At 61.1% G+C, this 43,485-nt stretch carries 45 protein-coding genes, 1 tRNA gene and 1 pseudogene (1 of these 47 running past the window's edge); 26 read left to right on the forward strand and 21 right to left on the reverse strand.

What is annotated here, in order from left to right:
• From ACFSOZ_RS07715 to tkt, 7 genes are all read right to left on the reverse strand, one after another.
• Positions 1-101, reverse strand: the 5' portion of a protein-coding gene (locus tag ACFSOZ_RS07715; RefSeq protein WP_379095530.1) for an SGNH/GDSL hydrolase family protein. 616 nt of this gene lie to the left of the window's left edge; only the first 101 of its 717 coding nucleotides appear in the window; the start codon lies at positions 99-101; its stop codon lies beyond the left edge, outside the window.
• A 62-nt stretch (positions 102-163) separates the two neighbouring features.
• The gene (locus tag ACFSOZ_RS07720; protein WP_379095532.1) at positions 164-904 is read right to left on the reverse strand and encodes a DUF899 domain-containing protein; all 741 of its coding nucleotides are present in this window, start codon (positions 902-904) and stop codon (positions 164-166) included.
• Positions 905-1,130: 226 nt separating this feature from the next.
• Positions 1,131-2,156: a class I fructose-bisphosphate aldolase gene (locus ACFSOZ_RS07725; protein WP_379095534.1), complete on the reverse strand. Its 1,026-nt coding sequence runs from the start codon at positions 2,154-2,156 to the stop codon at positions 1,131-1,133.
• Positions 2,157-2,340: 184 nt separating this feature from the next.
• Entirely contained in the window at positions 2,341-3,537 is a 1,197-nt protein-coding gene (locus tag ACFSOZ_RS07730; protein WP_379095536.1) for a phosphoglycerate kinase, read from the reverse strand.
• A gap of 146 nt (positions 3,538-3,683) precedes the next feature.
• A complete protein-coding gene (locus ACFSOZ_RS07735; protein WP_379095539.1) occupies positions 3,684-5,573 on the reverse strand; it encodes a potassium/proton antiporter in 1,890 nt (629 codons plus the stop codon).
• Between the two features lie 218 nt (positions 5,574-5,791).
• Positions 5,792-6,802 carry a type I glyceraldehyde-3-phosphate dehydrogenase gene (gene gap / locus ACFSOZ_RS07740; protein WP_379095542.1) on the reverse strand — a complete coding sequence of 337 codons (1,011 nt, stop codon included), beginning with the start codon at positions 6,800-6,802 and terminating at the stop codon, positions 5,792-5,794.
• Positions 6,803-7,015: 213 nt separating this feature from the next.
• A complete protein-coding gene (gene tkt / locus ACFSOZ_RS07745; protein ID WP_379095545.1) occupies positions 7,016-9,007 on the reverse strand; it encodes a transketolase in 1,992 nt (663 codons plus the stop codon).
• Between the two features lie 261 nt (positions 9,008-9,268).
• Between tkt and ACFSOZ_RS07750 the strand changes: the two genes are divergently transcribed.
• From ACFSOZ_RS07750 to ACFSOZ_RS07765, 4 genes are all read left to right on the forward strand, one after another.
• Positions 9,269-9,541, forward strand: a complete 273-nt coding sequence (locus ACFSOZ_RS07750; RefSeq protein ID WP_013529251.1) for a DUF4164 domain-containing protein — start codon at positions 9,269-9,271, stop codon at positions 9,539-9,541.
• Between the two features lie 20 nt (positions 9,542-9,561).
• Complete coding sequence (locus ACFSOZ_RS07755; RefSeq protein WP_379095547.1) at positions 9,562-9,927, forward strand: cell division protein ZapA; 366 nt, start codon at positions 9,562-9,564, stop codon at positions 9,925-9,927.
• A gap of 229 nt (positions 9,928-10,156) precedes the next feature.
• The gene (locus tag ACFSOZ_RS07760; protein ID WP_379095550.1) at positions 10,157-10,816 is read left to right on the forward strand and encodes a peroxiredoxin; all 660 of its coding nucleotides are present in this window, start codon (positions 10,157-10,159) and stop codon (positions 10,814-10,816) included.
• Positions 10,817-11,062: 246 nt separating this feature from the next.
• The gene (locus tag ACFSOZ_RS07765) at positions 11,063-11,953 is read left to right on the forward strand and encodes an MBL fold metallo-hydrolase (protein WP_379095553.1); all 891 of its coding nucleotides are present in this window, start codon (positions 11,063-11,065) and stop codon (positions 11,951-11,953) included.
• Between the two features lie 58 nt (positions 11,954-12,011).
• Here the strand turns inward: ACFSOZ_RS07765 and ACFSOZ_RS07770 are convergent, their stop codons facing one another.
• From ACFSOZ_RS07770 to ACFSOZ_RS07780, 3 genes are all read right to left on the reverse strand, one after another.
• Positions 12,012-12,941, reverse strand: a complete 930-nt coding sequence (locus ACFSOZ_RS07770) for a class I SAM-dependent methyltransferase (RefSeq protein ID WP_379095556.1) — start codon at positions 12,939-12,941, stop codon at positions 12,012-12,014.
• 177 nt (positions 12,942-13,118) lie between these two features.
• Positions 13,119-14,030, reverse strand: coding sequence for an RNA polymerase sigma factor RpoH (gene rpoH, locus ACFSOZ_RS07775; protein WP_379095558.1), 912 nt, complete (start codon positions 14,028-14,030; stop codon positions 13,119-13,121).
• A 212-nt stretch (positions 14,031-14,242) separates the two neighbouring features.
• Positions 14,243-15,298, reverse strand: coding sequence for an RluA family pseudouridine synthase (locus ACFSOZ_RS07780; RefSeq protein WP_379095561.1), 1,056 nt, complete (start codon positions 15,296-15,298; stop codon positions 14,243-14,245).
• 26 nt (positions 15,299-15,324) lie between these two features.
• On the opposite strand from ACFSOZ_RS07780, the gene ACFSOZ_RS07785 reads away from it, so the two are divergent.
• The 7 genes from ACFSOZ_RS07785 to ACFSOZ_RS07815 all read left to right on the forward strand — a co-directional run bounded on the left by ACFSOZ_RS07785 (position 15,325) and on the right by ACFSOZ_RS07815 (position 21,541).
• Positions 15,325-15,708 (forward strand): fimbrial protein, encoded by a 384-nt coding sequence (locus tag ACFSOZ_RS07785; RefSeq protein ID WP_379095564.1) that lies wholly within the window; start codon positions 15,325-15,327, stop codon positions 15,706-15,708.
• 30 nt (positions 15,709-15,738) lie between these two features.
• Positions 15,739-16,146 (forward strand): VOC family protein, encoded by a 408-nt coding sequence (locus tag ACFSOZ_RS07790; protein ID WP_379095567.1) that lies wholly within the window; start codon positions 15,739-15,741, stop codon positions 16,144-16,146.
• 90 nt (positions 16,147-16,236) lie between these two features.
• Positions 16,237-16,311: transfer RNA gene (locus ACFSOZ_RS07795), tRNA-Glu, on the forward strand.
• A gap of 350 nt (positions 16,312-16,661) precedes the next feature.
• On the forward strand, positions 16,662-16,868 hold the full coding sequence (locus ACFSOZ_RS07800; protein ID WP_379095570.1) for a helix-turn-helix domain-containing protein: 207 nt from the start codon (positions 16,662-16,664) through the stop codon (positions 16,866-16,868).
• 459 nt (positions 16,869-17,327) lie between these two features.
• The gene (locus ACFSOZ_RS07805) at positions 17,328-20,399 is read left to right on the forward strand and encodes a DUF3987 domain-containing protein (RefSeq protein ID WP_379095572.1); all 3,072 of its coding nucleotides are present in this window, start codon (positions 17,328-17,330) and stop codon (positions 20,397-20,399) included.
• Between the two features lie 219 nt (positions 20,400-20,618).
• The gene (locus ACFSOZ_RS07810) at positions 20,619-21,206 is read left to right on the forward strand and encodes an HGGxSTG domain-containing protein (protein ID WP_379095575.1); all 588 of its coding nucleotides are present in this window, start codon (positions 20,619-20,621) and stop codon (positions 21,204-21,206) included.
• Entirely contained in the window at positions 21,203-21,541 is a 339-nt protein-coding gene (locus ACFSOZ_RS07815) for a hypothetical protein (RefSeq protein WP_379095578.1), read from the forward strand. Before ACFSOZ_RS07810 ends, ACFSOZ_RS07815 begins: the two co-directional genes overlap by 4 nt.
• A gap of 351 nt (positions 21,542-21,892) precedes the next feature.
• Here the strand turns inward: ACFSOZ_RS07815 and ACFSOZ_RS07820 are convergent, their stop codons facing one another.
• Positions 21,893-22,249 (reverse strand): hypothetical protein, encoded by a 357-nt coding sequence (locus ACFSOZ_RS07820; RefSeq protein WP_379095581.1) that lies wholly within the window; start codon positions 22,247-22,249, stop codon positions 21,893-21,895.
• Positions 22,250-22,251: 2 nt separating this feature from the next.
• The gene (locus ACFSOZ_RS07825; protein ID WP_379095584.1) at positions 22,252-22,569 is read right to left on the reverse strand and encodes a helix-turn-helix domain-containing protein; all 318 of its coding nucleotides are present in this window, start codon (positions 22,567-22,569) and stop codon (positions 22,252-22,254) included.
• 396 nt (positions 22,570-22,965) lie between these two features.
• On the opposite strand from ACFSOZ_RS07825, the gene ACFSOZ_RS07830 reads away from it, so the two are divergent.
• Positions 22,966-23,175, forward strand: a complete 210-nt coding sequence (locus ACFSOZ_RS07830) for a hypothetical protein (protein WP_379095587.1) — start codon at positions 22,966-22,968, stop codon at positions 23,173-23,175.
• A gap of 74 nt (positions 23,176-23,249) precedes the next feature.
• Here ACFSOZ_RS07830 and ACFSOZ_RS07835 read toward each other — a convergent pair whose 3' ends face one another.
• Together ACFSOZ_RS07835 and ACFSOZ_RS07840 are read right to left on the reverse strand one after the other, a co-directional pair.
• Positions 23,250-23,822: a recombinase family protein gene (locus ACFSOZ_RS07835; protein ID WP_379095590.1), complete on the reverse strand. Its 573-nt coding sequence runs from the start codon at positions 23,820-23,822 to the stop codon at positions 23,250-23,252.
• A gap of 499 nt (positions 23,823-24,321) precedes the next feature.
• Positions 24,322-24,723 (reverse strand): hypothetical protein, encoded by a 402-nt coding sequence (locus tag ACFSOZ_RS07840; RefSeq protein WP_379095594.1) that lies wholly within the window; start codon positions 24,721-24,723, stop codon positions 24,322-24,324.
• A 289-nt stretch (positions 24,724-25,012) separates the two neighbouring features.
• On the opposite strand from ACFSOZ_RS07840, the gene ACFSOZ_RS07845 reads away from it, so the two are divergent.
• The 7 genes from ACFSOZ_RS07845 to ACFSOZ_RS07875 all read left to right on the forward strand — a co-directional run bounded on the left by ACFSOZ_RS07845 (position 25,013) and on the right by ACFSOZ_RS07875 (position 32,916).
• Positions 25,013-27,496: a hypothetical protein gene (locus ACFSOZ_RS07845; protein WP_379095597.1), complete on the forward strand. Its 2,484-nt coding sequence runs from the start codon at positions 25,013-25,015 to the stop codon at positions 27,494-27,496.
• Positions 27,497-27,941: 445 nt separating this feature from the next.
• Positions 27,942-29,639, forward strand: a complete 1,698-nt coding sequence (locus ACFSOZ_RS07850; protein WP_379095600.1) for a hypothetical protein — start codon at positions 27,942-27,944, stop codon at positions 29,637-29,639.
• A gap of 154 nt (positions 29,640-29,793) precedes the next feature.
• Positions 29,794-30,234, forward strand: coding sequence for a Ros/MucR family transcriptional regulator (locus tag ACFSOZ_RS07855; RefSeq protein ID WP_379095603.1), 441 nt, complete (start codon positions 29,794-29,796; stop codon positions 30,232-30,234).
• A gap of 373 nt (positions 30,235-30,607) precedes the next feature.
• Positions 30,608-30,802, forward strand: coding sequence for a hypothetical protein (locus tag ACFSOZ_RS07860; RefSeq protein ID WP_379095606.1), 195 nt, complete (start codon positions 30,608-30,610; stop codon positions 30,800-30,802).
• Positions 30,803-30,820: 18 nt separating this feature from the next.
• Entirely contained in the window at positions 30,821-30,997 is a 177-nt protein-coding gene (locus ACFSOZ_RS07865; protein WP_379095609.1) for a hypothetical protein, read from the forward strand.
• A gap of 615 nt (positions 30,998-31,612) precedes the next feature.
• The gene (locus ACFSOZ_RS07870; protein ID WP_379095612.1) at positions 31,613-31,912 is read left to right on the forward strand and encodes a DUF1236 domain-containing protein; all 300 of its coding nucleotides are present in this window, start codon (positions 31,613-31,615) and stop codon (positions 31,910-31,912) included.
• A 647-nt stretch (positions 31,913-32,559) separates the two neighbouring features.
• Complete coding sequence (locus ACFSOZ_RS07875; RefSeq protein WP_379095615.1) at positions 32,560-32,916, forward strand: hypothetical protein; 357 nt, start codon at positions 32,560-32,562, stop codon at positions 32,914-32,916.
• 248 nt (positions 32,917-33,164) lie between these two features.
• On the opposite strand, the gene ACFSOZ_RS07880 is transcribed toward ACFSOZ_RS07875, so the two are convergent.
• Positions 33,165-33,290: a YHYH domain-containing protein gene (locus ACFSOZ_RS07880; RefSeq protein WP_379095618.1), complete on the reverse strand. Its 126-nt coding sequence runs from the start codon at positions 33,288-33,290 to the stop codon at positions 33,165-33,167.
• Here ACFSOZ_RS07880 and ACFSOZ_RS07885 point away from each other — a divergent pair.
• The 3 genes from ACFSOZ_RS07885 to ACFSOZ_RS07895 all read left to right on the forward strand — a co-directional run bounded on the left by ACFSOZ_RS07885 (position 33,262) and on the right by ACFSOZ_RS07895 (position 35,529).
• On the forward strand, positions 33,262-33,666 hold the full coding sequence (locus ACFSOZ_RS07885) for a hypothetical protein (RefSeq protein WP_379095621.1): 405 nt from the start codon (positions 33,262-33,264) through the stop codon (positions 33,664-33,666). The genes ACFSOZ_RS07880 and ACFSOZ_RS07885 overlap by 29 nt on opposite strands.
• Positions 33,667-33,898: 232 nt before the next feature.
• Positions 33,899-34,498 (forward strand): c-type cytochrome, encoded by a 600-nt coding sequence (locus ACFSOZ_RS07890; protein WP_379095624.1) that lies wholly within the window; start codon positions 33,899-33,901, stop codon positions 34,496-34,498.
• Between the two features lie 188 nt (positions 34,499-34,686).
• Positions 34,687-35,529, forward strand: coding sequence for a thermonuclease family protein (locus ACFSOZ_RS07895; RefSeq protein ID WP_379095627.1), 843 nt, complete (start codon positions 34,687-34,689; stop codon positions 35,527-35,529).
• A gap of 52 nt (positions 35,530-35,581) precedes the next feature.
• Here the strand turns inward: ACFSOZ_RS07895 and ACFSOZ_RS07900 are convergent, their stop codons facing one another.
• From ACFSOZ_RS07900 to ACFSOZ_RS07915, 4 genes and pseudogenes are all read right to left on the reverse strand, one after another.
• Positions 35,582-35,884, reverse strand: coding sequence for a hypothetical protein (locus tag ACFSOZ_RS07900; protein ID WP_379095661.1), 303 nt, complete (start codon positions 35,882-35,884; stop codon positions 35,582-35,584).
• Positions 35,885-35,926: 42 nt separating this feature from the next.
• A pseudogene (locus ACFSOZ_RS07905) lies at positions 35,927-36,046 on the reverse strand (DNA methyltransferase); the annotation flags it as partial.
• Entirely contained in the window at positions 36,034-37,413 is a 1,380-nt protein-coding gene (locus tag ACFSOZ_RS07910) for a site-specific DNA-methyltransferase (RefSeq protein ID WP_379095630.1), read from the reverse strand. The pseudogene ACFSOZ_RS07905 and the gene ACFSOZ_RS07910, both read right to left, overlap by 13 nt.
• A 29-nt stretch (positions 37,414-37,442) precedes the next feature.
• A complete protein-coding gene (locus tag ACFSOZ_RS07915; protein ID WP_379095632.1) occupies positions 37,443-38,534 on the reverse strand; it encodes a tyrosine-type recombinase/integrase in 1,092 nt (363 codons plus the stop codon).
• A 521-nt stretch (positions 38,535-39,055) separates the two neighbouring features.
• On the opposite strand from ACFSOZ_RS07915, the gene ACFSOZ_RS07920 reads away from it, so the two are divergent.
• On the forward strand, positions 39,056-39,637 hold the full coding sequence (locus ACFSOZ_RS07920; protein WP_379095635.1) for a VOC family protein: 582 nt from the start codon (positions 39,056-39,058) through the stop codon (positions 39,635-39,637).
• Between the two features lie 20 nt (positions 39,638-39,657).
• Positions 39,658-40,491 carry a glutathione S-transferase family protein gene (locus ACFSOZ_RS07925; protein ID WP_379095638.1) on the forward strand — a complete coding sequence of 278 codons (834 nt, stop codon included), beginning with the start codon at positions 39,658-39,660 and terminating at the stop codon, positions 40,489-40,491.
• Positions 40,492-41,003: 512 nt separating this feature from the next.
• On the opposite strand, the gene ACFSOZ_RS07930 is transcribed toward ACFSOZ_RS07925, so the two are convergent.
• Positions 41,004-41,219 carry a hypothetical protein gene (locus ACFSOZ_RS07930; protein ID WP_258590263.1) on the reverse strand — a complete coding sequence of 72 codons (216 nt, stop codon included), beginning with the start codon at positions 41,217-41,219 and terminating at the stop codon, positions 41,004-41,006.
• 314 nt (positions 41,220-41,533) lie between these two features.
• On the opposite strand from ACFSOZ_RS07930, the gene ACFSOZ_RS07935 reads away from it, so the two are divergent.
• Both ACFSOZ_RS07935 and ACFSOZ_RS07940 read left to right on the forward strand, forming a co-directional pair.
• A complete protein-coding gene (locus ACFSOZ_RS07935) occupies positions 41,534-42,445 on the forward strand; it encodes a DUF2865 domain-containing protein (RefSeq protein WP_379095641.1) in 912 nt (303 codons plus the stop codon).
• A gap of 128 nt (positions 42,446-42,573) precedes the next feature.
• Positions 42,574-42,810: a hypothetical protein gene (locus tag ACFSOZ_RS07940; protein WP_379095644.1), complete on the forward strand. Its 237-nt coding sequence runs from the start codon at positions 42,574-42,576 to the stop codon at positions 42,808-42,810.
• Positions 42,811-42,846: 36 nt separating this feature from the next.
• On the opposite strand, the gene ACFSOZ_RS07945 is transcribed toward ACFSOZ_RS07940, so the two are convergent.
• Positions 42,847-43,194, reverse strand: coding sequence for a hypothetical protein (locus tag ACFSOZ_RS07945; RefSeq protein ID WP_379095646.1), 348 nt, complete (start codon positions 43,192-43,194; stop codon positions 42,847-42,849).
• Positions 43,195-43,485 lie beyond the last annotated feature (291 nt).

Consider the following 43,485-nt stretch of genomic DNA (forward strand, 5'->3'; position numbering starts at 1 on the left):
TGCGCCGGAAGCATGCGCGTGGTGCGGCGGCGCACGCCGAGGCCTTGCCAGACATAGACCGGGTAGGCGAGCCAGGTGAGGAGGGCGAGAAGGCGCTGCATGCGCAATCCTTTAGCGCATGTTGCGGCTGACGTGAACGACCGGTGGCTGCCTGTCGCGTGCTCTAATCGCAACAGGTCTCCTGTGCCCCAGATCGGTCGCCGTATTCATCATGCAGCCGTACCCAATCCATCAGGCCGTGATAGGGGCCGGCCTCGTTGCGGCCCTTCGGCGTCATGTCGAGATAATCATACGTGCCGATCAGCGCCTCGCCGCCACGGGCGCGCGACATGAAGGTGAGGAAGATGTCGCCGGTCTCGTCCCGGTAGAAAACACTGGTGCCGGGAAGCTCCTTCGACGTCCGGGGACGGGTCTCGAAATTGTAGGTGGTATCGCCAGCAGCGATCTGCTTGTCGGTGAACGAGACCTGCATGTCGAAGTTGAAATCCGACGCATAGGATGACACCCAGTCGAATTTCCAGCCCATGCGCTGCTTGTAGGGCAGCAGTTCGACCAGCGGCGCGCGCGAGAGCACGACCAGCGACACGTCGTGATGCCTGAGATGCTGGTTGGCGCCGTCAATATGGTCGGCAAGGAACGAGCACCCCTCGCAATGATGATTGCACCCCGGCCCGAACATGAAGTGGTAGACGATCAACTGGCTGTTTCCGGCAAACAGGTCGGCCAGTCTTTGTGGCCCTTGCCCAGTCTCGAAGACATAGTCCTTCCGGATTTTCAGCCAGGGCAGTTCACGCCGTTCAGCCGAAATGCGCTCGCGAAGCCGCGTCAGCTCCTTCTCGCGGGCCAGATGTGCCTTGTGCGCCTGGAACCAGTCTTCGCGCGAAACAACCTTGTTGCGATGCATGAACCTCTCCCTGTCTGTCATCCCAAGGACGTTCGGGATGGGCGAAAGCCGACATCGCCGGTTGTTTGTTCGAGCATGATCTTCTCCGAAAAATTCCACTTTTCGGGATCATGCTTCAGCGCCGGAGAGGAAACAGGGACGGAGAAGTCCCATCCCAAGCCCAGGCACGCCACAAACAAAAACCCGGGCGCAGCGGCCCGGGTTTGAAGGAAGAGGGAAAGCCCTGTCAGGCAGCCTGCTCCAGGCTCGCCTTCCATTTTCCCAGTGCCGCCAGATGGTTCATATGGGCGCGGTGGGTGAAGGCGGCCTGACCGGCGGCGACGTTCGAGGCCTTGCCGCTCCATGCTTTCTGCGGGGCGGCCTGCAACGCGCGGCCATAGGAAAAGGTGAGCTTCCACGGGTGCGGCCCGATGGCGTTGATGGCGTTGAGGTTGGCGGTGGCTTCCTCGTCCTCCTGGCCGCCGGAGAGGAAGGCGATGCCCGGCACCGCCGCTGGCACGGTCTCGCGGAACAGTTTTATGGTCTTTTCCGCGACTTCTTCCGGTCTGCTCACCTTGCCCGACTTCTTGCCTGCCAGCACCATGTTGGGCTTCAGGATCGTGCCCTCGAGCACGACACGCGCCGCATGAAGCTCGTCATAGAGCTTGATCAGCGTCGCCTTCGAGATCTCGAAGCAGGTATCGATGTCGTGGGCGCCGTCCATCAGCACTTCTGGCTCGACGATCGGCACGATGCCGGCCTCCTGGCAAAGCGCCGCATAGCGGGCGAGCGCATGGGCGTTCGAGCCGATCGAATTGGCCGAAGGCACGCCTTTGCCAGTGTCGATGTCGATCACCGCGCGCCATTTGGCGAAGCGGGCGCCGAGCTTGTAGTAGTCGGCAAGGCGTTCGCGCAGGCCGTCAAGGCCCTCGGTGACGGTGTCACCGGGAAAACCGGCCAGCGGCTTGGCGCCGGCGTCGACCTTGATGCCGGGGATAGCGCCCGACGCCTTGATGATGTCGACCAGCGGCGTGCCGTCGGCGGCCTTCTGGCGGATCGTTTCGTCGTAGAGGATGACGCCGGAAATGTACCGGGTCATCGCCTCCCTGGCGCGGAACATCATCTCGCGGTAGTCGCGGCGGCTGTCGGCTGTCGATTCGACACCGATGACGTCGAAACGCTTCTTGATGGTGCCAGAACTTTCGTCGGCGGCCAGCAGGCCCTTGCCATCGGCCACGATCGCGGCGGCAATGTCTTCGAGACGTTCGCTCATTCTGCTTCTCCTGAAACGGTTGTTTCCGCGCTTAACGGAAGTCTACCGCCAAAGGAATGGCATCGGAAAGCTCGAATCGATTGAAAGTCTTGAGAGCCCCTGTCCGCTCTCCGTGTGTTGATAGGGTTGTTCGTTTTAGTCGCATTCCCTGCCAGCCAGGCGTTTCCGCCTGGCTGCAATTGCTTCAGTGCTTCAGCACGTCGACGCCGGGCAGCGGCTTGCCCTCCATCCACTCCAGAAAAGCGCCGCCAGCGGTCGAGACATAGGTGAAGTCGTCAGCGACGCCGGCATGGTTGAGCGCCGCCACCGTATCGCCGCCGCCGGCAACCGAGACCAGCTTGCCGGCCTTGGTGCGCGCCGCCGCGTGCTTCGCCGCCGCCACCGTCGCATGGTCGAAGGGCGCGATCTCGAAGGCGCCGAGCGGACCGTTCCAGACCAGCGTCGCGGCGCGGTCGATCCATTCGCCAATGGTCTTCACCGTTTTGGCACCGACATCGAGGATCATGCCGTCGGCCGGCACATCCGAGATGGCGACGGTTTCGCAGGCGGCACCCGCCTTGAATTCCTTCGCGACGACGCCATCGACCGGCAGGATGATGGCGCAGCCCGCCTCGGCCGCCTCGATCATGATCTGCTTGGCGGTGTTGGCCAGGTCATGCTCGCACAGCGATTTGCCGACATCGGTGCCGCGCGCGGCGAGAAAGGTGTTGGCCATGCCGCCGCCGATGACCAGCGCGTCGACCTTCTTCACCAGGTTCATCAACAGGTCGATCTTGGTCGAGACCTTGGCGCCGCCGACAATGGCAACGACCGGGCGGACCGGATTTCCCAGACCTTTCTCCAGCGCTTCGAGCTCGGCCTGCATGGTGCGGCCGGCGAAGGCCGGCAACAGATGCGCCAGCCCCTCCGTCGAGGCATGGGCGCGGTGCGCCGCGGAAAAGGCGTCGTTGACGAAAATGTCGCCACCGGCGGCAAGCCTTTCCGCGAAGGCCGGATCGTTCTTTTCCTCGGCCTTGTAGAAACGGGTGTTCTCGAGCAGCAGCACGTCGCCCTTGTCCATGGCGGCGATTGCGCTTCCCGCTGTGTCACCGACGCAATCGCTGGCGAAGCCGACGGGGCGGCCGAGCACCTCAGCCGTCGCCCTGGCGATCGGCTCCAGCGAGAATTCTGGCGATGGGCCATCCTTGGGACGGCCGAAATGGGCGAGCAGGATGACCTTGGCGCCCTTGCCGGACAGCTCGGCGATGGTCGGCGCGATGCGTTCGATGCGGGTGGCGTCGGTGACCTTGCCGTCGGCGACGGGCACGTTGAGGTCGACGCGCACCAGCACGCGCTTGCCGCTGATGTTGCCGATGTCGTCGAGGGTCTTGAAGGCGGCCATGCGGATTCCTTTCGCGAAAAATCGCCGGGACCATACCCCGCGCCAACGATGATGCAAGGCTTAGGCCGCGGCGGAAGCGAAATTTTGAAGTCCGTGCCAGCCTGGGCCGGCAGGCGGACGTGAGGCAGCTCGAACGAACGCCCGTGTCAGCTCTCGGGCGTCGCCTTTTCCGCCGTCGGCTCCGGCGCCGGTTTGTCGTCCGCCCGCGTCTCTGCCAGTTGCGTATCAGTCGGCTTGCGCCAGTTGCGGATAAAGGCAGAGAGACGGTCGCCGATTTCGCCGGCGCTCAGGAAAACCGGCACTCGCGCCACCGGCGCGGTCGGCTCGAAGGAAAGGCCGAGGCCTGTGATCTTGCCCTTGTCGTCGACGTCGCGGACGATCAGCTCGATCGAGCCGAGCAGCACGCGGTCGGCATATTCGGCATGGCCGCCGAGCCGCGTCGTGACCAATGCACCGACGGTGAGCTTTTGTTCCGCTTCGGTCAGGCCCGGCGCATAGGCCGCCTCCAGTTCGGCGGCGGAACGTGCCGGGTCGACGGCGAAAGCACCGAAGAAATCGGCATCCTCGGGGTCGACCACGGCGCGGCTGGCGAACAGCTTGTCGAGCAGGCGCGGATAGCGATCCGGCACGAAGATGTAGACCTGGTCGCCGGCGGCAAGCCGGCCCATATCCTGGAAGCGCATCGAGCGGCCGTCGCGCAACACCAGCGATGGTCGTGCCCAGCGCGGGATGCGCTCGCCGCGCGCCACCGGACTGCCGTGTGCGACGCGATAGGCAAGAAGCTCGTGATGGGCCGAGCCAGGCAATTCCAGCTCGACCTTGTCCAGCGGGCCAAGGCGGGCCGGCACGATCAGGCCCAGGCGGCGCGCCAGCGGCCCGACCGTCCAGCCCTGGATGACCAGCGACACCAGCACGATGATGAAGGCGGTGTTGAAGATGACGCGGCCATTTTCCAGGCCGCCGAGCAGCGGGGTGATGGCGAGCAGGATCGACACCGCGCCACGCAGGCCGACCCAGGAGACGAAGGCGACCTCGGGCCGCGGCAGACGGAACGGGATCAGGCAGAGCCAGACGGCGACCGGCCGCGCGATAAACATCAGGAACAGGCCGAGCGCTACCGCCGGCACCATGATCGCCGGAAACTGCGACGGCGTCGCGAACAGGCCGAGGATCAGGAACATGATGATCTGCGCCAGCCACGACATACCGTCCTGGAAGCGTTTCAGGATGGTGACGGCGCGGATGTCGGAATTGCCGGCGATCAGGCCGGCAATATACACCGCCAGGAAGCCCGAGCCGCCAATGGCGCCGGCGGCGGCAAAGATCATCAGCGACAAGGTCAGGACGAAGATCGGCAGCAGGCCGTGATCGAGATTGAGCCGGTCGACGAGGCGTACGATGGCGAGGCCGCCGAGCACGCCGACGATGGCGCCGAGGCCCATATTGACAAGGAAACCGAGGATCAGGCTGGCGACCAGCACATGGGCTTCGGGGTTGACGTGGGCGGCGATGATCTCGACCAGCGTGATGGTCAGAAAGATGGCGATCGGATCGTTGGTGCCGGATTCCACCTCGAGGGTGGAGCGCACCCGTTCGCGCAGATTGATCTCGCCGGCGCGCAGCAGGAAGAACACCGCCGCGGCATCGGTGGAGGCGACGGCGGCGCCGAGCAGGAAGGATTCCAGCCACGTGAGGTCGAGCAGATAGTGCGCGGCGGCGCCGAACAGGCCGGTGGTGAGAAGCACGCCGAAGGTCGCCAGCGACAGGGCCGGGCCTGCGGCCTGCCGCAAGGCGTTCAGCGGCGTGCCGAAACCGGAATCGAACAGGATGACGGCCAGCGCCAGTGAGCCGGCAAAATAGGCGATGCGGGCGTTGTCGAACTGGATGCCGAGGCCGTCTGTTCCGGTGGCCAACCCGATGCAGAGGAACAGAAGCAGAAGCGGGGCGCCGAAGCGGAAGGCGATCAGGCTCGAAAACGCGGCGGCGACAACAAGCGCGGTGCCGACCAGCGTGACGAGATAGATCGCATGCTCCATCTTGAAATCAGCCCCTCAAATTCGCCTGTCTCCTGGTTTACGGCAGAGTGGGGCGAAGACGTGACCAGTGCAAGGCGGCAGGGTGGCTTTTTGCCCTATGCCGCTGATTTTCGGGCGCTTTGGCGCTCAGGACACAATTTGAGAAGGCGCACGACGCTCTCATGAAAAACGCCCGGACAAAGCCAGGCGTTTCAGATCTCGAAAAGAAAGCGTTGCGATCAGGCGATGGTCTTGCCGAAGGCGACTGCAGTGTCGGACATGCGGTTGGAGAAACCCCATTCATTGTCGTACCAGGACAGCACTGAAACGAAGTTGCCGTCCATCACCTTGGTCTGGTCGAGCGCCATGATCGAGGACCGCGGATCGTGGTTGAAGTCGATCGAGACGTTCGGGTGATGGGTGACGCCGAGAATGCCCTTCAGCTTGCCGTTGGAAGCGGCGATGACCGCGTCGTTGATCTCCTGGACGGTGGTCGACCGCTTGGCAATGAACTTGAAATCGACGACCGAGACATTTGGGGTCGGCACGCGGATCGAGATGCCGTCGAGCTTGCCCTTGAGGTCGGGCAACACCAGGCCGATCGCCTTGGCGGCACCGGTCGAGGTCGGGATCTGCGAAAGTGCTGCGGCGCGGGCGCGGTAGAGATCCTTGTGCATGGTGTCCAGCGTCGGCTGGTCGCCGGTGTAGGAATGGATCGTCGTCATCATGCCCTTTTCGATGCCGACCGTCTCGTGCAACACGGCAGCCAGCGGCGCCAGGCAGTTGGTGGTGCACGACGCGTTCGAGATGACGATGTGGTCCTTGGTCAGCTTGTCGTGGTTGATGCCGTAGACGACGGTGAGGTCGGCGCCTTCGGCCGGAGCCGAGACGATGACGCGCTTGGCGCCGGCGGTCAGGTGGGCGGCGGCCTTGTCGCGGGCGGTGAAGATGCCGGTGCATTCGAGCGCGATGTCGATGCCCAGTTCCTTCCACGGCAGCTGGGTCGGGTCCTTGATCGCTGTGACCTTGAACGTTTCCTTGCCGACGGTGATCTGGTCGCCGGATACAGAGACTTCGTGCGGGAAGCGGCCATGCACGCTGTCGTAGCGCAAGAGATGGGCGTTGGTCTCGACCGGGCCGAGATCGTTCACCGCGACGACGTCGATGTCCTTGCGGCCGGATTCATGGATGGCGCGCAGGATGTTGCGGCCGATGCGGCCGAATCCGTTGATGGCAACTCTGACGGTCATTTTTCTCTCCCTGGGAGCTGGGGGCCAGACGATGGGTCCGCTGCTTCATAGCGGCGGAAGCGGAAAGAATCCAGCCGCAGCGACGTGGATTTAAATCGATTAGGTTGGGCCAGTCCGGCGAAATCGCCTTATGCGGTTTCGCCGGAGCATTCTTGTTTCATGCATGTCGTTCTCCCAAAACCGCGATACGCTTTTGGGCAACATGCATGGGCCTTACTTGCCGTGCAGGCGTGCTTCCGCTGCCTTCGCGGCTGCATCGGCGGTGATGCCGAAATGCGGATAGAGTTGCTCGATGGTGCCGCTGGCGCCGAAGCCGGTCATGCCGATAAAGATGCCATCGGAGCCGATGAGATGATCCCAGCCCTGGCGGATGCCGGCTTCGATCGCCATCTTCACCGGCGCGTTGCCGATCGTTTTCTTGCGGTAGTCGTCGCTCTGCTTGTCGAACAGTTCGAAGCAAGGCATCGACACGACGCGGGTCGGATGACCATGCTTTTCCAGCAATTCGCGGGCGGCGAGCGCGATCTCGACCTCGGAACCGGTGGCGAAGATCGTCACCGCGGCCTCGCCGCTGGCGGCGGCCAGTTCGTAACCGCCCTGGCTGCTCAGGTTCTTGGCGACGAATTCGGTGCGCACTGTCGGCAGGTTCTGGCGGGTCAGCGCCAGCGTCGAAGGCGTTGTTTCCGACTCGAGAGCGATCTGCCAGCACTCGGCGGTTTCCACCGCATCGGCCGGACGGAAGACATTGTGGTTGGGGATGGCGCGAAGGGCGGCCATATGCTCGACCGGCTGGTGGGTCGGACCGTCTTCGCCCAGACCGATGGAATCATGGGTCATCACGAAGATCGAACGGATGCCCATCAGCGAGGCAAGCCGCATCGACGGACGGGCATAGTCGGAGAAGCACATGAAGGTGCCGCCATAGGCGATGAGACCGCCATGCAGCGTCAAGCCGTTGATCGCGGCGGCCATGCCATGCTCGCGGATGCCATAGTGGACATAGCGCTGGCCGTAGTCGTCTGGCGTGATGTTCTTGGTCTGGCTGGTCTTGGTGTTGTTGGAGCCGGTCAGGTCGGCGGAGCCGCCGATGGTCTCGGGCACGGCGCCGTTGATGACTTCGAGCGCCATCTCGGACGATTTGCGGGTGGCGACCTTCGGCTTGTCGGCCGAGAGCTTCTTCTTGTAGTCGGCAATGACGGCATCGAAGTTGGACGGCAGCTTGCCACTGAGGCGGCGCTCGAACTCAGCCTTCAGGTTAGCATCGGCCTTGGCGAGGCGGCCTTCCCAGTCGGCGCGTGCCTTGACGCCGGCCTTGCCGGCGGTGCGCCAGGCGTCGAGGATGTCGGCTGGAATCTCGAAGGGCGGCGACTCCCAGTTGAAGAACTTTCGCGCACCGGCGATCTCGTCGGCACCGAGCGGCGAGCCGTGCGCCTTGTTGGTGCCGGCCTTGGTCGGCGCGCCGAAGCCGATGGTCGTCTTGCAGGCGATCATCGTCGGCTTGTCGGAATGGCGGGCGGCTTCGATGGCATAGGCAATCGCTTCGGGATCCGTGCCGTCGATGTGGCTGGCGTTCCAGCCGGAAGCCTGGAAGCGGGCGACCTGGTCGGTGTTGTCGGCGAGCGACACCGGGCCATCGATCGAGATGTTGTTGTTGTCCCAGAAGACGATCAGCTTGTTGAGCTTGAGGTGGCCGGCAAGCGCGATGGCTTCCTGGCTGACGCCTTCCATCAGGCAGCCGTCGCCGGCCAGCACATAGGTGTAGTGATTGACGAGGTCGTTGCCGAAGGCGGCGTTCATGATGCGCTCGCCGAGCGCGAAGCCAACCGAATTGGCGAGGCCCTGGCCGAGCGGGCCGGTCGTCGTCTCGATGCCGGTGGCGTGACCATATTCAGGGTGGCCGGCCGTCTTCGAGCCCAACTGGCGGAAATGCTTGATCTGGTCGATGGTCATGTCTTCATAGCCGGTCAGATGCAGCAGCGAATAGAGCAGCATCGAGCCATGGCCGGCCGACAGGATGAAGCGGTCGCGGTCGGCCCAGTGCGGGGTCTTGGGATCATATTTCAGGAAGCGCGTGAACAGCACCGTGGCGATGTCGGCGCAGCCCATGGGCAGGCCTGGATGGCCGGATTGAGCCTTTTCGACAGCGTCCATGGAGAGAAAGCGGATCGCATTGGCCATCCGGTCATGTTGTTCACGCGACGTCATGGTTCCTCCAGAATTGGGGGTTTGGGGGCTTGGGAGAGCCTTGAAAAGGGTGCGCGACACATAGCAGGCGCGGGGTTTTAGTCAACAAATCGGTGCGCATTTGCCGGTCTTGTGAAGCCGGCGGCGGGCCTACATTAGCGTTAGCAGGGGACAGTCGCGAGAGCTTTGTTGACGTTGCCTTCACCCGGTGCCTAATGTTTCGCGGATAACGCGTTCTGAACGCGAACGATTCGGTGATGGGCAGGGCACAGGACGAAGGCCATGACCGGGGAAGCCACACTCAAGGAAGTCATCGCGAGGCTGGGCAAGGCCATCGAGGGGCTGGAAAATGCCGTCGCTGCCAAGCTCGAGCACGAACGCGATTACTCGGAAGCCGAGGCCGAGGTGCAGCGGATGAATGCCGACCGCTCCCGGCTGGCGCAGGAACTCGACAATTCCGAAGCGCGCGCCGAAAGGCTGGAAGACGCCAACAAGGAAGTATCGCGACGGCTGGTGACCGCCATGGAAACCATCCGCGCTGTGTTGGACAGATAGGGGGCTGGACAGGTAGGCTCATGGCACAAGTCACGGTTTCCATCGACGGCAAGCAATATCGGATGGCCTGCGACGAAGGCCAGGAAGAGCATCTGATCGATCTTGCCGAACGCTTCGACCGCTATGTCTTGCATCTGAAGGACTCATTTGGCGAGATCGGCGACCAGCGGCTCACCGTCATGGCCGGCATCATGGTGATGGACGAACTCTCGGAACTGCAGAAGCGCGTCAAGGGAATGGAAAGCGAAGTGCTGACCTTGCGCAAGACCCGCGACGATGCGCTGACCAAGGCCGACAAGAACGACGGCGTGCTGACCAATGCGCTTGGCGCGCTGGCGCAGCGGATGGAAGACCTGACGGCGACGCTGGCGGTCGACAAGGCCTGAGGCGGCACGCAGCGTTTCTGTCCATCCCAAAAGCTCGCATGCGCTAGCGTTGCCCGTCGACAGCACAAAAATACTCGTTCTGCCGCCGACAAAGAGTTTCATATTATCTCGCGGTCACGATTTTTGCGCTAAGATGCGGCCATGCCGGAGCGTGGACGCCTCGATGGCGGCGTGATTTGCCGCCTCCCGTCCTCCCTGCTGGCGAGATTTGTTACAGGGGAGATGTGCCATGAGCCTTCGTATCAACGACATCGCGCCGGACTTCACCGCCGAGACAACGCAGGGGACGATCAAGTTCCATGAATGGATCGGTGACGGCTGGGCGATCCTGTTCAGCCATCCGAAGAATTTCACCCCGGTCTGCACGACCGAGCTTGGCACGATGGCCGGGTTGGAGGGCGATTTCAAAAAGCGCAACGTCAAGATCATCGGCATTTCGGTCGATCCGGTCGAAAGCCACGGCAAATGGCAGGACGACATCAAGACGGCGACCGGCCATTCGGTGAACTATCCGCTGATCGGCGACAAGGACCTCAAGGTCGCCAAGCTCTACGACATGCTGCCGGGTGGCGCCGGCGAGACGTCGGAGGGCCGCACGCCCGCCGACAACGCCACGGTGCGGTCGGTCTATGTCATCGGGCCGGACAAGAAGATCAAGCTGGTGCTTACCTACCCGATGACCACGGGCCGCAACTTCGACGAGATCCTGCGCGCGGTCGATTCCATGCAACTGACCGCCAAGCACCAGGTGGCGACGCCGGCGAACTGGAAGCAGGGCGAGGATGTCATCATCACCGCCGCCGTTTCCAACGAGGATGCAATCAAGCGTTTTGGCGCTTACGAGACCATCCTGCCCTATCTCAGGAAGACCAAGCAGCCGTCCGCCTGACCGCGACCCTTCGGAACGGTTTTTGGCTTTCTCGCTGTTGCGAGCGAAATGATACTTGACTGGGTCACCCGAGCGGACAACCATGCTCTTCTCGGGTGCCGGTAGAGAAAATCATTCCTGCCGACCAAAGTGCGCCGCGTTTGAACGGGTTCAGGCGACGCACTTTAGGTCTTTGTTTCTATGCATGTCGCTCTCCAAAACCGGGGCCACTTTGGGCGACATGCATCAAGGGTTGGGGAACCGAAATTGGACGTAGCTTTGGCCAGGCCGCAGGTCAGCGGCTTCTACGACAAGCCGACTGGGGCTATCCAGTATGTCGTAGCCGACTCGGCGACGAAGCGATGCGCCATCATCGATCCGATCCTCGACTTCGACGAGAAGTCCGGCGCCACGGCGACCGGGAATGCCGATGCCTTGCTCGACTTTGTCAGCGAGCAGGGGCTGAGCATCGAGTGGATCCTCGATACCCATCCGCACGCCGATCATTTCTCGGCGGCACATTACCTGAAGCAGAAGACCGGAGCGCCTACGGCGATCGGCGACAGGATCGTCGACGTCCAGAAACTGTGGAAGGCGATCTACAACTGGCCGGAATTTCCCGCCGACGGTTCGCAGTGGGACAGGCTGTTTGGCGAAGGCGAGACCTTCCGGGTCGGCACCCTTCCGGTCAAGGTGCTGTTCTCACCTGGCCACACGCTGGCCTCGATCACCTATGTGATCGGTGATGCCGCCTTCGTCCACGATACGCTGTTCATGCCTGACAGCGGCACGGCGAGGACGGACTTTCCCGGCGGCAGCGCTGCGCGGCTGTGGCACTCGATCCAGGACATTGTGGCGTTGCCGGACGAGACGCGCGTTTTCGTCGGCCATGACTATCAGGCTGGTGGGCGCGAGCCGTTGTGGGAAAGCACGATCGCCGAGCAGAAAGCCGGCAACATCCACCTCGTTGCCGCGCGCACCGAGGCTGATTTCGTCGCCCTGCGTGAAACCCGCGACAGGACACTGCCGATGCCGAGGCTGATCCTGCATGCGTTGCAGGTCAACATGAATGGCGGACGGCTGCCGGACCCGGAAGCCAATGGCCGGCGGTATCTAAAGTTTCCGCTCGACACTTTTGGGTCGCCGCATTGGCGCTAATCCTGTTTTGTTTCTGCCGCAGTTGATCTGCGTGACGGTACCGGCTCGATGCTGCCGCTTACACCGCGGTGACTGGCAGCGCGTGGTCGTAGTTCAGGTCGGCAATTTCAGCGGGATTGCCTGCCCAGATGACCAAGGGATCGCCAATCTTGCGAACAATGCACGCGCTCAACATAAAGGCCGGCTGATCTCCCAATCCCTTGAGCGCGTCGACAGGAAAGTCGGGAACAACAGAGGCGTTGTGCCAATGATCGGCGCGAACCATTTCGAATCCGGTGTGGACATTAAACAGTCCGGTCCAAGCATATTTGGAGAATCGGAAGAAGTCCCACGGCTCCTCGTGAATCGGCCAGGTCTGGTGGCTTTGGATATAGGCGATGCCACCTGGCTTGAGCGCCCGATTCAGTTCCAGTGCCGCCTTCCAAGGCATTAGCAAATGTTCGAAGGTCGAGGCAGAAAAAGCAAAATCGAATCGATTGTTCAATTCCACCGGCAGATTGTGAGCATCGCCGACAACATCGACGTTTGGGCCAGCCATGATATCCAGCCCAACATATTTCAGTTTGGGCACGAACATATCGCGCCGTGAAATTCCACTTCGGGCGCGGCTTCCGATTTCCAGAATTGCTTGACCTTCCTGGGCGTCCCGAATGATCTGCCTGAAATCAACAAAAATGGATGACGCCTGCATTTGCTGCTCGAGCGGAACCGTCGTGATTTCAACGATATGGAGTTGCTTGCCGTCCCTTATCGCGACGACAGTACCATCTGCGAGGTCGATGGGTTCCGGCACATGAAAAATGGCCATCCAGCCCCATTCTCCGGCCGATTCACCAAACACATCGACGACGTCCGGGCGGGGCATGGGAACCGACGCACCTTGGTGCTCGATGCCATTGACCACTAGAACCGGCTTTCCTGTTTCAGACCAGCCAATCACGACCAACGATCCGAGAAGTTGCCTAACCGAATCGATAGCAAAACGCATGATAAGCTCCATCCATGATGGTGCTTATAGGGGCGCTCACTGTCACAAGGAAGGCCGGTAACGCGCCAAGGCCGGTATCGCGAGCGTCCAACTCGCAGGGTTTCGTGCCCGGCAGACCGGCCTGATGCGGCGCCAGTTTCCTGACGCCGCCGTTGTGTTTCGTTGCCGAAGCTGGCCTTACCCCGCCGGGTGGACCTCGATGGTGCGCAGCGCCTGGGTCTGGCGCTTGGCGGCGGCCTTGACCGCGTCCTGCACCTTCTCGAAGGCGCGCACCTCGATCTGGCGCACGCGCTCGCGGCTGATGTCGAACTCGGCCGACAACTCTTCCAGCGTCAGCGGCTCCTCGGCGAGGCGACGGGCCTCGAAGATGCGCCGCTCGCGCTCGTTGAGCACGGCAAGAGCGCCCGACAGCATGCCGCGCCGGTTTTCCAGCTCGTCCTGCTCGATCAGCATCTCTTCCTGGCTTTCGTGGTCGTCGACCAGCCAGTCCTGCCATTCGCCGGATTCGCCTTCGCTTGCCCGGATCGGGGCGTTGAGCGAGGCGTCGCCCGACAGGCGGCGGTTCATCGACACCACTTCGGCTTCGGAAACGTTCAGCCTTGTGGCGATCTCGGCGATCTGGTCGGGCTTGAGGTCGCCGTCGTCGAGCGCCTGGATCTTGCCCTTCACCTTGCGCAGGTTGAAGAACAGGCGCTTCTGATTGGCGGTCGTGCCCATCTTGACCAGGCTCCACGAGCGCAGGATGTACTCCTGGATCGAGGCCTTGATCCACCACATGGCGTAGGTCGCGAGGCGGAAGCCACGCTCGGGTTCGAATTTCTTCACGGCCTGCATGAGGCCGACATTGCCTTCCGAGATCACTTCGCCGATCGGCAAGCCATAGCCGCGATAGCCCATGGCGATCTTAGCGACGAGCCTGAGGTGGCTGGTGACGAGCTTGTGCGCGGCGGAGGTGTCCTCATGCTCGGCATAGCGCTTGGCGAGCATGTACTCTTCCTGCGGCTGCAGCATGGGAAAGCGGCGGATTTCTTCCAGGTAGCGGCTGAGGCCGCCTTCGCCGGAAACGATACTGGGTAGTGACTGGGCCATGATAGCGCCCCCTCTCTATTGGAGTGATGCCCCCGAAACGCGGCGGGCATGTGACGCGAGCACCAAAAGGCTCGCCCGCGACATCAAATCTTATACAGGAACAAAACCAGAAAAGACAGGCGTTTGTTCAACACGAAACAGTGTGTCACGCTGAAGTGAACAATGCCAGTCAGGTTTTTTGATGGCTAGCTTGAAGCTTGTTGGTGACCGGTTCAGAGCTTGCGAAAGCCGCCGACGAGTTCCTCCATGTCCCCCGGTAACGGCGCCTCGAACCGCATCGTTAAATGGGTAGCCGGGTGGCGAAATGCAAGGAGCCAGGCATGCAAAGCTTGCCGGGAAAATGCCTTGACCTGGCCTTTCAGCGGTTCGGGCAGCCGGTTGGCCTTGGTGCGGAAAGCTTGGCCATAGTCGGGGTCGCCGATCACCGGATGGCCGATATGCGCCATGTGGACGCGGATCTGGTGGGTGCGGCCGGTCTCGAGCCGGCATTCGACCAGGCTGGCCGTGGCGAACTCCTGCTGCTCGACGCCGAAGCGCTCCCGCACGGCGAAGTGGGTGACGGCATGGCGGGCGTCGTCGCGCCCTTCCGGGACCACCGCGCGGCGCACGCGGTCGGCGGCGCGGCCGAGCGGTGCGTCGACCGTTCCCGTCGGCCTCTGCGGTATGCCCCAGACCAAAGCCAGATAGGCGCGTTCGAGATCGCCGGTCAGGCCGTGATCGGCGAAGGCTTCGGACAGCGACTTGTGGGCGCGGTCGGTCTTGGCGACCACCATGACGCCGCTGGTCTCCTTGTCGAGGCGGTGAACGATGCCCGGCCGGCGCACGCCGCCGATGCCGGAAAGGCTGTCGCCGCAATGATGGATCAGCGCGTTGACCAGCGTGCCGGTCCAGTTGCCGGCGCCGGGATGCACGACAAGGCCCGCCGGCTTGTTGATGACGATCAGTTCGTCATCCTCATGGAGCACATCAAGCGCGATGTTCTCGCCCTGCGGCTCAGCCGGCTCCGGCTCCGGCATGGTCATCGAGACGCTTTCGCCCGGCGTCATCTTGCGTTTGGTTTCGTCGACGGGCTTGCCGTCGACCGAGACCGCGCCCTGCCGGATCAGCATCTGCACACGGCTGCGCGACATGTCCGGGCCAAGGCTCGCCGCCAGCCACTGGTCGAGGCGCTGACCGGCCGCATCCGCGCCCGCCACCAGCACGGTGGGTGCGGCCGCGATGAATTGGTCCTCTATCAATTCAGGGGCCTCTTCGCTATGAGCGCTCATTGAAAAACCGTTCCGGACTATTTGCCATGGCCAGCCCAATCGCCGAGGAAGACCAGGAGAAACCGCTCGACCCCGACGTCGAAAAGGTGCGCAGGAAACTCGTCCGCTTCGTCGGGATCAATCTCGGCCTGCTGTTCCTCGCCCTTATGGTGGTGATCGGCGCCCTTGTCTACAAAGCGCGCAACGCACCGCCGGCGAACCCGCCGCTGGCCGGTGACATCCAGGTGCCGGCCGGCGAGCCGGTCAGCGGCGACATCGTGCTGCCGGTCGGCGCCAAGGTGGTCAGCCAGTCGCTGTCCGGCAATCGTGTCTCCATCGACGCCGAGCTTGCCGACGGCAGCCGCACGATCTTCGTCTACGACATCGCCGAACGCCGCCTGATCGGCCGTTTTGCAATCCGCAACAAATGAGCGGCAGCAACCAATGAACAGGTCTCAGGGATGACCGGGTTTGCCGAGCATCGTCGTGTCGCGACCGTCGCGCTGGTCGTCGCCAGCTATGACGAGGCGATTGCCTGGTATGTCGAGCGGCTGGGCTTCCTGCTCGTCGAGGATGTCGATCTCGGCGGCGGCAAACGCTGGGTCACGGTGGCGCCGGCCAACGGGCGGGGCGCCATGTTGCTTCTGGCCGAGGCTTTGGACGAGGCACAACGGAAAAGCATCGGCAACCAGACCGGCGGCCGTGTCTTCCTGTTCCTCGAAACCGACGACTTTGCCCGCGACCATGCGGCGATGCTGGAGAAAGGCGTCGAATTCCGCGAGGCGCCGCGCTTCGAGCCCTATGGCACGGTGGCGGTTTTCGCCGATCTGCACGGCAATCTCTGGGATCTGATCGAGCCGAAACGGTAAGCCTGCCATCGGTTTTTCCGCGATGCGGTAAAGCGGCCGAACCCCAGTTGCTTTTTCCCAGCCGTCAGCCTATATCGCCGGTTCTTGAACGCGCCCATCGTCTAGCGGTCAGGACACCGCCCTCTCACGGCGGGAACAGGGGTTCGATTCCCCTTGGGCGTACCAACAAAAACAAGTACTTACCGATCTCCCCGTGGTTTCGTTGCCGGTTTCGTTGAAAGCGGCTCGGTGCCTCCTTCTCGATTCTCATGTCTTTCGGAGCCAGGGCTAGCCGTGGCTTTGACGGAACACACGGGCGCTGCGCGTGCAAAAATATTTTGACGCCCTGGGATCGGTCGCTGGCGCACGCCGAAGCTATTGATTAAAAACAATAATTTTCCGACATACATTTTCTGTATGTCGAAATAAAGTAAAGACTGAATTTCGACATACAAAACCGAAGGTGTTGAAAGTAAAAAAGCATGTTGTATAGTGACGGTCACACAACGTCTATTGACGGATTGGAGACTTCACCAGTGCACAAGCGAAAGCCGGTCGAATTTGCCGCCCAGTCTGCGGCCCTCACTGTCGACGAGACGGCGGATTACCTTCGGGTCTGCCGCTCGACGGTCTACAAGCTGTTTAAGGACGGCGATATCGTGCCGGCCAAAGTTCGTGGCCGAACCTTGGTCAGGCGCATCGATGCCGATGCCTTCCTCGACCGTTGCGTTGGTGCCGCTTGATGCCGTCTCGGGCAGAACGTCGCCGCCGCGGCAGGATGACCGTTCTCGATCGTCCGCCAGTATTTTGCGATCTACGGCCTGTCACTGTGTCGGACCTTATGCCGGGCGAAGCCATGGTACCGGGTATGCAGTGGCTCGTAGCTCGCGGTGCCAACGAACAGGGCTTGCCCGGCGATATGTTTTTTGAGATCCCGCTGAACCTGCCACCCGAGAAGCGCGCGAATACCGGGCCCAACGTCAAAGCAGCGATCGAGGCGCTCCGTGGGTCAGCCGAGTTCCGGCAGATGATGGACAAGTACTGTTGGTACGCCCCGGCAGCAGGCGAGTCCGGCCGTTCCGAGGGACACGCTCAAGTGGCCTAAGCGCCACCAATCTATCTGACGACCAATCGACCTCTGGGAAGTGAAAACAGAAACGTCGGCCGCGTCTGGAAACGCGAGCCGACGAGAAGGTCGAATTATGGATACTGGTAACATACTACCTCACAACGGCGTTGACAAGTTCCAGCAGTTCCTGGCGTCAATAAAGCCTGCTCCGCCCGCCGCCGCCCCATCGAGCGTGGTCAATTCGCCCTTCAATGAGGCGGCGGACGCAATGGTGGCCGGCGGCTATTTGCCATTCCTCCGCCCGTGCCTACCGTCAGGTGTCACCTTCACTGCCTGGGACAGGTCAGAGAAGCAGGTGGTCGAAAAGGTAAGCGATGGCAAGGTGCCGGGCGAGCTCTCGGATGGCCGATGGAAGGCAATGGCCGATTGGCCAAACCGAACTCCGTCCGAGGACGATGTGGCTGTATGGCGGTCTTGGCCAGGTGCCGGCATGTGTCTCGCAACTGGCACGGTTGCGGCACTCGACATCGACATCAAGATCAGCCCGGCAGAAACCGGTCCGGAGGCAGATCGCGGTCGCGCGCTCGTTGCCACGATCAAGCGGCTGACCGCGGAAGCGCTCTGCCTCGGGGTCGATAGCCTTCCGATGCGCTGGCGCGAAAATTCGACCAGCTGCATGATCTTGGTGAAGTTAGCCGAGCCGCTCGGCAAGCGACGATTGCAGTTGGTCGACACCGCAACTGGCCGGGAATACGCGATCGAGTTTCTGGCGAAGGGTCAGCAGATTGTCGTATCGGGATCGCATGCATCAGGCGCGCGCGTTCAATCGTCATTGCCGAACGTTCGGCTTGATGCGTTGCCCATCATGGAAAGCGCGAAGCTGGACGCTCTTATCCCCGCTATCGTCGAAGCCGCAAAGCCATTGGGCTTCAGCTTGACGTCGTCTACGGCCAGCATCGGCCGTGACCAAAAGGCGCCCTATCCGCCTGCGGTGGCGGTGCTCCGCGAGATCATGGCGCGCCGAGCGGATTGGGTTCCATCGATAGTCCCCTGCTCTCCTAGCGCGGACCGTGAGTGGCGGATTTCCTCTGCTGATCTGGACCGCGATCTCGAAGAAGACTTAGCCGTGTTTCCGGACGGCATTCACGACCACGGGGCAGAGCGGACCCACACGCCGATCTCTCTCATTCGGGAATTCGGTGCGGTGGCTGATGACGGCTCCCTCTACTTCGGAGGCAGCCCAGAATATGGTTCTCGCGACGGACAGCCTTTTGCCGCGATCGGGGATCCTGACCCGTCGGTTCGGCGCCCGACGGAAGGCCAGGCCCTGACTTGGCTTTGCAGGAAATTGGCCGGCGATCAGTTTCCGGCGTTTCCCGCAGATGCAACATGGGCGACTTCTCAGGCCCTGCTTGCGAAGGCAGTAGGCCTACGATGGGACGCCGTGCAAGCCGTCAGGTGGTTCGAAAGTGAGGCTGGCGACAATCCGGCGAACTGGCCGATTGAGAAAGTTGGAGCAGAAGCCGGTTATCTGGCATCTCTTGGCGCTGTCGATCCCAGTGCGTTCAAAAGTCTTGCGTTCGCGCATGACATGAGGGGCGTCGATTTGGACGCGCTTGTGGCGGACCATCGGGCGGCTGTCGCATCGGACTGCGTGCCTTTGGCAGTCGCAGACCAGTCGGACGATCTCCCGGAACCATTCGATATCTTCGCCCAGGATGACCCCGCCGACCTATCGACGCTGCCCCCGGATTGTCTGCCGCCAATGCTGCTACGATGGGTGCAGAGCGAAAGCCGGCGCAAGGGTGCGCCCGAAAGTTTTGCAGCGTTGGCAGCCGTGACGGTCGCATCTGCCGCCGTTGGTGCTTCACTTCACATCCAACCCAAGGCGCTCGACACCGGGTTTGTTCAACCGGCCGCCATATGGGCGGCAATTGTCGCCGAGCCTGGCCGCGGCAAATCGCCGGTGATCAGTGCCGCAGAGAAGCCGCTGCGAGACCTCGACGCCGAATGGTACGCGGCCGGCAAGGGCCGACACGACCAGTGGTCGGCGGCGATGCAGGCGCATCGCAAAAAGCCGAAAGACAACCCCGATCCCGGACCCGAGCCTATTATCCGGCGCATCGTCGTCGATGACATCACCTTGGAACAACAGGTTCGCGTACATTCCCAGAACCCCCGTGGGCTGCTGCGCGCGCCGGACGAGTTGCTTGGGTTCTTCGGCTCTCTCGGTCAATACAAGAAGGGCGCTGAGGGCGATCGAAGCCAGGCGTTGCGATTGTTCGAGGGTAGACCGATTTCGGTTGATCGAGTTGGCGGGGGCTCGATCCGAGCGGATCGAGCCTTGATGGCGGTCATAGCCGGGACGCAACCGCAGAAGCTGGGAGAGATCGCGCGAAACCTTGGCGCCGACGGCATGCTCCAGCGCTTCCTTTTTGTCGTCGACGACGAGGCCGAGCGCTACGCTATGGATGAAGAACCGGATCGGGAAGCTGGCGGCGCCTACGCGCGCGCCATTCGTACATTGGCGACCACGGATTTCCCGTTCTCGACACCATTGCGAATGAGCCCTGACGCACAGAAGGCCTTTCGTGAGGCATCCACGGTGATAGGCCGGCTTAGGGGCGTGCCTGGCGGCTCGGCAGCGTGGCGCGGCCATCTGGATAAGTGGGGCCTCTTTCTGCCACGCCTCACGCTAACCTTTCACGCGTTGGAGAATGCCTTCGCTTTAGAGGGAAGCACCTTTAGGTCCGAGATCAGCGTGCAAACGGTCGGCCGGGCGGTGAACTTCGCCAGGTTCCTGCTTCGCCACAGTCTCCGCCTCTACCAAGAGTTTTTCGCACCTGATGTCGCGGCCAGCGAGGCTAGAGCAGTCGCCGGCTATCTGCTGACGCGGGCGGACCTGGAGACCGTCACGCCGCGAACCATTTCTGACGCTCGCAAAGAACTCCGCTTGGATCGTCGGAAACTCCTGGCCGTGATGGCTGAACTGGAGGGGGCCGGCTGGTGCGCTGTGACGGAGCGTTCTGCCGACGGTCCGTCGCGTTGGCGCATCAATCCGAAAGTCCACCATCGGTTCCACGCCCAAGCAGCCCGTGAGAAGCAGGAGCGTTCGGGTCGGAGGCAGGCAATCGAAGCGGCGGGGCAAGCTAGGAAGTGGGTCAATTCAGACAAAATGTCCGAAGGAGATGGCCATGCGAATTGAAAGCGCGGCAAACGCGGCATGCGTACGCGAAGAGATAGTTTGCATCTCGACCCTTTTTTACCATTTCCACTATCTGGATATCGGTATGTCTCTTACGCGCGCACAAGCCGCGTTTGCCGCAGTGGTTCGAGGTGGACAATTTGTCGGTGGCGTAAGGCTTAGCGTCTCTGACAGGGCGGTTCGCTCGATACCTCATCAGTGCGTAACTGGAGATCGGCCGTGAAGCGCGCCGGCACGCCCGAGCGGCCGGGTGGATGGCGAGGCAGCGCGGCGCAGATCGCCGTCGGCCGCGCTTCGATCATGCGATGGAACAGCATCCGGCATTTGCAGCCCCGATGCGGCGCTGCCCGGAAGCGCGACGGGGAGCCTTGTCAAAATCTCGCCATGGGGAATGGGCGATGTCGCTGCCACGGTGGAAGGACGCCCAAAGGCGACGGGTACCATCTGCCCGTATGGCCCGACGGCAAAGCGCCAGGCGCAATGACCAAACTCAATAAGAAGCTGAACGCGCTGGATCGCGCCGCGGCGAAACGAGCTAAGAGGATCGCCGCCTTTACACCAGAGCAACGCCAACGATATGACGCCTGGCGACGTACTCATAAACCCGGACCCGCCGCGGTGCGAGACCGCGCCAAGGCCGAGCGCCAGCAGGCTGCGAGCGTCCGCAAGATGCTGTCGGAGTCACGGCCAGAGACGGCACCGAGCGATGAGCAGGCAGAATTGGAAAGGCTGCTCGCCGATCGAAAGGCCGAGCTCGCTCGCGCCATTGCCAAGAAACAGACCAACGATCCAGGAGCCTTCGGATGAGCACGAAAAACGAGAACGAAACGCCGGAGCAACTGTTCGAACGCGTCGACAGGAGATTGCGAACCGAGGGGCTGGAGGCGGCGGTTAACGGTCTGATCCGTGTGTGCAAGGACGAGAAATCCCCGCCGCCAGCGGTCGCAACTGCAGGCGTCGCATTGCTTCGCGCAAACGGGGTATTGGTCGACAAGTCATCGGGCGGCAAGAAAGACAAGGATCCGAGCGAGATGACAGGTGACGAGCTTCAGGCGGCGATCGATCGGCTGAAGCATGCCGCTCGCGAGGCTGTGGAGTCTGTACAGGATGCTGCGGACGACAGGGCGAGCGCGTTCGATTAAGTGGCGCCTTCGAGTTGGCGCTATAGCCCGTATCCCATAGAGGGGCCTGTGCTGCGAACTGGGTTCTGAGTGGCCTCGCGAACGGCCTGTCTTATGACTGGTTCCAATGCCGCGGCCAATCTCCGGGCCGCTTCATCTTTTTGAGCTTCCGACTCATTGAAAGAAGGGTGATGAGCCGAAGTAGCGAGCCCAAAGAACGCTAGTACGCAGAGCACGGAAAACAGCGCGATCACGGCCAGCGATGTCGCTATCACGATCTCTGCCACCATTGCCTCCCTGCACCGAATTCAAGTTCCGCCTGGCGCCAATGTCAAGTGCTGTAGCGCCGTGCGCCATCCGCTCAGTCGGCTGTTAGATGGAATCCGGGTCGATTTCTGCCAGCCCCCTTTTTCGCCGATGTGCATTGACAGCCTCCAAGGTTAGCGAGGCAGGCAATTGCACGTGCAGAACTTGGAGGTCCGACGAGTAACGGCGGCTTCGCCCGTTCAGAACCGGCACGCTCCAGATTTCGACATAGTTCATGCCTGGCTCGCCCGCACGCTCCGTTCTAAGTGTCCGGCACCAAGCGTGCCAATCGGGTAACTCGTCCAGCGGGACGACCGTCTGCATCAAAAGCATGGTCTCATCAGCGTCCGGAACCTGATCGGGATGGAGCCACGACCAATGAGCCGCGCCAAGTTGGTCGAGGGCGTATCCGTCGCGGTGCATCGCTATTTTCCTTTTTCCTTCGCTCGCCGGTCCCTTTCGAACTGTGAATTCTGGCGCGCTAGGAAGATACGCCTAGCGAGCACGCCAGGATCCTCGAGCTTCGGCTCGGCACTCTTTTTCGGGCTCGCGGCGATCGGCGGCTTCGCCTTGCGCTTTAGCCTTTCCAAATACTCTTCCAAGTCGGCTTCCTCGATCATCACCGGCCGGCCGGGGAGATAGGCCAACGCGCCGGTCACCCGAAGACGTTTCACCTTGGACACCGAGCAGCGCAGACGCTCGGCGACCTCTTCTTGGGTCAAAAGACTGCTCACTGTTGGCATTTTGTCCCTTTCCGACACTAGATAAAAAGATGTTGCGGATACATTGGGATGTCAAGCGGATATTATCGTGATATTTTTGAGTACAGATCTGTTGATCTGGTGTTGATAGTTTGTAGGTTGTTTGTCGATTGTCGATTATTTATCAATATATTATCGCCTATAAGGCCGATGTCAGAAATTAACCTTGACTAATGTTTGGAATTGCAATTAACTTGGCTTGGGTTTAGCGACCCGATTGCACGCGGCTCGGAAGCACCCGATAGGCTTTCACCCGCTCGAAGAATTGGTCCAGGGTCCGCACGGCATGTCCAGGGCGCGCAAGCGCCTAAAACCGCGCGGAACCGTCGTGCACGGTTCGCTAAACCCTGGATCAACTCCTTTAGCGAGGCTCTGCACATGTCGAACGTAATCTCTTTCGCAACCCAAAAGCCCATCGTCAGCGACGAAGCTTCGTTTGAAATCCTTGATTGGGCCGATCCAATCATGCGCAACTACACGCGAGAAATAGGCCGCGTGACTGTCGACGGACTCGTGCCGATCGCCGTAGCCGAAAGGATGAAAGCGATGTGCGACGAATGGAACGCAAATCGGCGTGCGGCCAACTGAAGCTTTGCGACAGCGCACAGGAACAGCAAGGGCGCCAACGCGGCGCCCTTTTTCGTTGCACCCACTAGGGCTGTTCAGGTTCTATCTGCGGCGGCCGCTAAGGCCTTCTGAATTGTGGCTTTGCTGAAGCCGACCTGGGCAGCAACCTTCCGAATGCTCATCCCTCCAGCGCTCAGCCTGGCGATCTCGGCCTTGACGCCGGGCGTTACAAGCGCGGGGCGACCTCCGGTCCTGCCTTCAGCCTTGGCCTTGGCGATGCCTTCCATCTGCCGCTCCTTGCGAAGCGCGGTCTCAAACTCGGCGATGCTGGCGAGAATGCCGAATACCAGTTTCCCCGTTCGGGTGGTCGTGTCGAGTGAAGGATCGTCGAGCACCCTAAAGCCGACGCCCTTGGCATTCAGCCCTTCGACAACAGCGTGAAGGTGCGCAGCCGATCTCGCCAGGCGATCGAGCTTTGTCACGAGCAGGGTGTCGCCCTCGCGAACGTATTCAAGGCACCTGGTTAGTTCCGGCCGCTCACGATCTAGACCGGACTGCTTTTCGCTGAACACCTTGGTTGCGCCTGAAGCCTTCAGTCTCTCGATCTGCATCTCGTGGTCTTGCCCGATCGAACTAACACGCGCGTACCCAACAACCTTGCCGTCCATTGCTGTACCCTTATCTCTCAGAGAGTTGTGACCATATGGATAGTGGACGCTAAGTGTACAGTCAATAGTGTGGTGTCCAGAAAGTGTACTTTGTGTACGGAGGTCCTGCCGATCTCTGGCAGGGCGCGAATGTCATCCAGTGCGATTGCCTTTGACTACGTGTCGCGTTGTTGCAGAGCGCTGCGCTGCTGGGCGCGCCAGGTCGCCACGGTGGCAGCCACCTGCCGGCCGGACCGGGTGCCACCCCGCGGCATAGTCCCAATCGTGCGGCCGAAACCCCGGCGGACCGTCGTAAAAATTTGCCGTCCCGCCAAACTTTTGAACCGCAACCCCGCCAAAAGCCCCTCGAAATGACCGATTTTTCCGCGCAGACCTCCGCCGTAACGTCAGCATCGGACCAACTGGACCGACGCAAATGCAGACGGCTTCATCGCCCGTTCGCTGACGAGCACATTACGCTGACGCCCAAGGCGGGCGCTCACCAGCATCAGCCCCGCTCTCAGGGATAGTTCTTTTTCTTGGGTGCCGGTGGAGGAGGCTTTTGGAACACGATCCCGCAGCTCTTCGCGGTCGATGCGTCTTCGATCGCCTGCATCTCGCCCTTGAGCCGAGCGACCTCAGCGGCCGAGGTGCCGTCCCCGTTGGCGAAGAAAAGCACGGGCCAAAAGACAATCACGCCAACCGCAACTACTGCAGCATCCTGGCCGGCCTTGTGGTTTTGAATTCCCGCGGCTTCAGAAGCTCTCCTGGATACGTTTGTTGCCTCCAGAGCCAGCTGTTCGCACGTGAGATTTTGATACAAAATTGGCGATACATAGCTCGCCTGAATTTTGTCCGGTGGTGTTGCACACCCGCAAAGCAATATCGCGGCACCGAGTGCCGCGTTTCTAAATTTCGCCATCCCCCAAGCCCCTCCCCAAGGCGCGGAGTAGATCAAGCACATTCGAATTTGTCTTGCAAGCCGAGACGGTTGGCGAATGGATTCAGTCTAGCGAAGGCGGCACAAAGTAGAATGGAACCGTTCCACGGCCGCCACTGGTGTGATATTGTTGATTTGCCGGAACACTCGCGGACCTCGGGCAAGCCGCACCGCCGCGGGCTCGCCCGTATCCTCAACCGAACCACCCTGATCGCATTTGTCGCTGGGCACCGCTCGCGCGCGTTGATGGTTCGAATGGACGGAGGTTCCGATGCCAGGCAAGCCTTGGGAAAAATACCAAGCCGCCGATATCCCGCCCGGCTTTCGTGTCGTGCAGCCTGGGTCTGCCGCGACGCCGCGCTTCGACGGTTTGCCTGTTGACCCTGCGCCGGCTGCAGATCCTTGGGCAGCACTCCCCGACGCCAAGCCCGCCGCAAACGTGTTCGACCAGTTCGATGCGCCAGCTGCAAAGGGCGATCGGCTGCCGCGGTTCCCCGGCGTCCCTGCCAACTCGGCACCGGCAGCAAGCGATCCTTGGGCAGCCTTCCCCGACGCGAAGGCACAGGGAAACGATGTACCGGCTGGTTTTCACATCGTGGCTTCGCCTTCAGGGGATGGACCGTGGACGAAATATGCCGCTCCAGCGCCACAAGCGGCAAACGATCTACCGCCGGGCTTCAAGATCGTCCAGCCCGGCGCAACGCAAGTCAAAGCACCGGACCTTCCCGACGGTACGCCGGACGACGTGATGGCGAAGGCGATGCGCGAGACGTTCGGCGGTCCAACTGCGCAGCCCGCTGATCAGCCGTCGTCCGTCAAGGACTTCGCCTATTCACTGGCAGCCGGTGTGCCGCGCGGCGCTGTTGAGATGGGCATGCTGCCCGTCACCGCGGCACGCGTCGTGAAGCAAGGCGGCGAGTACCTCCAGGACAAGGTCGAAGACCCGATCCGGGCGCTGTTCGGCTACGACGCCGTAACGCCGGAAGAGAAGGCGCAGCGGGAGGCCGATGACAAGAATTCTTATCTGGGCGGGTTTCTTCAGCGCATGTTTGACGGCCAAGACGCTATCCGGTCGAAGATGGACGAAAATCTGTATGCGCCCCGCACCACGGCAGGCGAGTACGGCGGGACGATCGGCGAGTTCACCGCACCAGGCGGCATGGCCGGCAATACCGGTAAGATCGTGGGCGACGTCATTGCGCCTGCCGTCGCCTCTGAAGCCGCGGGCCAGGCGACGGAAGGCACGCCCTATGAAGGGTTGATGCGTTTTCTTGGCGCTGCCTTCGGCAACGCGGGCACTGCCGTTGCCCGCTCGTATTCAGCACCCGAGAGTTATATTCGGCGTGCGACTAACGGGATGACTGATGCCGACTGGCAGAAAGCGCAATCCCTCCAGGACGCCAACAAAACCGGTATCGCCTTGGCTGGACCCGAGGCTATAGCGCAGGTTCAAGGTGGCGCTAGTGCGTTGCCCGATCTGCTGCGCGTGATAGAGGGCAGCGTGGAGGGCCGGACGAAAACCGCCCCGTTCTTCACGCAGCGCCCCGGCCAGGTCGACACCGCCGTTGGCAACATGCTGGACCAGATCGCCCCGCAGAGCGCCCAGCCGTCTACGCTTGGCCCGCGCGCTGCGGAAGCTGCTGGCAATGTGATCGACCAGACCCGTCAGGGCATCAACGCACAGACGCGCCCGCTCTACGATGCTACCGGTCCTGTCGGCTCCGCCGGCCCCACACCGCCGCAAGTCGTGCCGCAGGCGCAATTCGCCCCGATAGCCGCCGACCCGCGCTTCCAAGCCGGGCTGGCGCGACTGCGCGGCAATGCCGAGCTCGCGCCGGAATACGCCGGTCTGCCGGACAACGCGATCGGCGTCATCGACGCCGTGACGAAGGATTTGAACGCCCGTGGCGAAGCTCTCGCGAACGTGGCCAACCCGCTCTATGGCCCTGAACTGGCGGGCCGTAGCCGCGCCGCCGCGTCGGACGCGCGCAATGCGGCCACCACGGCATCGCCGGAATATGCGCAGGCGCTGGCCGAACAGGAAGCCCTGCGCCGCTCGACGCTGAACCCGCTGGAGCAAGGTCCGGTCGGCAAGGTGGCCGCCGCCACGGACACCACCGGCGCCGGCAACGCACTGTTGCCGCACGACCCACTCACGGGTTCGGCCGGTGAAGCCGCCGATGCGGCAAAACGCCTCACCGCCGAAGATCCGGCGACGACAGCCGCGTTGGTTCGCCAGAACCTCGCCGACCGCCACACCAAGGCGGCGACAGAGACGCAGGGCGCCGATCGCAGTCGCTTGGGCATTAAGTTTTACCAGGATGTGGCGGGCAACGACACGCGCCGGGCCGTCCTCGATGCCGTGTTGCGCGAAGCGGCACCACAGGCTGGCATGTCGATGGACGATCTTCTGCCCATTCTGCACGCCACCGGCTACCGCCAAGCGGTCGGCAGCCTCACGGCTTTCAACGAGGCCGTGAAGAGCTCGCTTGGCGCCAGTTCTCTTAAAACCGCGCTCGGGGACTTGGTATCAAGCGCCGGCTTGGGCCTGGTGAAGAAAGCGGGTGACGCCACGACGCGCGCGTCGCTGCGCGGCAACATCGAATCCCTCGCTAAAATGTTCATCGCCCCTGATTCAGTCCAGCAGATCAAAGAAGCCGTAGCGCGCGGCCCGCGGTCCACCATCCCGGATGCGATGCGCCGGACGGCGCTTGAGAGCGGTGGGACTATTTTCGATCCGGCGGGGCAGCGTTAGCGCCATCGCGGCTTACCATAGACCGTACAGCGTTGGCGACGAATTTCACTGCCAAAAAGAGGGAGTAAACCGGCCAAAAGATGACCGCTACTAGCAACCTGTTAACAAGGCCAAACAGTGCCAGCAAAATAATTGGGCTGTTGGCGATGACCAAAAGGACGATGAGCGTTCCGACAATCCCCATGAGCCACACTAACAGAGTTTTTTCTGTATGTCGAACGACACCGCTTAGTTACAGACGGTCTCTGCTCTAGGCACACCGGAACAATACTGTTAAAGTGAGCTCGTCGGAACCGCGCAGAACTCGGGCAACTGCACTAAGCCGCTTCGGAAACCCTCCGAAGCCAACGTCAACGGACTTCCAATCAGGCATATCAAGCGTTTTGTGCGGAGCATGGCTCCAGCACCGCGATGCTATTTGGAAGCGACGTGCTGGTGCATCAACGTGGCAAATCCCGAAGTTCCCGTCATCGACTACAGCTATACTGGCTTTCAGCAAGAACAGCAGGGGTTCCCCTTTCCGGGGGGTCAACTGGACAACGATCTGCACAAACTGGCGACTTCCGACGGCGCGATTATCGACGCCCTGAAGGACGTACGGCGCTCCGATGGCGCGCTGCCAAACCAGAAGGTCACGGTCGACAGCCTTTCACCCTCCGTCCTGGCGCTGCTGCGCGGCGAGGGCGCAACCGGCCCCACAGGCCCGATCGGGCCGACCGGCGTAGGCGCAACCGGCCCGACCGGCGCCACCGGGCCAATTGGCGCCACAGGACCGGCAGGCGGCCCAACAGGCCCCACGGGGCCGACCGGCTCAACCGGCCCGGCGGGCGCATCGGGAGCGCCAGGCGGCCCTACAGGCTCAACTGGCCCAATCGGCAGCACCGGCGCCACGGGGCCGACGGGTCCGGCCGGCACGCTCACCGACGGTTCGGTGACGGATGCCAAGGTCGCCACTCCAGGCACCGCGGCGAGCGGCATCGATATCGCCAAGCTCAGGTACAAGCACAGCGCGGCGAACACGGTCACGAGGTTCGCCATCGCCCGGCTGCGCGACAGTATGCATCTTTCCGATTTCGGGCTGCTCGGCGTCTCCAACACCAACGACACCACCATCCTGACGAACGCCATCGCCGCGCTTGCGAGCGGCGGCGAACTGATTTTGCCCGCGGGCAAATTTTATGCAGAAAGCGCACTAAGTCTCACATGCGTCACCCGGAAAGGCGTCACGATCCGCGGTGCGGGCAAGGATGCGACCGAGCTTGTATGGGTGAACAACACTCAGGGGCTGTCGATCTCATTGGTGAATGAGCAAGTAATCGACATGTCCGACATCTCGTTCAAGTCCGCTGTCGCGATGACCGGGACGAAGACGGCGCTAACCGTCAACGCTGCCGGCACGTCGGGAAGCAGCATGTCGTCGAGTTTCCGGCGGCTTTCTTTCACCGGCTCCGGTGCGTATCCGTACACCACAGGTTTCGTTTACGGGATGAACCTTTTCGGGCTGTCGTTCGTCAGCCTGGACGACATCGACGTGTTCGGGGGATCTTACAGCCCTCGCGGCGTCATTATCCAGGGCGATGCCAGCCATGTGCCAATCGTCGCCGATCTGTCAAAATGCAGGTTTATCGGCTGCGACATCGGCTTCACCTACGGTGCTTGGCTACAGGGCGTCACGATTAACCAGTGCAATTTCACGGGCGGCAATATCGGTGTATCACTTCCGGCTGCCTTTTCAAGCACCGGCACGGCGCAACTTATGGTTTCGAACAGCCAGTTCAATACAAATTTTAACCAGATCGATTGCCTCGCCAATATAGTCGGCGTGTGGGTTAGCAATAATTATTTTGTGGTCCCCCCAACGCATATTGGCGTGAGCATCGACGCCGCCCGCTACTGCAGCATTATTGGCAATACGTTTTTTAACCCTACTGGCACTAAGGGTAACATCGGCGTTAACGTGAATGCGAACACGTCCGGCTTCCCCAGCAACATCACCGGAAACATTTACGCCAGCCTCAACTATGGCAACGCGCTGCAAGCTGGATCGAACAACTGGAACGTCCAGTCAAACTCTTATTCAAACGTGACTACGCCGAACGTGAATATAGGCACGGGCAACACGATCGGCGGCGGTTCCGCTTAATCGAGCCGGCACGACGGGACGTGTTCCATGCAGAGGTTGGGCAACCGCTGTGGAATCTCGCCCTACGAGACAAACGCGGTATATGGCAACGTTCAGTTGCTCTCTCAATCAATCCACAATATGGAGTGGACCATAACCTTGGAGGACACGCGTTTTGTCAAACGAAACTGACTTGATCGAACTGACTGCCGATATTGTTTCAGCATATGTGAGCAACAACCCGTTGCCCGTTACTGCGCTGCCCGAGCTGATCGCCAGCGTGAACTCGGCATTAGCTCAAGTGGGCCAGCCAGCAATCGAACATTCGGCAGCGCTCACGCCGGCGGTGAGTCCGAAGAAATCGGTGACGCCAGACTTCATCATCTGCCTCGATGACGGCAAGAAGTTCAAATCGCTGAGGCGGCATCTGGCTATTTTGGGGATGACTCCCGATGAATACAGAGCGAAGTGGGGCTTGGCGCACGATTATCCGATGGTCGCGCCAAACTATGCGACACAACGCTCGGAATTAGCGAAGGCATCTGGCCTCGGCCGCAAAGCTACTCCTGACGCACCCGCCAAGAAGGCGCCAGCGAAGCGCAAGGCGAAGGCGTAACAATCGCCATGACGCGCTTCCCCGGCCTCCGGCGGGTAGCCTTCATTGCGCTGTCGCTGTATTTGGTCGGCATCGCGGTCTATCACCTGCTGAAACTGGTCGGTAATGTGTGAGGCTGCGGATCCGCGTGATTAATGAATCGTTAATCCGCTTTGTCCTATCTTGGACCAGCGTGGCCTAACTCCTACAGACCTCGCAGCCGGCTCCGGCACCCCAAGCGCCCCCCGCCCAAAAGTCGGAGCCGCTTACCGCCAGACACTCATGCATAGCCAGACGATCCCTTCTCCTGATTTGTACGGATTCGTACGAGCCCTTGCGAGCTTTTTTGGCTCGCATTATTTTCATGTTTTCGTATTCGAGGGAGAGCGGGCCCATGGACGGCCACGGCGTTGTCGAACCAGACCAACTGGCGATGCTGACCACCATTTTGGAAGAACATTGCCAATCCCACGGCATCCCGGCGGATAGCCTAGATCGCGAGAATCTCGCTACCCGCATCATGACGCTTTTCACGTCCGGCATTACCCGCATTGATGACTTGAAGCAGGCGCTTTCAGGCAATCGCTAGCGGTGCTAGGCTCAAGCCATGAACGACAATCGTTCCAAAGAAGAAGCTCTAGCCTTGGCCGTTGCAGCAACGCACCGCGCGCTAGAGGGCCTTAAGGGAGACGCAATCCTACTGGAGGTGATCGATGCCTTGCTGCGTCTCAAAGAGCCGCCAGAGCCGCGCCTATTGATTATTAGCGAGACAGGCCGGCACTGATTTTGACTATTTCTTGCGAGCCAGGATGCGAGCTTCCCGAACGAGAGATGCCCAGTCGTATCCCAAATCGACAATCAGATCGCGGGCTTGCGCCTCCGTAATGTCGACCTCATTGACCAATCGGCGACCAATCGGCGGACGACCGAATCGTCAGGCTTGCGAGGTGCTTTGTCCTGACCGTCAGCCATAGGAAACCTCTCTACTGGCATTATTGTAACGTGACAATCTGGCGTTCGTTCCGACCAGCCGTAGGGGATTGGCCTAGACAGGCCGGCACGATCCAACTAGGCGTTTAGACCGCCTAAATCTCGGGCTGGGTGCCAAGCCTCATTAGCGCCAAAAGCAAAGCCCGCTGCCGAGGGAAGCAGTGGGCAAATGCAGGGCCGGAAGGCCTGTGTGCAAGTTTCCGGCAGCGCGGGCCGACCAAGGTCATGCCGAACGTTGGCTTCCAATCGCGTTGCGCTGCGCCTGCTGGCCCGCATAGTCAGGGATGAGCGACCAGACTTAAGTCCCACGAGAATCGGACTGACGTCCCAACTCAGGAACGTTCTAAAAGCCGCGACGTTCGATTTTTGCAGGCCAAGCCCGCATTAAACCACAGAAAAGGAATTGATCATGAGAAGCCATATCAAAGCCGCCGCTGCGGCGTTTCTGCTGCTCGCCGGGGTCGGCGCGGCTGCTGCTGACGAAATCGTCATTGCGCCCGAACAGGACACAGTCATTCAGGAATATGTGAAGAAGCAGCCGCTTGCGTCGGTCAAGGTTCCCGGCGTCGAACTCAATATCGGCACCGCTTTGCCCGACACCGTGGAGCTTCACGAAGTTCCCAACGTCAAATATCGGTACGTCGTGATCGACAACCGGACCGTTCTCGTGGATCCAGGCACCCATAAAATCGTGAAGGTCTACAACTGATCTGCACGCTTCGACTTGAGGCCCGTCGCCCCATCGGCGGCGGGCTCTTCCGTAGGAACCGCCGGAGATTTTCAAGTTCAGTCTTGACGTTGCCACAGGCCGCGACGTTACAAAACGCGGTAACCGACCTTTTGCCGTAGAGATTGCAGGGTCCAGCCGGCGCCGATCATGGCTACTCTTCCCAGAAATCCTGTAGCGAAGCATGGCGCAAGTCCTCCTCGCCGCGAAGATGCTTCACGCGGCCGACCAGCCCCGGCTTGACCCATTGCGTCGCCGGCCGCTTCATGTGCCCTTTGGCGCTGGCCTTGCGTGGCCCTGTACACGCTCCCAGAGGCGTTCACGCATTTCCCGGTTCAAGGTGATGAAAGCCGAGCCGACATAGCGCCCTGTCATCTCGCTAGCGTCTTTGCCGCCACCGCCCTCGCCTGTGGCTGAAAGAATTATCAGTGAGGCGCGGCCTCATGCTGGAGACAAACGGCAAACCGGTCTCGCTTACTGCCGTTGCGAACTATGCGCCTTGATGGCCGATGGCGCCAGCTATCTTTGCCGGAAGCGGGTTAGTGCCCATTTGTCGATTTACATTAACTATCGCTAATGTAACACTTGGTCGGAGAGGGATCACAGTGGAGAGGTTTTGGGCGGGCTCGTTGGCCGCGATGCTGGTAGCGTCGGCCGGACAATGTTGGTCCGAAGACACTTACAAGGCGATTTCCGAGGAGGCAGTTAGAACGGCCAGCGCTCGTCTGTATTCGGATATTCTGAAGATTGAATGCATGCACGGACGGCGATATCCGCGGAGCCAAATTGAGAGCGGCTTCAAAAGGCACTTCCATGAAATGCGGCTGACGTTTGTGGACGACGGGTACACCATCGTTCCTAGTGCAGAGAACAATTCACTCGGGACTCTCTCTGAAATGGCATTTGATGCCAACCGGCGACTGGATCTTCCGACCCAATTCGGCTGTTTTCAAGCATACTGGCTCGATGACAATCCGGATTGGTAATGGCTATCGGCGCGCGCCTAAGATTCCCGCCAGCGCTGATGAAACCGCCTTATCCCAGTTATCAACTCGTGGAAGCTCACCAGCGCGCGTTTCCACCGGCCGCTGTCCTACCCCGCCGATGCGTCCCGCCCGCCCCTGGCGTCACTGCCGAACGACTATGCCGGCCGGATAGAGCCGATCAAATTGCTATGAGCAACGAAAACAGCCGGCCGGCGCAAGACGTTGGAGGTCGCAGTACTCAGGCGACCTTAGTGGCAGTGATATTCGCCAGTCTTGTGATTGGTGTGACATCCGTTCGCATCTGTGCCACCGCTATGGGCATTGGCCGTGACGGCAAAGGCCAGGATGGCCAAGCAAGCAAGAATCGATCGCATATCCGATACCCTTCGAAAAAAGCTGTCGCGCACAAAATCCGATCATTGGAAATACGAGAGCGAGGCCCGAATTGTGTTCTCTCTAGATTCCGCGATCAAAGAGGGCGGCCTTTACTTCAAACCGTTTGGACCGGATCTAGAACTGGCGGAAGTGATCCTCGGCCCCTTTTGTGAATTGCCGCTTAGCGGTATCAGGCATCTTGTATCGTCACTACACCCCGGCGTCGCTACCTTCAGGGCACGACTGGCCTGGAAGAGCTTTTCCGTGGTTCCGGTGGAGGGCACGATTGACGAAGAGCTTGACAAGGAGGTCTCTCGCGCGGCTCCGAAAAAAATTCGCCTAGAAAGCTTGCAGCGAAGCTCCTCCCGAAACTGACGGCGCGTCACCTTTGGGTGATGAGAATGGCGAAGGATCCGGCGTGCGGCTGAGGAAGACAAGGCATGTGGATTAAGATCGACGGCGAGCGGGTGCTGTTTTCGGATTGCCTCGGGCGTGAACTCATAAAAACGCAGCCATAGTCGGATGGAGGCGACGGGGCTCCGCTCGACCACGGTTGCATCCCGTGATAAGATGAGCATCACAGTTCAGCTTAAGTTGGGGGCCTCGCATGCTCTCCAGCAACGCGCTCGCTTCGTTCGTGATCGCCGCTCTCGTGGCTCTCGGTCCGCTGCCGGCTGGGGCACAGAACAATGCTGCGCCACCGCCGCCGGCGATCGCCGACAAGGTAAAGCTTTGCGCGACCTGTCACGGTGCGGATGGTCTGCCGGTTGTTGAGAAGGTGCCGATCATCGCCGGCCAGCACACGTCAAATTTGCGGTCAGATTTGCGGGAATTTCGCAATGGACAGCGCACCAGCGACCTCATGGGCCCGATCGCGAAGAATCTTTCCGGCGACGACATGACGGCGCTTGCGGCCTACTTCTCCGCACTGCCCTGGCCCGCCTACCGCGAGCCGGCCGACGCAGCGAGCATTACCCGCGTCCAAGCGCTCGACGCCGTGGAGAAGTGCACCTCGTGCCACCGGGAGGGTTTCGTCGGAGTCGGCAACATTCCGCGCGTCGCAAATCAGAAGCTGGACTACCTGATCAAAACCCTCTCCGACTTTCGCGATAACAAGCGCCCGGACATGCCCAGCATGACGGCCTTGGTGCGCAATTTGTCGGCCGACGACATCGCTGCCATGGCTCACTATCTTGCCGGCCTCTGACGATCAGTAGTTCGGGGTCGGCGATCCACCGAATAGAGCCGGCGAAATAGCGATCACTGCGTTACCGCGATTGGCACCTCTCGCCGGTCATTTCTGGCCGTTTATGGGTTCACGGCCTAGAGTAGCCATGTGTCTCATATGGACTCAACAGCGGATTGGCAGCATTCTCCGGGTGGGGAGTGAGGGGCGTGGGCAAAAACCATCTGCAGCTGAATATTGGTGCCGACCAGGCTGATCGGTGGCGCAAGCGGAAGCGCACCGCACGGCGTCCAGGACGGCGCTCCAATGAGCCTATGCGGCTGGTCTTCGTAACCGTCGCCGCTGCCGCCGCCTTGATCACGCAGTTCGTCGTGCACAACAGCGGACCACTGCCAGAAATCAATCTGCAGAATTTGATCAAGCCGAAGCCGGTAGCGATTGCCGGTGTTGCATCCGTGATTGATGGCGACACGATCGAGGTCCACGGGCAGCGAATCCGTTTCAACGGGATCGACGCGCCCGAGAGCAAGCAGTACTGCGATGATGCCAAGGGCTTCGAATATCCGTGCGGCCGGCGCTCTGCCGAGGCGCTGGATAAGTTCCTGGCAGCCTCCAAGCCGGTGCAGTGCACGTTTGTAAGCTGGGATCGCTATAACCGCTTCGTCGGCGATTGCCGGCGCGCCGACGGCACCAGCGTGGCATCATGGATGGTGGAGCATGGCCAGGCGATGGATTGGCCTCGCTACAGCCATGGCGCCTTTGCTCAGCAGCAGGCGAAGGCGGAGGCGGCAAAGGTCGGGCTGTGGGTTGGGGCGTTCCAAGCGCCTTGGGATTGGCGCGCAGAGCACCGCACTGGCGAGCAAGCTCGGGTCATCCAGCCTCTCGGCATCATCAGCCGCCGGCAGGTGGCGCAAAGCTATTCGTGCCAGCCGCGGCGAACCTGCTCGCAGATCAGTTCGTGCGATGAGGCTCAGTGGTATCTCGCCAACTGCCCGTGGGGTCGGAAGCTGGATCGCGACGGCGACGGTCAGGCGTGCGAGACGCTTTGCTGATTGGGGCCAAAAAGCCATCCGATCCGCATGCGTCCATCCTCGTAGCGTCTGATCAAAGAAGCGATGAGGTCGTATTTTCCTTCGGGACAACAGTCGGGTTGAAGTGCACAACCGTATCTTTCTTATCGCCGACGAAGCTGAACGGAAACTCGGGTGCCGCCGGATCAGGCCGCCTCTGCTTTTTGCCTTTCTCTGGCCTGGACGACTGATGGAAGAATTCACGAGAAACATGCCCTAGTGATGGAATCACGGGGCGCTCGCCGGCAAACCAGCGCTCAATGGACACGATCTGCAGGCGCGGAAGGTGCCCGTGTGCGGTGTCGACAAATCCGAACGATGCTGCCTCGGATCTCATCTCTCTAGTCGGGTCCCTCAAACAAATGAAAAGACCCATCTCAGCGCGCTCTCGATCTATGACGGACTTGAACTCGCGGACGTCTTTCGCGCCGACATGTTGCCCGCCTTTGACGGACGTGAGAACGCGTCCCCACCCGCGCGGCCCATTCATGAAGTACATTGTCCGTCAATGCCTCGATCGGGGCCTTTCCGGATTTCCTTCAGGGCCTGTACGCCGACGAGGTAGTTCGCCCACCATTGAAATTGATATTTGTCCCGGTCGGCCAGGCGGGCCGCGCTAGCAAAATCTCGGGGAATTCCTCCAAGATCGTAACTTGCCTCTCCGCCCATACCCTTCAGACGATCTTCGATCACACGAATAGCGTGATAGGCCACGTCAATACCAATCCAGCGCCTGTCGGAAGCGTGCGCTGCCGCCACAGTGGTACCGCAGCCGCAGAACGGATCCAAGATTACCTGACCAGGATTGCTGGAACAGCGCAGAATTCGGTTGAGGAGCGCAACCGGCTTTTGAGTGGGGTAGTGAAGCCGCTCGGCTGCCCGATTATGCAGCGGTTTGAGGTCGGTCCAGATATCTTGCATTGCGACACCCGGCAAATCCTCTGGGTATTGGCGCAAACGGGGCATCCCGTCGACTTTCTTCGGCCAGTGGATCTTCCCCGCCCGATCCAATTTATCGAGATGTGAAGGCGGATATGCCCAATGCCGCCCTTTTGCGGTGATATCGATCCCTCTCCACGGCTTTCCGGTTTCGCCGTTCCGTGTCCCCGCGCCGGTCAGGTCCATGCGCTTCCATCGGCGCCCGTCCTCGTCAACCTGGTCGAAGAAAAGATCCAGGTATTCCTCGCTGTACGGCTGGTATTGCGGGTTCCAGAGGTGGGGATCCCGCTTGGAATAAAACAAAAGGGTATCATGGATCGGTCCGTATCGTCGGGCGCTGCTGTGTGCGCTCGTTCTCTTCCAGATGATCTCATTGAGAAAATTGGTGGGACCGAAAATCGCGTCCAAGAGAATTTTCAGATAGTGGCTCGCGGTCGGGTCACAATGCAGATAGAGACTGCCCGTCGGCTTCAGCACTCGGCGCAATTCATGGAGCCGCTGTGCCATCATGACGAGATAGGCCATCATGTCACTATCGCCAAGAGCCGCATGCAAGGCATGAACAATCGACGCAACACTGCCACCAGCGTGCATGATCTCGTCGAATGCCCACTTAGCCTCGGAACCCCAGGTCCAGGTATCTCGGAAGGCTTCAACTTGCGCGCTGGCTGCGTCTTCATCCGGAGTCTTGAAGAGGACGTTGTAGTTCGCCTGGCTATTGAATGGAGGATCGAGATAGACGAGATCGACGCTTTCGTCGCTTACCTCTTCCCGGAGTATCTGTAAATTGTCGCCAAACCAAAGCTGATTTTTCATCAACAATACTCGCCCCACTCCGGACAAATATTGCCTGAACTTTCCCAACGAGCGGTTAACCATTTTTTGGGCGAAACTACGACGGGTGTCATACCCTGCGGTCGGTTTCAAATCTCCAAATCAGGTCGTCTTCCACGGCCTCAGATATCAGGTGCCAGCCGCCTGATCGTGTCGGCGACATAAGATGGCGCCAAGTGCGCATAATGCTTCTCTGCCATCCTGGTGTCACTGTGCCCGAGCGCTTCGGCGACCACGATCAACGGCGCGCCGTTGCGGACCATCGTGCTGGCGTAGGTGTGCCGGATCTCGTGCAGCGTGACATCTGACAGCTTCGCCTGGGCAAGCAGGGCCTTCCACGGCCTGTTGTAGGTCGACGGAGCCCAGGCAGCGCCGTTCTCCTGTCGGAGCAGCGGATCGCTGCCGGGACGCTCGCGGGCGAGCCTTCCGAACAGTTCGGCGCCGCCGGCAGGCAACGGAATGTGCCTCGGCTTTCCGCTTTTGCTCTCGGCGACGAAGACTGATTTGTTGGCTGCGTCATAGTCGGACACCCGCAACCGCGCGATCTCGCCAAAGCGGGCGCCTGTCACTAGCGCCGCTGAAACAAGATCGCGGATGGCGCCATTGCTGGCTGCAATCAATGCCTTCTGCTCGACCGGTGACAGGAAGCGTACGCGCGCGGCCGTCGTGCCGCGGTAGGGCTTCACCAATCGCCATGCTGCGTCATCGGTGACGAGCCGATTGTTGAATGCCCAATTGAGTGCGGCCTTCAATGTGGTGAGCGTTCGGTTTGCGGTGTCGCGCCGACGGCGGATCGCCTCAGGGTCGGAAAGGTCGACCGTGACTGTGTTGGCCTTGGTGGCGGATTTCTTTGTCCGCAGACGCTTCTGTGCCGTCACCATGCCGTCCCGCCATGCACGTACCTTCTCAATGGTGAGATCGGCGACCTTCGCGGATCCAAGTTTCGGCCGGATATGGAAGGCAGCCCGCGTCTTGGCATCGTCGATCGACTTCATGCCTTCGGCGGCCCGAGCTCCGAAATACCGGTCGAGCGCATCGTTGACGGTCAAGGCCGGCGCTGCCTCGCCGCCGGTCTTCAGGGATCTTAGCCAGGACCGCGCTGCTTCCTTCGCCTGTTCATGCGACAGAATCGCTGAGCCGTCCGCGGCAGCAGCATCGTCAGCCCGGCCGAGCTTGGCCTGTATGCGGGTTCCGTCGGATGATCGCGACGCCACTAGCCATGAGCCCCCGCGCCCATAGCTGCCACGTCCCCGTCGGTAGCCGAGCCGCAGACCTGGGTTGATGATCTCCCATTCGGGAGCGTCTGAGTAGGGCAGGGCTGCCCGACTGGTCCGACTGGAGAGAACACTTCGGCGCTGCGCCATTCCGACCCCAGAGTTTTCGTTGCCAATTTCGTTGCAACGAACCTGCTAACACGCAGATGGTCGCTGACACACAATAGCGCACAATGCTATTGTAAATCAAACGTGTAGGAGCGTGCGACGTTGTGCAGGAAAGTCCAAGTTGGCGCCCTCTCACGGCGGGAACAGGGGTTCGATTCCCCTTGGGCGTACCAAGTCTTTTCCGTCTCCACCAATCGTCCAATCCTGACGGCATTCGCCGCTTCTGGCGCAGCGGGGCCGATTGCATTAGCATCGCGCCGTGGATCCTGAGGCACGGGCTTTAGCGGCGCGCAGAACGCCGGCTGCCGGGCAGATCCAGACCGGCAGTTGATGCCGCGCGGGGAGGAAGGCCAATGCAGAAACTGCAATCGCAGGGCGTCCATCACATCACGCTGGTCGGCGCCGGGCGCCAGACATCGATCGATTTCTGGGAAGGCGTGCTCGGCATGCCGTTCGTCTTCGAACAGCCCAATCTCGACAAGCCCAGGGAAAGCCACCTCTATTTCGATCCGGGCGACGGCCGGCTGATCACCATCTTCACCGACGAGAGCCGCACGCCGGAGAAGCGGCGCACGCCAACCGATCCGGGTTGCGTCCATCACATCGCTTTTGCGGTGTCACGCGTCACCTTCCTGCAGGCGGTTACCCGGCTCGACGAGCGCGGCATCAAGCACAGCGGCGTCAAGGATCGCGGCTTCATGGATTCGATCTATTTCGAGGATCCGCTCGGCCTGCTGATCGAGCTCGCCTCCTACCGCTTCGAGCCGCCGACAGGCTTCACCCATGCCGACGTGCTGATGGAAGCGCACAGGCTGCGTGTCGCGCGCGGCGACTACAATATTGCCGAAGTGCATCTCGCCGATGCGATCCAGGCGCTGGTCGAGCGTTCCCGCGCAACCTTGTCGGATGACCGGGCACCGAAGAACCCATACTGAACAACCAGAGGGAGGAACAAATGGCCAAGACAGCGACGAAGAGCGTGAAGAAACCCGCGGCCAAGGCAGCCGCCAAGCCGGCGGCGAAAGTGGCGGCAAAGCCGGCGGCCAAGGCTGCCGCCAAGCCCGCTGCGAAGGCCAAGGCGAAGCCGGCGAAGAAACCTGGCGTGAAGCTCAGCATGCTGAAGCCGAGCGTCAACAACATGACCGTTCGGGTGTTCGCGCGGGCGGCCGGGCTGGGTGCCGACGAGACCGATGCCTGGGGCCACACCCGCTCGCCGGAATTCACGGCGCGAAACCCCTCGCATTTGACGCCAATGATCGAGGACAAGGGCCTTCCCAGAGGCGTGTTGTGGGAAAGCTGTGCCATCATGCAATACCTCGCCAACAAGCACGGGCTGGAGAAATTCTACCCGAAAGCGCCGGCCAAGCGGGCGATGATCGACAGCGCCATGTTCTATCTGGTCGGTACGCTCTACCCCTATGTGGCGCGCGCCACCTATCCGTTCCTCGGCTTTCCGCAATATGCCGGCGAGGTCGGCCACAGCGACGCCCACCCAGACAAGAAGTCCGAAGCCCAGAAGGCCGCGATGGCCGCGATCGCCGAGCCGCTGGAGGTCTTCCACAGCTTCTTCAGGGACGGCAAGCCGTTCATCGGTGGCAAGAGCCCGTCGATCGCCGACATCCGCCTGGCGGCGACGCTCGAGTTCCTGGCGGTCATCGACTATCCTCTGCCGAAATGGGCGAAGGAGTATATGGCGGCGATCGAGAAGGCGCTCGGCAAGGCCTATAGCGAGCCGGCCGGCGACGTGCGCGGCTACATCGCCCATGTGAAGTCGCAGGCCAGGGCATGAGGTTAAGGATTCGTTAACCAAAGCCCTGTCTACTGACGATAATTCACCCCGCGACCACGGATGTACTGGCGCCGAGGTGGAAGGAAAGGTCGGCGCAATGCCGGCCTTTTTACTTTCGCGCGCTGGCGCCGGGACGTGATCGAGCCGCGATCAGGCCACGCAAGCCTCGTGGGGTGTCGCTTTTTTGGCGCCAATTTTCTGCCGACAGATATTGTCATCGCCAGCGTTGGCCCTACCATCCATTTCGGCAGTCCCGCATGGATTGTCGGTCAGGAGCAAGACGAGGGCTGGCGATGAAAAGCGTTGCGAGGCAGGTTGCGATTGTGGGCGTGATGCTGGCGGGCGCTGTTCCTTCCAATGCCGCTGAACTCAACAATGCTTGCCCCTGACCTTCTCACCGGAGCTGGCGCAAGGGGTCGCCGGCAACGTGTTCACGTTGCAATTCGCGTCCCCCAAGTAAGCCAACAAACGGCTCAAGCCGTGCCACGGTGGTGCGCACGGCCCGTGCCGGCTCAGTGATGACTGCGCCTTGCCTCGGCATGCCGGGCCAGGTCAGGCGTCTCGAAGACGTAGTCGTTCCAGGCCGATTCCGGGACATGGCCGGCCAGATAGCATTCCAGCAACAGGCTTTGCTCGGCGTTGAGAGGCCTTGGCGCGCGCTCGTGATCCAGCCCAAGCGAGTGAAACAGGTTTCTTGTCAGGTCCGAGACCGTGAAGTGGATCGACATCTGCGTTCTCCTTTGGCCATTAACGCTGAAGGTCGGGCAAAGGTTTCAAAAGCAGCGGGCGGTAATGACGGATTCCGCCCCATTGCGCTCCCGACCCTCGGCGATCGCCGGCCTTGCCGGATTGTCTGGGAGTTCGTCTCAATCTTGAAATAAAAATGTAATATCGAATTTACAGTAGACGACCTAATACACTATGTAAAAGTCTATGCGTTCTGAAAAGCTTGAGAAAATTAGATGTTACTCATTTAATCAAAGCTTGACTAAGTCAAAGACTGTAATTCCAGGTTCTCCGCAACAAGGACCAAGTCGTCCCGATGACCCGTTTCTGGCCTCTCATGATGATCGCGCTGATATCGGTGGCGGCGGTTTTGCTCGGCACGCTTTCGTCCTACGCGGACAGCTGCAGCGCAATCAGAGGCCAGTTGCTGTCGGCCGGCCGCGGCGGCGTGGCGAGCCCGGAACTTGCCCAGTTGCGCCGGCAACTTGCCGCGATCCAGAATCTCGAGAGACAGCGCCAGTGCAAGGCGAAAAGTTCCGCGGGTGGCCTCTTCAACGCCTGCGCCGACCTCGCCAGGAGCCGTGCGGACGTGCAGCGCCGGATCGCTGCTGCTGCCAATTCGGGTGGGGATACATCGGGCCTGCGGGCGCGGTTCGTCGCGCTTGGCTGCGCGCCTTCGGCAAAGGAACAACGGCGCGCCGCGCCGACGACTCAATCGGCAGGTGCAACGATTGGCGGCAATGCGATGCTGTTCTGCGTGCGCCTGTCGGACGGGTATTTCTTCCCGGCGCCAAAGTCGCAATTCGCTGCAGGCGGCGACCTCAAGGAAACGGCCGACCAGTGCCGCTACATTTGCGACGATCCCGGTGTCGACCTCTACACGCTGAGCGACGCCAGCCTCGAAACCGACAGGATGGTCGCCCTCGATACGCGCAAGCCCTATGCCGAGCTGCCGGCGGCCTTCAGATATCGCGATGACGCGAATTTCAAGGCATGCGACGTCAAGCGCTATTACCGGCGGGTCGCCGAACTGCGAGCCAGGACGGTGACGCCCGCCGACATGAGCAACGCCATCATTCCTCTGCCGTCGGCAAAGCCGGACATCGGCACCGTTGTGGCAGCCACAGTGTCCGATGCCAAAGACCCGGGTGCCGTCCAGAACCAGTCGATCGAGGCCGGCAAGCGGTCGGTGCGCGTGGTTGGCCCAGCCTTCTTCCCGGGCAACTGACCGCTGGCCCTGCCGATTGGCGGAAGCCTGGTTGCAGGGGGCTGTCCCGATCTGGCTGGAACATTAGCCTGGTCTGGAACAGAGGGGCGCTCACGGCGTTGTCATCGACATCAGCCAGGAGAAACGCCATGGCCACGTTCAGGGAAATGAGGGTGCTGGAGATCGTCGAAGACGGCTCCCTGACCACCGAACAGAAAATCGCTGAGCTGCGCGAGATTGAATCGGAGGCGCGTGGGCTGCAGCGCGCTGCCTCGGAGAGCTCGATGGGCGATGAAGATGGCTGGCAGGACGATTTGCGCCAGGTGCGTTTCGCACTCGACAAGCTCGGTGCGAAGGAGCCCAAAAAGGGCGCCGCCTCGCTCTGAAGGCAAGCTCACCGGAAGATTTGTGCTGATCGATCGCTATTCGCAGACCATGCGAGCTCTCTTGCCGGGCTCGCTGACGTTTCTGCAGGTCAGCGGCTTCGTTGGTTCAGACAGGGAAGGCGGTGTCGAGACCCTCGTCCGGTGCCTTCTTGGCGCGACATGCGTTGCGACCCTGCGCTCGGAAAATCGCTGCGGCGGCTGCGGCGCTACCGGGAAAGCGCCGTCCTCGATCTGCCTGTATTCGACATGCGGTGGCGGCCTTTCCCAGAAACGCCTGACATCGAGTGGCCTCGGGATGATGACGGTGCCGTCATAGCTGCGCGAACAGCCGCTGCCGAAAAGCAGCGCCAGCCCCATGAAAAAAGGCAAAATCCGTCCAAGCATCCGCAATATCCCTTGAGACTTATATAGCGGCTTCGACCCCGCCGACAACCCGGCGGAATAGCGCGGGCTGTGTCGGCCGATATATATAACCGACCCGTTAAGGTTAGCGGATCGTTAATGCTTCTCGGGCACATTCCGCCGACGGACCGCGAAGGAGGGTTCGGCCTTGGTTTTCGGGGTGGGGATGGCATGGCGGAAGCGGACGACACAACCGGCGCGCGCGGCAAGCGCGGGCCTCGCAAACCGCCAGCGCATGGCGACGATCTATCATCGTCCGTTGCCGACATGGAT

This window comes from Mesorhizobium newzealandense, assembly GCF_042682145.1.
Lineage (GTDB): Bacteria > Pseudomonadota > Alphaproteobacteria > Rhizobiales > Rhizobiaceae > Mesorhizobium > Mesorhizobium newzealandense.

What these genes read in the sequence shown, in the direction of transcription:
- ACFSOZ_RS07720 (WP_379095532.1), bottom strand. Translation starts at nt 904, where the DNA reads ATGCATCGCAACAAGGTTGTTTCGCGCGAAGACTGGTTCCAGGCGCAC.
- ACFSOZ_RS07725 (WP_379095534.1), bottom strand. Translation starts at nt 2,156, where the DNA reads ATGAGCGAACGTCTCGAAGACATTGCCGCCGCGATCGTGGCCGATGGC.
- ACFSOZ_RS07730 (WP_379095536.1), bottom strand. Translation starts at nt 3,537, where the DNA reads ATGGCCGCCTTCAAGACCCTCGACGACATCGGCAACATCAGCGGCAAG.
- ACFSOZ_RS07735 (WP_379095539.1), bottom strand. Translation starts at nt 5,573, where the DNA reads ATGGAGCATGCGATCTATCTCGTCACGCTGGTCGGCACCGCGCTTGTT.
- gap (WP_379095542.1), bottom strand. Translation starts at nt 6,802, where the DNA reads ATGACCGTCAGAGTTGCCATCAACGGATTCGGCCGCATCGGCCGCAAC.
- tkt (WP_379095545.1), bottom strand. Translation starts at nt 9,007, where the DNA reads ATGACGTCGCGTGAACAACATGACCGGATGGCCAATGCGATCCGCTTT.
- ACFSOZ_RS07750 (WP_013529251.1), top strand. Translation starts at nt 9,269, where the DNA reads ATGACCGGGGAAGCCACACTCAAGGAAGTCATCGCGAGGCTGGGCAAG.
- ACFSOZ_RS07755 (WP_379095547.1), top strand. Translation starts at nt 9,562, where the DNA reads ATGGCACAAGTCACGGTTTCCATCGACGGCAAGCAATATCGGATGGCC.
- ACFSOZ_RS07760 (WP_379095550.1), top strand. Translation starts at nt 10,157, where the DNA reads ATGAGCCTTCGTATCAACGACATCGCGCCGGACTTCACCGCCGAGACA.
- ACFSOZ_RS07770 (WP_379095556.1), bottom strand. Translation starts at nt 12,941, where the DNA reads ATGCGTTTTGCTATCGATTCGGTTAGGCAACTTCTCGGATCGTTGGTC.
- rpoH (WP_379095558.1), bottom strand. Translation starts at nt 14,030, where the DNA reads ATGGCCCAGTCACTACCCAGTATCGTTTCCGGCGAAGGCGGCCTCAGC.
- ACFSOZ_RS07780 (WP_379095561.1), bottom strand. Translation starts at nt 15,298, where the DNA reads ATGAGCGCTCATAGCGAAGAGGCCCCTGAATTGATAGAGGACCAATTC.
- ACFSOZ_RS07785 (WP_379095564.1), top strand. Translation starts at nt 15,325, where the DNA reads ATGGCCAGCCCAATCGCCGAGGAAGACCAGGAGAAACCGCTCGACCCC.
- ACFSOZ_RS07790 (WP_379095567.1), top strand. Translation starts at nt 15,739, where the DNA reads ATGACCGGGTTTGCCGAGCATCGTCGTGTCGCGACCGTCGCGCTGGTC.
- ACFSOZ_RS07805 (WP_379095572.1), top strand. Translation starts at nt 17,328, where the DNA reads ATGGATACTGGTAACATACTACCTCACAACGGCGTTGACAAGTTCCAG.
- ACFSOZ_RS07815 (WP_379095578.1), top strand. Translation starts at nt 21,203, where the DNA reads ATGAGCACGAAAAACGAGAACGAAACGCCGGAGCAACTGTTCGAACGC.
- ACFSOZ_RS07820 (WP_379095581.1), bottom strand. Translation starts at nt 22,249, where the DNA reads ATGCACCGCGACGGATACGCCCTCGACCAACTTGGCGCGGCTCATTGG.
- ACFSOZ_RS07825 (WP_379095584.1), bottom strand. Translation starts at nt 22,569, where the DNA reads ATGCCAACAGTGAGCAGTCTTTTGACCCAAGAAGAGGTCGCCGAGCGT.
- ACFSOZ_RS07830 (WP_379095587.1), top strand. Translation starts at nt 22,966, where the DNA reads ATGTCGAACGTAATCTCTTTCGCAACCCAAAAGCCCATCGTCAGCGAC.
- ACFSOZ_RS07835 (WP_379095590.1), bottom strand. Translation starts at nt 23,822, where the DNA reads ATGGACGGCAAGGTTGTTGGGTACGCGCGTGTTAGTTCGATCGGGCAA.
- ACFSOZ_RS07840 (WP_379095594.1), bottom strand. Translation starts at nt 24,723, where the DNA reads ATGGCGAAATTTAGAAACGCGGCACTCGGTGCCGCGATATTGCTTTGC.
- ACFSOZ_RS07845 (WP_379095597.1), top strand. Translation starts at nt 25,013, where the DNA reads ATGCCAGGCAAGCCTTGGGAAAAATACCAAGCCGCCGATATCCCGCCC.
- ACFSOZ_RS07860 (WP_379095606.1), top strand. Translation starts at nt 30,608, where the DNA reads ATGGACGGCCACGGCGTTGTCGAACCAGACCAACTGGCGATGCTGACC.
- ACFSOZ_RS07865 (WP_379095609.1), top strand. Translation starts at nt 30,821, where the DNA reads ATGAACGACAATCGTTCCAAAGAAGAAGCTCTAGCCTTGGCCGTTGCA.
- ACFSOZ_RS07870 (WP_379095612.1), top strand. Translation starts at nt 31,613, where the DNA reads ATGAGAAGCCATATCAAAGCCGCCGCTGCGGCGTTTCTGCTGCTCGCC.
- ACFSOZ_RS07885 (WP_379095621.1), top strand. Translation starts at nt 33,262, where the DNA reads ATGGCCAAGCAAGCAAGAATCGATCGCATATCCGATACCCTTCGAAAA.
- ACFSOZ_RS07880 (WP_379095618.1), bottom strand. Translation starts at nt 33,290, where the DNA reads ATGCGATCGATTCTTGCTTGCTTGGCCATCCTGGCCTTTGCCGTCACG.
- ACFSOZ_RS07890 (WP_379095624.1), top strand. Translation starts at nt 33,899, where the DNA reads ATGCTCTCCAGCAACGCGCTCGCTTCGTTCGTGATCGCCGCTCTCGTG.
- ACFSOZ_RS07900 (WP_379095661.1), bottom strand. Translation starts at nt 35,884, where the DNA reads ATGAGATCCGAGGCAGCATCGTTCGGATTTGTCGACACCGCACACGGG.
- ACFSOZ_RS07920 (WP_379095635.1), top strand. Translation starts at nt 39,056, where the DNA reads ATGCAGAAACTGCAATCGCAGGGCGTCCATCACATCACGCTGGTCGGC.
- ACFSOZ_RS07925 (WP_379095638.1), top strand. Translation starts at nt 39,658, where the DNA reads ATGGCCAAGACAGCGACGAAGAGCGTGAAGAAACCCGCGGCCAAGGCA.
- ACFSOZ_RS07930 (WP_258590263.1), bottom strand. Translation starts at nt 41,219, where the DNA reads ATGTCGATCCACTTCACGGTCTCGGACCTGACAAGAAACCTGTTTCAC.
- ACFSOZ_RS07935 (WP_379095641.1), top strand. Translation starts at nt 41,534, where the DNA reads ATGACCCGTTTCTGGCCTCTCATGATGATCGCGCTGATATCGGTGGCG.
- ACFSOZ_RS07940 (WP_379095644.1), top strand. Translation starts at nt 42,574, where the DNA reads ATGGCCACGTTCAGGGAAATGAGGGTGCTGGAGATCGTCGAAGACGGC.
- ACFSOZ_RS07945 (WP_379095646.1), bottom strand. Translation starts at nt 43,194, where the DNA reads ATGCTTGGACGGATTTTGCCTTTTTTCATGGGGCTGGCGCTGCTTTTC.